Raw genomic sequence first — 57,671 nt, forward strand, 5'->3', positions numbered from 1 at the left:
GGGCATTCATGGCGAGTGCCATTCCACATGCTGCGCCAGGTCTTCGACATCTGATCGTTCAGCTGCGGTCAAGAGGGCCGTGAGCTGACGCTTACCAATGTTCGATGGTGATCGGCCGTTGCTGAGAACCAAAGCAAAAGTGCCGGTCGGCTCATTGGCCCGCTCCGTTACTCGTAAAAGGCGCTCATCGCCGATGTACCTGATCTGCAAACACCTTTGCAAATGCCCGGACCCAGTGGCGAAAGGAATCTATGGTTAGGAGAAAAAAGCACCTGTAGCCAGTGTTTCCTCGAACTCGTCAGAGCTATTGCTCCGGTGCAGGGTACGCACCTGCCAAAGGTAGAAGCACCTGAGCGCCACATCTTGGGAACCAGCGCCCTCACGATACGCTGTGCCGCGTGAAACGAGTGCTGTACCGCAATTACCGCCTAGCTGCTTCGCGCGCGCTGGTCCCCAGCCCGCGTTCCAGTAGCAAAGGTCAGCGACAACCTTATCATCCACCTTGATCTCAAGTTGCCCATCACGTGGGACGATCTCGGCCTCGGCGATGCCGGGCAGCGTGGGAAGGAAGATGCGGGACGGATACAGATCGAGCTGCAGGTAGCCCAAGCGGGCGAAGTCCAGCGTTCCGGCCATGGGCCAAGCCTTCGACTTAGCTTCCGACAAACGGTCAAGAGTCGGGGGTGCCACGATGGTTGTTGTGCTAAGTGGTTCCGGGCCGACGCAGGGAAGCGGGTGCCCTCGGCGCCAAATAGCCTTGAGGTGTTCCGCCAGGCCCGCGTCTTCGATTTCGCTACCACCGGACTGCGACCAACGCATGAGAGAAACCTCAACGCACCGGTCCATCGTCATCACAACGGGAGAGCTGAAAGCGATCAACTCTCCGTTTGGCCGTACCACCGCTACTCGATCAAGCAGGGCTCGGGATGTAGCCTCTATTGCGCTAGCGTCGCCGTCAAAATCTGTCCGCCCGGGAAACCAGACTGGACGATTTTGCCTAAGCAAAGCCAGAGTTGGATGGATCGGCAGAGCCAAGAGTGCCTTCTCATCTGCCAAATCCGGCGGCATCTTCCAAAGCTGCACGGCGACAGCCAGCGCGCGAAGGAAGGCGGAAATTGCTCGGAGAGCGGCACGCGCAGAAAGCTGGGCGCTGAAACCAGCGCCCAATGGTCCAGCAAAGTGCCAGAGGTCGCCCTGGTAAGGAACGTCGGGATAGGCAGTTCGATTCGCCGTCCATTCGTACGCCATCTGCCGGACAAACGGCAGTCTAGTTTGGGCCTCGAGCCTACTCAAGGCTGTCCGGAACATTCTTGGAAGGTCCACCCCTTGCACGCCATCGAAGTCGTCGGGGATCTCGAAGTCCTCAGGCACCTCCCTCAGGTCCGCGTCGCTCGCTTGGGCGGGAAGTCCTAGGTCGTCCAAGAACAGCTTGGAAAGCAGGGACGGCTTCGGGACGCTGCTCGCAAGCTCAGCAGTGGGCAAATAACGGTACTCTCGTGCCGCCATCCAGAAGATGCTCAGCGCCTCGACCACCTCGGCCTCCAGTTTGCGGGAGCGTAAAAACTGAAGCAATGCCGTCTCAGTTCCGGCTTGCGTCGCTGGCGCGCCCAGCCGGGCAGCCAACTCTTGCATAGCCCACCACCTGGCGGCCGTGGACGGCCATCCAAGGCGTGCGATGAGGATGCGAAGGTCCTGCATTACGCGGCTCCCACGGAAGGGGAAGCCAGTTCAGCGGCCCAGCGCGGCGTCTCTAATGGAAGAGTGCGCGTGTCCTCGATGACGCCGTTGATCATCGTCTCCGCGAAACTCACTGCTTCAGCGATGCGACCCTGCCGAACGTAGAAATAGACCATAGCATCAGTGGGGGCCACCCGCGACCGTACTGGCTCTTCAAACATGCCGTATGTCGTCTCGGTCACGAACTCGTCGCAGCGCTTGGGATAGTACTTGGCAACCAAGTCGAGCCTGGCGCGAGTCTTCTTGTCGCCCTCAAACCCAACCCAAGCACCGCCAACGACCTGCGCGCGGACAAGGTACTTCCAGGCCGCATTCTTCCCGCTCAGCTTGCGCCTCGTATGGAAAGCAAGGTCTGAAAGGTGAAGCACATCCCTTGTCCTCCCCTCTTCCGACAAGAGCAGGCCGTCTAGTGACTCGAGCAATCGCTTGCCTTGGCCTTTGTCGACCCAATGCCGATACCAAGACCGAAGAAGCTTTGTCCGCTCGTTGTAGCTCACTGACAAGCTCTCAAGGAGCTCGTGCAGCTGTTCTGGTTCGAAGGTCGTAACATCGCCCTCGTAGGGCTTGCCATCAATGCCACTTCCGGCGTGCTCCTCCCGCTGCAGGAGTCCGATGTCCCACCCCCCATGCTCTTGCAGAGCTTGAAGCCGCTCAGCTGCACCCGAAACGCCCTCCTGTGCAAGTCGCTGAAGCACGTCGCGGATCTCGGGATGCAGGCCAGTACGTATCAGCGCGTCCAGCGGCCAATCCTCCTTCACACCCTGTTCCACGTAAGCGCGCAGACTGCTTTCCGCCTGCCACCAGTCACCCGCGTGCGTGTGCTCCTCGTACTTGACCACCAGCGCTGACGGCCTCAACTTCGCCAGCAAGGCATCGGCTGCAGCGAGGACGTGCCGCGTGCCCTTTCCATCGGTGTACTGCAAGACCTGGTGGATTTGCGGCGCGACTCGGCCCAACAGCCGACGGGCCTCGTCCGGCGCAACGTCGACCAGGTAACCGATGGCATCGACCGTGTTGTTGAGGGTGGGATCCTTGCGATGAGAATAGCCGGTCGTCAGCTCCCAGGTCTGCCGGCAGAGTTCTCGAGCAGTTGCTGTCAAACCGTGGGCAATCGCGATGCCACAGAGCTGCAGCGGCGCCAGAAGGTGAACGCTCGTTTCCTGCTGGACCTCTGCATCGAGCAGCGTCCGTTGCGAACGCACGAATGCCGCGGCTGTCCCATCGGCCATCCGCGTCAGCGTACCGGCTGCGTACTGGACGCGAAAAGATGTGCTGTCGAACCAGCTCAGCTTGCTGGCCGCGTCCATTGTCTCTTCGGTTAGACCGACTTCTTCGAGGTTGTCAAGGACGATGCTGCCAATACGGATGTCGCACGCAATGCTATGCAGCACATTCCTGAAATCCTCGGCCGCCAAACTCCTATCGTAGCTCTGCCTGAAACGCCGGAACTCCACTGGATCCAGCAATTCATAGAGCTCGTGGAAGTCAACGAACTCGTTGCGCCACCAATGGTGAGCGACCTGCGCAGCAACGCCGGAAAGAAAATCAAGAAACTCGGTGATGTTCTCCCTGTCTTCATAGACAGGCGCTCGCATATAACTGAACGCGGTCCGGCCTTCCGCAGCCATGCAAAGACCCAGGTGCACGGCACTGAAGAACCAATGGTGCACAAACGTGTGCAGGTCCTTCTTTCGTTCGTAGTAGTCGCCTTTCAGCCAATCCACCGGGATCGGAGCAATCAGGAGCTTGCATTCTCTCGCGTGCGCCGCCTCCATCGCAGCAACGAAGGGGGTCCGGGCAAGCTGACTGAAATCGTCGCGCTCGACGACGCTCACTCCCGCCCTCGCGGCCGCACGGACGCAAGCATCGCTGATGATGTTCTTGTGCTCGCCGGAGGCAAGCGAATCAACTAGGGTCATCAGCTCGTCCAGATTTCCCTCTTCAACCAGCATGCGAACTCGAGGCAGCCATATGTCCGGGTCGCTATGAGCAACCAAATGTGCGAGCTCTTCGGGCGTGGCACCGATGACGCCAAGCTCTGCAAAGGCACCGACTAAGAATCGGAGTTCGTCGGCGCCGTTGGTCGATACATACTTTTTGGAGAAACGGCTCAGGCCGCGGTACCGGCGATAGGCTTCTTCGCCGCATGTTTCGGCCAGAACTTGGTCCCCCCGACTTCGCAAGGCCAGTCCAAGCGCAGCAACCCGCAAAATGTCTGTTTCATGCCTTGAGGCAACGGCCTCGCGAACAACACTTTCTTCAGCCGCCAGCGACAACGTGAAGAAGGCAAGCCTCGCCATATCGTCGCTCTGCATCTGGAACTCGGATCCACCGACCATCCGGGACTTGAGGTGTTCCAGCCGGTAGGCTTCTGCAAACGCACCCGAGTCCAGCGCAGCAGCCAGAGCATCTGTGAGCAGTGTGTCAAACAGCGATTCCGGATACCCTTCCTCGAGGCGAAGCATGACCCAGTCACGGGTGAGTCCCGAGATCAGATTCCTTGAATCACCGAGCTTGGCCTGCACGGTCCACAGCCAGTTCACCCGGAGGGCTGTTGGAGCCGAAGTCTCCAGCCATCTCGCTACCTGTGGCATCAACTCCTTCGTACGGTCGATGTAGCCGTCCGTCGAGCGCACGTACGCCGCCAGGCTCTCGTGGAAGATCTTCAGGCCGGCCGCCGACGAGTGAAGCAAATGCTCGACCTTCTCGACCTCGGGCACCGCGGCCCTGACGGAAGCGGCGATCTCGGCGAACGCGGTGCGTGGCCAGAAGAACGAGAAGGCGCAGACGAGGCGCAGCATGTCTTTCAGACTTGGAGGAAGCTTCTCCCATAGAGACGCGTAATAAAACTTTGCGTCTTGGCTCAGATCCCCCTTGAGTTGCTCGACGTCCCACTTGGACAGATTGCGACCGGTGTGTTCCAACTCGGAGGTCGCATAGATGACGTGAAGCGGATGGCCGTTGGTTCTGGCACGAAGCTCAGCTGCCGCATCCTGCAATTGATCCTCTGCCGGCTCTTGACGCCCAAAGCCTGTCGCGAGACGTCCCTCTTGGACTGCCTTGCGCAGGTAGGACAACACTGCGTCCTCCGACATCGCGGGCAGGGTGTGCCATTTGGCCTTTGGGGCCGAAACGAGCAGGTCCGCAGGCAGTTGGGAATCGTCCACCGGTTGAGTACCGACGAGCAACACCATGTTGTCCGCGCACGGCACCACCTGAGAGAACAAGTCGTCTAGTGGCCGCTTGTCCTGGGCATTGATGCGCCAGACGTGATCCAAGCCGTCCAAGATGAGCACGAAGGGCTTGCCGAGCTTCTTGTAGTGCGTAGCGCAGGCTTCCAGCAACGAACGCAGGCCCCCAGCTACCCTCGGGACGTCGGAATGAAACTGTTCAACTTGCGCCCTGATGGATTGCTCGACGACATAGCTGTGCACCCGGTCGCGCCCCCGCTCCGTCGTCGACAGAAAGTAGTGATGACGGACCGTAGGGATGTCCCGCTCGGCGAGCGTGTCGCACAACGCGCTCAAGTAGGTGCTCTTCCCGCGGCCAGGCGGCCCCGAGAGAACGATCGTCTTCCCGACTGCGCCAATAGTGTCCCGAACAAACTTCTTGTGGAACGTCATATCGGGCACTTCGTAGCCCTTGGGAACAACGAAGTCCTCTGGAAGCGGCGCCGGCGGCGTCGCCCGCAAGATCGCGCGAACCTCCGTTAACGTGATCCAACCGTCGGGGGGCGGGAGGTCCTTCTGAATCGCCCAGTTCATGGCGACATTCTTGAGAACCGCAATGCCCTCGGGGGTCCCATGCCCCCGAAGTCGGGCGTCGACTTCGTGCTCCAGCATGGCGTAGCCCTTGTCGCTATGCCTGATGCGTAGTTGGCTGAAGAACGCCTCACAATCCTGCACACTGCCAAGCTCGACGATGACCTCCGAGCGCTTCGGTTCCGGAATTTTGGCGAAGGATATTTTTCCCCCATCCAGGCAAGCCTCGACGTCGACATCCGGTCGGCGGTTGGTCGTGAGTGAGATGTCGCCCATGCGTGCCGGTACTAGCTTCTTGAACGCGTCGAACCACTTGCGAAGCATCGACCGCGACCGCGCAGTCTTGCCGGTCTTCTCAAGCATCCAGTCCCAGGAGAGCAGATGCGCGTCGGGATTCGGCGTGAACTTCACTTGCTGAAGGTCTTCAAAGCCGTCGCTGCGCTCGGCGATGATGTCGTCCAGCCCGGTCGGTGCCACTGCCTCGTCGTCGCATTCGAACTTCACCCGGGTGTAGCGAGCCGGCGCGTCCAGCCAATCGCATAGGACCCTGAGGCCCTGCCGGTTCTGGTAGATGTAGCCTGCGACGGTAATCGCTGTGCTCTTGATATCTTCAGACATGGCGCCGTGCACCTCCAGACGCCGCCAGGACAGCGTCAGCACGCTCCGCGAACTCGTCGATGCGGCTAAACACGACGATGCGACGGTTGTTGGTCACCACGGGAAAGCGCGAGACGACCATGTGCTGCACAGCTTCGATAGCTAGCTTCATCTTCAGCAGGTGCTCGCGGTTGCGCTCCTTCACCAAAGCCTTCTCGTAGGACATCACAAGGCCACGGTTGTATCGGGCAAAGGCGACAGCATCTGAGTCGACGCGAGATAGCCCGATAAAGTTGTTCTTGCACTGGACGTTCCAGATCACGTCGTCCCGCAAGGCAACGATGTCGAATTCCTGCCGACTAATGCGAACGATGTCCTGCACGACAAACCCTTGCTTCTCCAGCACGGTCTTGACCGAGCCCTCGAAGATGAAGCCCGCCCGGATCTGAAAGCGCTTTTTTCGCTCAAGGACCTGCGCCCGCCAAGAATAGAGAAAGCGGCTCAACAGCGAAACCGTAGACAGGTAGTGGTCGCCAACCAAGACGAACGGCGCATAGGTCGACAGGCACTCCATATACGTGGCGGCCTCGCATGTCAGCGCCGCGATGAGGGCCGTTGAAGCGCCCGCCTCAGCAGTCAGCGTCGCCAGTTCTGCGGGGGAGATGCGAATCCAATAGTCGTCGTCAACGAAGTCCTTGGAAAGGCGGCGCACCAGTGTCGCCGCGACGGCGAACTCGGTGTCACATAGGTCGAATTCGGCGTACAGCGCTTCGGTGTGCAGGATGTCGTTCCTCAACTCCGCGGCCGAAAAGAGCCGATCGGGTCGAAGCGGCTCCTTGGCCTCAAGCAACTGAGACCCGTCTGCCGACTCATGCATCTCCAAGATAGAGGCACGCTCCGGCTCCAGGAAAAGGCTGTCTAACATCGCCACCTCAGCGGCCGGGTCCTCCGGAATGCCTAGGCGCTCCTGCGCAAGCTTCACCATCAAGGCGTACTGCGCACCCATCATCGGCGCGGCGCTGAACTCCACAATGGGTAAGAAAACGTTGAGCGCCTCATGCTGGTTGAGGAGCTGAGAGCCGCGGCATGCGGTCGGGACGAAATGCAGCAGGCCTACGAGGTGGCGCCGCCGTGATTGAAGATAGCCCATCATCGCCTCCACCGACTGAAAGCCACTTGCTGCCTCAAGTGCTCCATGGCGCGCGAAGGCCACGCCGATGTCGGACCCCTGGAGGATCAGCAACGAGAGCCGGTCGACGAGCGCACTGTCGAATCGTGCCGCAAGGCGTTTGCGGACATGTGCGAGCTGGAGTAAATGCTGGCCACTCCGGAAGACCGGAAATCCGTACAACTGCTCCTCAAAGGCGTCATCGTCCCAGTCAACCGTGCCCAGGTTGATGAGTTCCTCGACGGCACGCAGCATCTCCAGCAAATCTCGCGCGGCCGAGTTTGCCTCGTATGGCGCCAGCGCAGCACCAACACGCGCCTGCAGCTCAGCTAGCCTGGTTTGAACCTCGTCGCGCGAAAATAATTCAGACATTGTGAGTAAAGATGTTGGATGGTGCCGAGGTCGTGCGCGCCGAACTTGCGGCGGATAAAGACAACAACCGCAGCCTGCCGGCGGAGATCTGCTCAAACGACGGGTCGGGAGGAATCTCTCACGAAGAGGCAGAGCTTCTGTGCGGTCTGCTTGGAAAACCACTCTTCCCCCGCGCCCCGAAAGCCAAGCTTAGCGAGCGTTGCGTGCATACCGACATTTGAGGCGCGCGACGTCGCGAAGATGCCGGCGCTGCCTGCCGCTTGAATCAGAGGCTCACAGAGGGGCAACGAAAGCTTTGCACCACGCGCACTGATCAGCAAAAAGACCCAGCCAAGTTCAAGCGGGAGCAACTCTTGCGAGAGTTCGAACTTGGCGCTGGAAGAAATGCGGCGGCGGTAGCTAGCTTCAGGCCTCTTGAGTCCAGCCACGCCGGCAAGGGAACCGTCGCGACGCAGAAAACTGAGAATTCTTGCGCCGGCTACACGTTGGGATAGACCGTGCGGGGACACTTCGCCGCCTTGGAGAACAAGAGAAACGAAATCGCGAACCTCAGCGGCATCGCAATCGGCAGGGGACTTGGCAGTGACGTGGTTCATGCTATCTAAACATCGACTCGAACGGCGGTGAAAATTTGAGAAGCTCACTCAGACTGTCTTGTGTCCCCGAATACTGAGCGCTACCGACTCGATGTCGTGCTCACGAACTTCCGATGCAGATTTGACCGTCAGATCCTTCTTGAGAATTCCAAGTTCGAAGAGAAATCGAGGAGGCGACGCGAGCACAGCGGGCACCAAGTTGTAGATCTTGAATTGCCGGTATGAGCTCAGGAAATTTTCAAGGTTGATGCTGTTCCCCGGTTCTATCGTCATTGAGCGCGTTGACACAAACATGGGACGCGCCGATCTCGTGCCTTCTTCAGCGAGGCTTGGCGCAAACTGAACGCAGTAGTGATGAGGGCTGGACTGCGGGAGATGGCGGATGATCGATACGGCAAGTTCTTCATTCCTATCGACAGACCCGAAGCGCGCTCGCCAGTGCTCGAAGATCTTCCGCGCGGCGACCTCATTCTCAAAAAGTACCGCCATCACAGGGGGATGCTCATCCCCGAACTGAAGATAGCCGCAGCCCCGCCATTTGGCTTGATCCCATGCGTGAACGTTGATCACAGAGTTGACGGCCATCTCTTTGTGATCTTTGAATTCGGGCATCCCGGCATCCGGTTTTTTCGGCGCGCCCGCCGTTGCGGGGTGCTCAATGCGTGGCAGTTTTATCTCTTGTCCGAGAAAGGGGTATGAGCGCTGGATAAGGTTGCTCCAATCGTCCAGTTGCGTAAAGCTGCGCGATGTCACGCGGCGATAGCTGTTCTGCTCCGTGGCGATCATGATCATGCGCTGCTGGACAGCTTCATCCGTAAACAGGTTTTCGAGCAGCGCCGTCATGTCCTTGACGATGCACGTCGTGCCGAGTACGTGACCGGAAACGGACATAAAAAATTTCCGCACGTCGTGCTGTCGCTCCAGTTGTGCGACTGGAAGCCCGCGCGGCCAGGTGACGGTACCTGTCATATCGAGCGTGCTTGTTTCGACAACGGGTTCCTGGATGGCATCGCTCTGGACGACAGAAATTCGGAATAGCTCGGTGTGCGGCACCACGCGCTGCTCGATGATGGTCGCAAAGAAGGCCTCCAGTGAGCCGAGTATCAGCTCTGCGACGGCGATGGATTCATTGCTGTCGATCAGGACCTCGACTTTCATCCCGAGAATCGTGGTTGCGAAAGTCTGGGGGCCGTTACTGTTGACGATCAGCGGGCCGCCGAGGCGTTCAACAAGAGGTCGGCTCTTCAGCATCGAGAGGATCTGCTTCACGCCTTCGTCTGATTCTTCCTTCGGCAGGCTCCCATCTTCACGAAGAAGATCCGTATAGCCAAGCGCAAAAAGGAGTCCGGTCCGGGCCATGAACAGGCCCAGTGCTTCCAGGATGTCGGGGACTGCTTCCAGCTTGCGGAGATCGTCTTCTTGGAGATTAAGAAAGTAGCTGCCCAAAGCGATATCCAATTCTTGAATCTCGCTCTTTACTTTCGCTTTTGCTTCCTCGGCCAAGGGCATCGAAACAACGCAGCCTTTCATCAACTGAATCGCTTGGAGGCAATCGGGTAGGTGGCAAAGCTCCAGTGCGGTCCAGGCCCAGACCTTCATCGTGACCGTGAAGACTGGCGGCAGCTGATGCTCTTCCTCACCCTGAATAACCAAGGAGGCAGCTGCAAAAACACAGCTTGCTCGCGTTGCCCAAAGCAGGCCGGCGCTGCGGTAGCCAAGAGTGAGAAGATGCATGGCATCGACGAGGGGCTCCGCGTATTCCCGCTTTGACAGGCCGAATGCGGCCTTGCCCGCCCAGCGAATCATGTCAAAACGGGCAGAAAAATCGAGCTTCTGGGCGCGCTTGAGAAGAAGGAGCGCGCCTTCCCCTTCGCCTTTTCGAGCGCCGATAAATTCGGCGAGCTTCTCGACGAGCGCGCTGTATGTGGGATCGTTTCCACCGACATTGCCGACAGCCTCGATGAAAGAGACCAAGCTGTCGGTATCGAACTCCCCAAGGCCTGCGGCCTTCTCCAGAATGGCTGTGAGGCCCTTCCATATGCTTGGCAGCTCGTCGAGCTTGTGAGCCAGCATGAATTTGTTGAGCTTGATGCGCAGGAGTGCGGTCTGCGCCTCCAGGCTGTTGTTCGGTCGATCCGGATCGCCGGCGATCAACGTCAGCGCTTGCTCCAACTTGGCTGTTCGCTCGTCAAAGCGGCACTCCACAGGCGTTAGGTGCTTGTGAACGAGAGCATTTACAAGCAGTTGATTGAGGTTGCACAAGAACTCTAAATTCTTGGCATGTTCGGATTGAACCGCGCGATCCTGAAAATGATCGTAAGCAGCGTTCAGCGATCGGAAATCATCGAACCACCAGAAATCGGTCCAGATCTTTTCGTACTCGACCTCAAGCTTCTGCCTGAAGCTGCCATGAGCTTCTGCGAGGCGGATGGCGCGGCTGAATCGGCCTTCCGTTTCGATGCGTGGCCGTTCCAGGCCTCTGGAAAGCTTGGCGGCTACAAGGGCCTCCATGGCACGTTGTTGCTCCATGCCGCGAAAAGCTTCGGGGTTTTCAATCCCTCGCTCAACGTCTTCCAGTTGCTGGGCACGTGAGTAATCGAGTGGCCCAAGTCTCGACGGCGCTTTAATGGTTTCGCCGACTTTCAGATAGTTGACGGCAAGGTCGATACGCGCGTTTTCGATGATCTCTTTCACGATCCATGTACGGTCATGGACCGTCACCGGTACACCGTACTTTTCGGAAAGCTCGTGCTCAAGCGCTGCACAATTTTTGGACTTGGCAAAGCGGCTTGTGACACAGATTATTCTGTCGTAGGCCCTGCCTGTGTCGACGAGCCCCTGCACATCCTTGCGCACCTTGTCTGCCCAGGTGGATTTAGCGCTGAAGGCAAATGCCCATTTCTCAGAGCCGTTTGCAACGCCTACATAGGTCAGGCCGGAGATCTCTTCGGCAACCGGATAGGTCTCCGTATCGGCCTTGCTGTCGCCCCCGCCATCCGGGCCGGTTTGGGGGCGTAGATTTGGGCAGATGGTTCTCTCACAGAGCTTCCGGCAGAACACTTCAAAGTCATGTGTCTGATTGCGGGAGGTTATGGAGTCCAGATGGTATTCAAGAACCGGAGAACTTAGAACATGGGTCTCTCTGTCCTTGGTGTCAGAGTAAACCTCCGGGCGAAGCTCGCGCATGAATTTGGAGGGCCAAACTTCGGGCAAAGGCTCTTGTTCAATCTCTTCGATTTTGCTCGCCGCATCATGTTTCATGAGCTCAATCGTAGGGGATCACCACCAAGGAGACCAACAAATTTTCCCCAAGGAGAAGGTTGCAAGCGTTCTTGCTTTCTGATCGAATTCTCATTCGCTGCTTCGAGGTGCGGCAACGGTGCAAGTAGCTGATTGCGAGAAGACTACTGTTACCGTCCTAGCTTGTGCTCTGCGGCGGCAGGCAGAATGCATCCATGCCAAACATCGCATCCATCCTGAAAGCCGAGATCTCCCGCGTTGCTCGCAAGGAAGTTCGCGCAGAGATCGAAATCCTCAAGAAAGCTTCTGCTCTTCACCGCTCTTCTATCGCTGATTTGCGTCGGCAGGTGAGGGGATTGGAAAAGGAACTGCGGCGCGTGGCCAAGAGTTCCGCGCGCAGTCGGCTTGTGGATGCTCCCGAGGCATCCGAGTCGGGGCAGGCGCGCAGGTTCAGCGCAACCCGACTGGCCGGACATCGCGAGAAGCTGGGCCTTTCTGCTGCGGCATACGGGCAGCTTGCCGGTGTGTCTGGCCAGACGATTTACAACTGGGAGCAGGGCAAGGGGCGCCCAAAGCCTGAGCAGCTTCAGAGCCTTGCGTCTGTGCGAGCTTTGGGGAGGCGAGAAGTGGCTGAATGGTTGAGCGCGAAGTAGGGACCGTAACCGATGCCGTGCGCGCACGGCAAGCCAACTCACCATGGCTGCCGAAACGACTGCAGCTGTAACTGTGCAGTACGACTCGCGAAGGAGATTTATGGATTCAGGAAACGTGTCGGCAATCATCGCCGCATGCGCCGGCATCGGTGGCGTCCTCTTGGGCAACTCGTTCCTCACGATCAAGGAAGTCGTCGCTAGCCACTTCAAACGGAAGAAGGACGCAGAATACCTCGCCATCATCGTCGTGTCGCACCTGGATCGATTCGCGACCGGATGCCTGCAGGTGGCCTATGACGATGGCACAGAGGAAGGTCGGCCCGCTGGGAACAATGGCTCGTACTGGGCACCAACGACTAAACCACCCACCCTTGAGCCTTTAGATATCAAAGTCGAGTGGAAATCACTCCCGCGTGATCTGATGTACGCCGTGCTACAAATTCCAGATAAACAGGAGCACCTATCGCACGAACTTTCGGGCGTCTACGAGTTTGACGACTTCCCAGAGTACACAGAATACTTCCGCGCTCGTCGGCATGGGTACGCCGAACTCGGGTTAGAGGTTTCAGAAGTCGCCAGAAAGCTCCGGAAGCATGCCCGCATGCCGATTGAGAAACTTGTACCGGGCGTATGGAACCGGGAAATAGCTTTACGCGAAGCCATGGAAAAGATCATCGAAGAGCGCGCCGCGTACAAGAAGCGCGTCGATGAGTATCAGAAGGCGCAAGCTGCTCTATCGGCGATCCCAACTTAATAAGGACTAGACATGGACCAGAACGAACTGACGGTCGGCGAACTGAAGGAGCGGCTCAACCTTTATCCTGATAGCACCAAGATTCTGATCAGCGGTGGGCTCGCGTTCTATCGATTTAAGAACTGGGGTGACGACGCAGTCGTGCTCGAATTCAATGAACCGCAGGGCTATCTTTCCGAAGTCTTTAAGCGGCGAAACCCGAACGTGAAGGTCGTCTTCATCGACACGGCCGCAGCGGACATGCAGGAGAACGGAATCGTGGGGTCAATTGACGTGAATGTGAGTTAAGAGCGATCCAGGCTAAATACGCCGCAGTCTGAAGAGGAGGTTGATCTGTGCGGCTCGGATGGGCCGCACGGAAGAGCTTCATTTCAACCGAACCTCGACGTGCACAAACCCAGTCGCGTCGGGCGCGTCCACGACATCGAGGTATGGCTGAGCGCGCACCAGCTCGCCGAGTTTCTTGAAGCCATAGTTTCTCGGATCGAATGATGTGTGCGTCTTGCCCATGAGGCCACCGACAGTGGATAGCCTGGACCATCCACTGTCTCTGACCGTCTCTCGGATGGCATGCGTCAGCAACTCTCTGAGGTCGGGCACATCGGGAACCTGCACCGGCGCTGCGGCTTCGACGGGTCGTTTCAGAACCTCAAAGAAGATGAACTTGTCGCACGCGGCGATGAAGGGCTCCGGTGTCTTCCGTTCACCCAAACCGTAAACGACCTTGCCAGCCTCCCGGAGGCGCGTCGCGAGACGGGTGAAGTCACTGTCGCTCGATACCAGGCAAAAGCCGTCGACGTTGCCCGCGTACAGGAGGTCCATCGCGTCGATGATGAACGCCGAGTCTGTCGAGTTCTTTCCCTGTGTATAGGCGAACTGCTGGATAGGCTGAATGGCGTGTCGATGGAGATGGGCTTTCCAACCGACCAGGTTCTGCGTGGTCCAGTCGCCAAACGCCCGCTTGACCGTGGTGGTTCCGAACTTGGCGACCTCTTCGAGAAGTTCCTTTGCCACCGAAGCGGAGGCGTTGTCTGCGTCGATGAGAACCGCCAGCCGGGTGGTATCTGTGCTTGCCAAGTTGCTTCTCGCCTGAATCGTGAAGGAGCGCCGATTCTCGGCGGCAATTTCGTGGATGGGAAGCAGCCGCTTCTTGCAGGTGGCGACGCATGCCAAGGTGCAACGCGCCGCCGACCGACCTTGGGTAGTCGGAATATGCCGGCTCTCGATTGGTCTGGCTGCACCTGTCGTTGATGGTCGGTTGCGGATGCCAGCCGGCGACGCCTCTCTCACGGCATGACAAGAATAAGCTGTAGATCGAGCCAGGTGGATCAGCTCAGGGCAGAAACGCCGAACTGCAAAACACTAGGTATAGGGGTTGCGTGGAGAGAAAGCACTAGATATAGTGTTTTCGCCATGGTCGGCGCTTTACGCCGTTGAAGGGAATGGATATGGCCAACAACTCCAAACAGACGTCCTCGCGCGTCGCCTCCGTGGCTGGCAAGACGCTTCAGAGCGGATCTGCGAGCGCGGTTCAGAAGTCGCTTGCCGGCTCGGCTTTGCGGCAGGCTGGCTCGTCGGCGCAGACTGGCGCCGCGACGGAACAAAAGGCCTCTCGCGCCTTGGATAGTTCCAAGTCTTCTTCGGTCACCAAGACGCTGGCGGGCAGCGTGGTATCGCAGTCGAATCGCTCGCGCTAGGCGGTTTGGGGAGTGCGAACACTTCGCCATTCGTGGACGCGAGAATAAGCCGGGCGTGTTGACTCTGTTGGGCTACTTTCACTTGTCGGTGGCAGGCTAGGGGCGCGAGCTGCACAGGCGTGTTGAGCGTCAGGTTCATTGCATTCAGTGCGTTGCCTGCCGATGTCCGCCGCTGAACCAAGCAATAGGATCGGTTTATGGCTGTATCTCGCGAACGTCTTGTAGATCTGCTCATCGATCCAAGGGAAGACTTGGATTGCGAAGTCAAGAACTGGTTGGATCTGTCCAACTCGAACGATGACAAGGCGACCTTCGCCAAGGCTGCACTCGCTCTCGCGAATCACGGCGGTGGCTTCATCATCCTCGGGCTCGTTGAGGCGGATGCGCGCATGGTGGAAGCAGATGGCCGACCTGCCACGCTTGATGCCTATGGGCAAGACTTGATTAACGGCATCGTGCAGAACTACTGCGACCCGCCTTTTCACTGCGCTGTGCACGTCGTAGTCAATCCGGCTGGCGCCTCGTTTCCGGTGGTCGTCATTCCGGGCGGTCATCGGGTGCCGGTGAGGGCGCGACGAGCGGGTCCGAACGGGAACACCGTTCAGAACCACGCGATTTACATTCGCAAGTCAGGCCCACGCAGCGAGACTCCACAGAGTGCGCAGGACTGGGATGAACTTCTCGCTCGCTGCCTTCGCAATCGTCGCGACGACATGTTCGATCAGATCAGAGATTTGATCACTGGAGCCGTTCCGCAGGCCCCACAGCCAGTTCGACCCGCTCGACTTGACGAGTGGGGTGCTGCCAGCCGGGCGCGCTGGAATGGGCTGCTGGGTACGCTCCCTCCCGACGTTGGACCTCGGATGCCGCATGGCCGCTATAGCTTCGCATACGAGATCATCGGTGAGCGACGTGCGATAGGTATTGGCGAGCTACCGGAGGTGCTGAGGGCCAGCGTTGTTAGGCACACCGGCTGGCCGCCTTTTTGGTATCCGACGAGGGCTGGAATTGAGCCCTACCCATTTGACGGCGTTGTTGAGTGTTGGCTGGGAAACGATCCGGAAACAGCGCCTGAAGATCGAGACCCAGCACATTCTGATTTTTGGCGAATACACCCGGATGGTCTGGCGTACCTCATTCGCGGCTATCAGGAAGATGCGATGGAGGAACGCCGCGGTCGTCCTTCCTATGCGCCGGCCACCATCTTCGACCTGACCTTGCCTGTCTGGAGGGCAGGTGAAACATTGCTGCATGCCGGCAGCTTGGCTGGCAGACTTTTTGAAGGACCGACCACGATCAAATTTGTCGCTGTCTATGAAGGATTGGCTGGCCGTTCCTTGGCGAGCATCGACGACCGCCGCTTCATCCACCGCAGGGTCGCTCGTCAGGACACCATTACCCTGACGACGCACATCGACGCGCAATCCATCGGCGCCAACCTGCCCGAGATTGTTCAACCTTTGTTGGCTCCGCTCTATGCGCTGTTCGACTTCTTCGACCTGCCCATGCAACTGGTGGTGGAAGAATTGAACCGCATGAGAGCCAACAATTATTGAAGGCCTCTCCGACTTGCATGCTGCTGCTAGATGCAGGCCAGCGGCGTAAACAGGGTCAGGGCGCGCAGCGTGATGTTGATCGCGTCCTGTACCTTGCCCGTCGGTGTCCGCCCAATGAACCAGAGCCGACCGGGCGGCTGCGATTCGAGCATCAGTTCGAGGAAGCACCTCACCACGTCGTCATCCCGGCCGCAGCAGGTAATGTGGCCTCGGTGATGCCGACCTCCCCATCAGCCGTCGACGGGTGAACTGGCTGCGCGTTCTTCACTGGCCGCACGCGGATGTCGCCCGAGTCGAGCAGGCGCACGTAAACGTAGTCCCCTGGCTGCAGCCCTGCCGCTTGCGCCACCTCGCAGGGCAGGCGAAGGCCGATGGAATGCCCCCAGCGCGTAAGTCGCATCATTTCGGCTCCTTTCAAGCAATGACTAGCCATTGCATATAGCAGCGAGAAATTGCAGAGCGGCGCGCGGCAAACCGGCGACCGCGCGCGGCCCTGCGACATTGCCCTCAAGCCTCGATGCTTTCAGGCTCTTGGGGCATCACTCGAACGTCCTGGTCGGTCAGTGAAGGCGCTTTGTTGTTACCTCGATGCAGGGCTGAAGGTCTCCTTCTTCATCGGATTGGAAGACAGTTTTGATCACAAGCTCGTACTGTTTCAGCCGGTAGCGGGACGTGACGGTCGCGCGGCGTTCAAGCGCGGCTCAGTTGGACTCCACGTCGCAGAGTGGGATGTCTCCGAAGCAACCGAGCCCGTGTAGGGCCAGGTATAGGTGCAGGGGCTTTCCCTCCCGGCGCAGCGCCTCGCGGGCCGATTGCTTGTCGACTATGGGCCGCGCAAGTCATTGACCGGTACCCTCCGCTTCTGTCGCCGGACGGGGGTTTACGAGCGCCCTCCCATGAACATGGGATGAGCACGAGGCATCAAGAATCACATGTGCTTCAGAATCTGGCATCCGGATCTCTGCCAGTGTTGGATACTTCCCGCAAAGCGCTGGACGCAAACCTCGGAGAAGTGCTGATGCGACGGAAGAAAAACGAACCCTTGCCGTTGGGGTTGCCGGAACAGGTTGAGGGACTTGCGACGGCGCCCTCGGACCGTGGAGATGAAACCCAGGAACGGTTTCGCTATCAATGGGCCATCGGCGTGTGGCTGCTTGCACAGAGCTTGACCTCCGCGCGCTCCATACGCGCCTTGTGGTGCGAGCATCACGACGACTACCTTCTGGAGTTGCCGACGGGGCGCTATATCGCCGTGCAGGTCAAGACGGACAGCCGCGAGAATGCTAGCTGGCGCTGGAGTGATAAGGCGTTGGTCGATGCTGTCGCCCGGTTCTGTGCGTTCGAGAAGATCTATGGTGCTGTTATTGACGGCTACGAATTCGTCTCTAACGCGGCTCCGTATGTGCCTGGGCCAACCACCCAGAGGGTGGATTCACTCGCGGCGAGCCCCGATCGCCTCATTCAGTGTTGTTCCCGAGCCTCAACCCATTCGGAGGTGGAAGAGCCATACAAGGCGGCCTTCACCGGGCTTGTCGGAAAGACCGGCGGCGATGCCATCGTGCTCTTCCGAGTCCTGCGCAAGCTCGTTTTCGCGCAGGGACCAGTCCTTCGGGGGTATGACGATACCTTGGCCGCCGCGATTGTTCCGAGGCTGCCCGGTTGCTCCGGATTGACGACGGTTTTGTGCTGCCGCTTGAGGGACGAACTGATAGGGCTGATCCAAGCCGCGTGCAGATTGCGAGTCGATGGGATAGACGGCGCTGTCGCGTATCTCGCTACGAATGGTCGGCCAGACGCCGCTATTCGAGGGAAATGCATCACCCCAGAGTCCGCTGCTGAGCTGATGGCTCGGGTTCGGCAGCCAACCTTCCGATTTGTTGATAGTGGAGCAGGTGTAGACATCGGGGGCACGGTTGGTCGAACCGAAGTGCTAAGCCGAAAAATGCGCAATGCCTACCTCGGTAGTCAGTTTGAGCCATTGCGCATGCGCATGGACTCGGCAGACCAGCGTTTGATGGAACGTGCCTTGCTGGAGCCTGATGGCTTTGACGCCATCGCGAATCAACTCGTTAGCACTGTGCTGGTCGAGTGCAAGGATGTCGAGGCGTTGGCCTTTGACCATGCCGATGAGAAGACGCGGGGCCTCGCGATTTACAAGCAAATCCTGCAGCGAATGGACAGCCTTGCGAAGGAGGAGCCAGAGCGCGTGTGCCGCGAGCCGAAGGACACCTTGATGGGCATTGCCGGAATGCTCTCAGGCGAGTGCAAGTTCGCATGGGGAACCCCGCTGGAAGAGGAGCCCCAAGATGGCACTTGAACTTGCCCGTGCACTCGCAGCGACCGAGCGGGACGACAACTTGCACATGGCAAGGCTTCTGCTACTGATGACCGCGCACGCCGGGGACAAAGGTCGGCCTATCGAGGGGCTAACGAAGCTTGCAAAGCTGGACTTTCTGCTGCGTTATCCCAACTGCCTTGAGCGGGCGTTGAGGTCGGCCGGCAAGGACCCGAGCAAGGCCGGGGTGACCGAGTTTGAGAGAACGACCATCGAAAGCAAGATGGTGCGGTTCCGATACGGCCCTTGGGATCACCGATATCGCCGATGGGTCGCCTTGATGTCGGCTCGAGGACTCGTGGCCGTAGACGTCAAGGGCAAGACAGTGCAACTCTGGCCTACGCCGGAGGGCCAAACCATGGCTACAGCACTCGCTGACCAAGAGCCTCTTGAGGACCTTGCCACCCGTGCGAGGCTCGTAGCGAAGAGCTTTGGAAATCGCAGCGGGACGGACCTCAAGAACTTCATGTACGCCACGTTCCCCGAATTGACCGATATGAAGTGGGGGGAGGAAATCGCCATATGAGACTAGCGCTAAAGAAGCTCCACTTGTCGCTCCACAAGTCGATTGAGCGCATCGACTTGCCGGGCGTCATCTATTTTTTTGGGCCCATCGGATCTGGTAAATCGAGCATCGGACGACTCATAGACTTCTGCCTCGGCGGCAGCTACGCGTGGACGCCGGCCTTGCAGGCGGAGATGGTCTCGGCAGCTTTGGAGATGTCCGTCAACGACATCCCCGTGACATTGCATCGTGACAGAGACTCGAATCAGGTCATGGCAGCCTGGCAGGAGGGCGACGAGACTCTGCAAGTGCTCATCCCTGCCAGGACGGGAACCAACGAAGTTCTGCCCAACTTGGGCGTCGTGGTGTTGTCCGATTTGCTGTTCTATCTTGCGAAAGAGGAGCCGCCGTACGTACGTCGACGCAAGGGAGCGCCCGACGAGCGGCTTGAGCGCTTGAGCTTCCGAGACCTGTTTCGATTTTGCTATCTCGACCAGGAGGGGATGGACAACGTCTTCTTCCGGCTGGACTCGGACAACTACCCAATCCGTGCCAAGAGTGTCGACGCTTTGCGGTATGTCCTTGGCTATCGCACCGAACAGGTTGCCGAGCTGGAATCGCGCCTTCAGGAGGTCCGTGAGCAGCGCTTGGGGCTCTTGTCCGGCGCTCAGGCGCTTGCAAAGGCGTTGATGGATGCCGGCTTGGACGATATCGTCGCCTACGACGCGAAGATTGAATCGATCAAGGCTGAGATCGACCACGCGCGCGCTGCTGCACAGGTCGCGAGGCGGCAACGTTCGCCAGCGCCGCATGCCGCGGAGGAACTACGAGACCAGGCGCGACGCCTTGCCCAGGAACAGATTGCGCTTGAGCAGGCTGCGTCGGACATCGACCTCCGTATCGGGGAACTCGAGCGGCATACAAACGAGCTGCAGATGCTTTCTGTTCGCTTCCAGCGAACGGCATCCGCGCGGATGGTTCTCGGGGGCGTGGACTTTTCGTCCTGCCCTCGATGCACGCAGACCCTGCCGGATCGAGAGACCGGGCTTTGCGTGGTCTGTGGACAGCCTGAGCACATCACCGATGCAGAGGGCGCGCTTGGCGAGTCAGTGGTCAATGAGGATCTGCGCGCTCGTCAGACAGAGCTGAGGGAGACTTTGGCTCGCATGCGTACCCAAAAGCGGGCCGTTCAGCTTCGCGCCGCCGAGATAGCGGCGGCGCGAAGCGCAGCGGACCGTTCGCTGGAGGCCAGGTTGAAGGAATACGACTCGGCCTTCCTCTCTCAGGCATTGCAGCACGAGCGAGCTGTAGCCACCTTGGAGCAGCGACTTGATGCGATGCTGAGATACCGAAAGCTGCCGGACGTGCTCCAGGAGCAACAGGCGCAGGCGGAGGCGTTGAAGGTCGATGAAGCAGAACTTCGGACCAAGCTGGAGACCGCCAAGAAGTCAGCTTTCAACGACCGGAGGAATGTTGACCTGCTGGGCGAGCTTTTCCTCGACTGCCTGGTTCGAGCCAAATTTCCAGACGTCAGAGCCGGCTATCGCGTCGAGATTGATCCTGCGACCTTCTATCCCCGCATTCCTCTAGGGGTGAACGAAGCCCTTGTGGTTCTCTCCTTTGACAACGCTGGAAGCGGCGGAATGAAGGCGCTGTTCAAGACTTGTTACGCGCTGGCCTTGCATCGTGTTTGCGCGCGAGCCAGCGACGCTAGGTTGCCTCCTGTGCTCATCATTGACACGCCGACCAAGAACGTCAGCTCGGTCGAGAACCCTGAGGTAATTGCGGCATTCTTCCGATTGGTCTACGAACTCGCCGCAGGGGAACTAGTCCAGACGCAATTCGTCATCATCGATAACGAATTCAATGCCGTGCCTGAAGATATAGACCTTCCGATACGCAGTCGACACCTTGTCAATGGTGACCCGAACAATCCGCCGCTTATTCCCTATCTGGTAGGCGACTTTTCGTAGTCAACAACAAGCTGCCGCGTTGAGGAGATCGGCAGTCGCCGGCATCCGCGATGGCGTCAACGATCTAAGGGGGCAACTATGAACGGATGTGGAGTGCGAGCAGGCGGAAGTTCACAAGCGCATCAACGGGAACTTCCACGGTCTTCGACGCCTAGGGTGTATGTTTGCGTGTATCGCCAGTTCATTCCTGAAAACAAGCGACTGCTGCGGATGGCTGCTGAAGCTGCCACCAATAATCCCGATCTCAGATCCTTGCTGGACAGGCTTCATGCGGGGAACACCGCATACGACTGGGGCGACGACCCTTCTTTCTTCAGTGCTACTTACCACCAAGGTCAGCCGACCCATGCGGGATGGGGAGTATGTCGAGCCAATGTCAGGAGGTATTTGTATCCGGGCGACATGGTTGTCTATTTCTGTGCGCGACGTGGAAAAAGGAAGTCGGCGACCAAATATTTGTTTGTCGGCTACGGCACGGTGGGCCAGAGAATCGATGACCGTCGTTTAATATGGACAGAGCCTTTGCTGCAGTCTTATAGAAACCACTTGAACGTCTTAGTGCGATACGAAGCGGGTCAAGCCATACAGCATGAGCGCTTCGAACCAGGGCATGACGACTGGGAACATCGAGCTCGAAGTCCCTATTTGATCTTTGATGCGAGCGCGTCGAGCTTCAATTTGATTGACCCTCTGCATGTTGCTACCGCGTTGCCTGGTGCTAAGAAAGAGACTTGGCATCGCAAAAAAAGTCAGAAGGTTCGCGCGCTGCACGAGTTACTTTTCAAAGATCTAGGAGTCCCGAGAACCCTGCGGACGAGTTTCATCGGGACTGCACATCCACCCATCAATTTGACTGAGCGTTTGATGCGGCGATCAATCAGCATTGAGCAGCTTCGTTCCTCTCTGCACCCTTTCACAGTGGTTTGATAAGTCCCCCGACGGCAACATATGCTTCGCCTCGGTTCGAGCAGAAGTCCCAGACAAATTGGGCCGTCAATCAGGTCGCCCCGATCGGGCCTCTTCGTGCGTTCCTTGCTTGACCAAGAGGCTCTCCGCCTGCACCGTCAGCTCTGAGAGGCATTTGTATGCTTCGCATAGGAGCAGCATCAAATCGATGGTTGGAGGGCCCGACTGAATGCCCGCGAGGAACTCGTCCAGCGCCATCATGACTTCGACTGCAAGCCCCTGAAACTTCAGCTTTTCGCTGGAGCAAAGAAAGCCGTTGTGATACGTCGAGAGGACGGTGGGCCGTTCTCCACATCCCATCTTCTGCAACGCACCGAGCACGAGATCGAGCTCTTTTTCCGACGGCGCGCGCCCGCGCATGCCACCCTTTGGGTCGCGTCGGAGAAACTCCACGTTCCAAGGCAGTACGCGTCCGGCGCCCCAAAAGAAGTACGGCGCTTCGACGGGGTAGGTTCCGCAAAAAAACAGCGACGCTGCGTGAGCGAGCCCTTCTACTTCGCAGATGATCGCGCGTTCGGAAGAGCCAATTGAGGGATTTGTGAAACGTGGGCTCAGGCGAACAAGTTCGCCTGACGGGGCGATATATTTAAAGTGCTTCATGGTGTTTTCCAATCTAAGCAAATGTGTGGTTGAGAAATCCTGGTGATGAGTCGGGATCGGTCCGCGACCCGGAGCCTTGATAGGCCCGCAGGAGTCACATCGATGCAGGAGGAATGCGGCCGAAGATCGCGTCGTCGCTGGTGCCTTTACACGGCCTGTCCGGGGTCAGGGAACTGCATCCAGGTCTGGCCGTTCAGCTCGCGGCCTGCCACCTTCTTGCTGACGCGCACCATCTCCTCCGGGCGGCCGTCGTACCGCCACATGTCAATAACTTCTCGGCCACCGACAGCGGCCAAGCCAACGTTTTCGACCGGAGCCCACATGCCCCACTGCTTGAAGAAGAACGGCACGCCGGCTTCTTGGCACTGTGCGAGCAAGCTCTCAACCCATTCAGGGTTCATGGGCCGGGCGCCGTGTTCGGACTCGCCGCCACAGATCACCCAGTCGATGCGCACGCCGTTGCGGCCAGGCTGCAGGTAGCGACGAATGTCGATGGGCCCGAGCAGAGGCTCACACGATAGGAAGCGCACAGCCGGGGTGGGAAAGGCTTGAAGGTACGGGATGCGTTTGTCGGCGCGCTCTTGGTCTTCGACGCTGACGCCAAGCCAGACGTTGCGCGGGAACTGGTAGTCCACCTGGAGCAGCTTTTTGATCGAGTGCGGCCGTTTCGTCAGCAGCAGCCAATCGAGGTTGCGGGTTCCCTTGATCAGGGTGAGGAGCCGCAAGCGGTGGCGAGTGAGGTCGTCGCGCACCTCGAATACGTCTGCCATCGACGCGCAGAAGACGCGCTCGCGTTGGTTCCGAGCCGCCGCCTCGTTGTTCCACACGATGGGCGAGTCCCAATGCGCATGGCTCATGAAGCGGCGCTTCGCGTGCGGGCCCCATATTTCTTCAGAGTGGTACCGTTTCGACAGGTTCTCCGCATAGCAGTTGTCGCAGCCGGCCGAGACCTTGGTACAGCCCCACCAGGGGTTGAAGGTGTGGTGGGTCCATTCAATGGGTGAGTTCTTCGACATAGGGTTCTTTCCTTCAGTAGCGTTGGCCGTGCGCCAACACGGAGCCTTTACAGCTCGGATCTAGGGGAGGGAGGGCGAGGGGCTCGCGGTCTACGCCGGGGGAGTCCGGACGATGTGACCGAGAGCGACCGGCTCAAACGGTCCAGGGGCGCGACCAGCGAGGGCCGGGGTGCTTGCGTTCCAGTTCCATGTCGCAGTGGAAGAACAGCTCGCGGTCAGCCACGATCTCGGCCGGCACCGGCATGAAGTTCTTCGGCGAGAGGATGTCACCCAGCTCGACGCGGTCTTCGATCTCTCGCGGGGGAGGGCCATCGATGTTGAGCGAGTGCTCGCGGGCGAGATAGCTCTTCGCGCGGGAGTACTCCGTCGGGTCCTTCGCCTGAAACAGCTTCATGTCGTGGCCGTGTTGCCACAGCAGTGCAAAACGCTGAAACCTGGCAGGAATCGCCATCAGCGCGTCGTGGTTCAGCGGCCTACGGATGTCGCGGCGCAGGTCGTACTTGTCGAGCAGGCCTGCGAGCATGTGCGCCAGCACCCCGGGCGACAGTTCTGCAGGCGTAGGAGGACGACCCTTAAACCTGCGTTCAAGCCATTTCAGGCGATACACGGGTTCGAGACGGATGGTCGCTGCAGCCAAGTCCAGCAAAGCAGCCGTTTGCGGCGTCTCGGGGACTTCCAACTTTCGCTTCTTCTTGAGTTCAGCGTCCTTGTCATACGCCTTCAACGCGGCAAGCTGTGCCTGCTGGTCGAAGTACACCGTCTCGTTGACGTACAGGCTGGTGTTGAGACCGGCGAGGACGCTGGAGAGCGCAATGCCGTTGATAACTGCAGCACTCGAAAGTCCTGCAGGCTTGCGTAACAGCACCGGTGTGTCGATGCGCGTCACCTCCATACCGGCGCCTTGCAAGAAATCCTTGGCGCGGTCAGTCTTGAGCCCGAGCTGCAGCCCGAAGTTGCAGTCTTTGGCCATTGCGTAGGCCAGCATGGTGACGTCGCCTGAGGAGACGATGTTGTGACCCTGCCGGAGGAACGCGGGCGAGCCCTCCATGTCGAAGGCCTTGCGCGCCTTGTTCGCCTTCACCTTCAGCGACTTCTTGCCGGCGGCCGTTTGCAGGCTGCCTTTGGCCCACTTCTTCTCATCGCCGCCGCCAACGAGAGCGTACTTGTTGGGAAGTTTGCTGGGGTCCACGTTGTGCACGCGCAGGCCGAGCGTGTCGACCATCATGCAATGGGAGAAGTCAAAAGCATCGAAATTCATGTCTATTCCAGTGTTTTCGAGCGCACCGATCCACACCGTGACAACCAGGCAGTTTTTGGCTGCTGGCATGTACGGTGAAGGCGGTGCTACGTGAGAAAGGTCGATCTACCGAACGAGTCGGCTGTGAGGCTGGTAGGCCTGCGGGCTGTGCATGGCACAAGCAGCACGGTCTACCGGCATAGAAGGCGTAGTCGGCATGTATCAGCTAGGCCTGCACCAGCAAGGCTTATCAACAGCTAGTACGGTCTACAGCTATGTCGGCTAGGTAGACCATGTAGCTGTTGCCACTGGTGGGCTGGTAGGCCTAGTACTGTTTACAAGCTGTACGGTATTACGCTTAGCCCGCCGCTGGTCAGCACATACGATCACTCGCGAGGTCGCATGCGCCTCCCGCGTGCGCCGAATTACGCGTCGGGGGCCTCAGCGGAGCCCGTTTGAGCCGTCGGGAAGGTGGCCGGCCAAGGATCCTCCTTCATGGCAAAAGGCGGCAGTTTTTCCAGCAACGCCTTAATCTTTTCGTCCACATTGAGCGCCGACAAGCAATGCGGCTGCAACATCTCATCCTCGCTCGGGCGAAAGCGGTTCTCATAGGTGAGAAACTCGCTCAACTCGCTGCTCTTGTTCAGCTTGGCGATGGACCACGGCACCAAAATGTCGATCTGAACTTTCCCCAACAGTTTCTTGCGGCATTGAAGGAGCGACTCGGTCCCTTCGATCCACTCGTTGTGACGCAGGTTCTTTTCCTTAAAGTGATCGGTCAACACCTCGCGCTCGCCCTGATCCAGCTTGTCCAAGTCAATATCCTCTTCGGCAGTGGGCGTCACGTGGTTAAGGAAAGTGGCGTACCTCGTTGCCTCGAGGGCAATCCAGAACGGATCGTGCGGCAGGTTTTCTTGCGTCCACTTGCGGTAGTCCGTGGGCAGTTGGTAGTTCTGGTTGTCGCCGAAGTGCAAGTTCTTGCCGACATCGACGGTGACCTCGAAGCGGAGAAGGCGACGAGTGCTCGCGCGCAGCAGTTCTCGCTGCGAGGGGGGGGCGGATGCAAACCCCGCCGGCTGATCTTCGACGCCTCGCATCAATGAGACGCGCGCTTCTCCGAATTTTTCCTGTGCAGGCAGATGGATGAGGTCCACGGAGAGTGCATGGCTGGCGTCCTCAGCCATGCGAATGCGGGGCGCAATGACCCTGCCACGACTTTTCGAGCCAGGGTACAGATCACTGCTGTTCAGGCAGACGAGGCCATGCGCAAAGAAGTCGCAGAAGGCTTTGAATGCTTGCGTTTCGGAGGGATAGGTGAAGTAGTAGGACGCGGTAATCTCGCGAATTTCGCAGTCATCCGCAGTGATGGCAGAAAGCACGTCGAGAGGCAGGTCGGGCATGAGTCCGTGCAGCCAGGCGCGGAACAGCGCAAGCACGCATCCGGACGGCTTGAAGAACGTGTTCTCGACCAGCGCAGATTTGCCAACAAGCACCCATTCCATGCGAATCCGAAGGGTGAAGCTGATATCCTGAGCGCCCGACTTCTCGCCGGGCTGATTCACGATGATCTCCATCGGTGCGCGAGTCAGGGGCGTCGGCCAAGTGAACGACGTGCGACGCATCTTCGAGCTAGGATCGCCGGGCATGATCTGCGAGAGGTACCGAGCCAACTGTTGCGCTGTTGCTCGGTTCGGTTTGATATCTACGGTCAGCATCTGAGCTCCGTTAGGGTAAATAAAAGGCAAAGGGAAGTCCTCCGGGCTGCTGGTGCAGTTCGGATAGCGAAGTGGATCTGGCGACCGAAGGTCCTGGCGCGGACCTCTAGCGCCGTGTGAGGAGGCACCGCGGTGCTGCACCTCGGTGCGCTGAGCGCAAGCCTCTTCGTTTGACGAATCGGTTCGCGGCAATCAGTTGGATTGAGGATGGGGCTAGCTCATGCGCCCTCCCTGATGCTTGCCGACAAGAACAGAGGCAAATCGCGTTCCGCAATCCTTTGCTCGATCCAATCGGAAACTTCGCCGTCTACGAAGCGTGCGGCCGCGCGGCGGCTTTTGCTTGCGCCGAGTTTTACCGGCTTGGGAAACCGGCCGGCTGCGATTTCGGCGTGGATGAACGAAGTCCCCATACCAGTGCGCTCGCAAACTTCATGGATCGTGATCAACTTGTGGCGCTGCGCGACGGCCACGTTCAGCAGGAGTTGGTCCAACTTTGAGTGAATGCACTCACAAGTTTTGTCCTCCGACCTCTTCGGTAAGCCTTGCCAAAAGGCGCTCGTTCGAGCTTGGGCATTTGCTGGCCGAGCCGGTGGCACGTGGTGGAGGACAGTCATCTTGATCAGAAAATATTGCTCTGTTTGAGCAACCATAAATCTGATCAAAAGTCGGAGTTTTTCGACGCTCTATGGCGAAAAACGCTTCGAAGCTTGGCTTTTCCCTAGGTTGGAGGCCACCTTCGACCTCCTTGCCTCAAAAGTTCGAACGAGAAGTGGGAAAAATGCTTCGAAGCTATTGGTGGGCTTTGTTGTACATGATGGCAAAGGGGTCGGGTGGCGGCTTCTCAGCTACCTGCTTGGTAGCAGACGCCGTCGTTTCGTCCGTTTCCGATGCGGAGGGCCAATACGGGGCGATTTTTTCTTTCCAACTCGCCGCTCGCGCTCCTTCCTCGACCAACAGTAAGTAGCCTTGACCGTATACGGCGCTTCTTGCCGCTTCGATCATCTTCTTCATGGAGTTGCGTGCAGCCACAGGCCGCATTTCCTTGGCACCTATCTGCAGTCTTTCATCTGCAAAGAACTGTTTGCAAACATCTTCCAAGCTGGGTGGAAACTGCATAGAAAAGGCATCCGCAAGCCTCAAATAATCAATCCGGCTGTTGGGATGTGGTTTCGATACCCTTTTGCCAGATTGCACGGTCATGTCTGCGCCGGTTCCGTATTTTTCACTGTTGCGCTTTCTCGACGCGTGAAGGCGTGCTGCGCTTGCGGCCATGTGATACCAAGCGCTTGACCACTGTGCGCGCATCAGCTCGGGAATGGCCGCAGCTTGATTCAGGTCTAAAACAAGGGCTATCTGTCCTGGCTGGAGAACCAAGTCATCCACAGCCAACTCAACGGGCGGCCGAGCGAGCCGAAAGCGGGTATTGGTATCCCACACCTCCACCTTTGAGAAGATTGTCCAGCCGGGAATTGCCGAGCCCACGTGCTTGTACGGTTCGGCGTAAGACTTGAAAGAGGCAAGGTGCCAGTGTGCGGGAAGCTTTTTTTTCCTTGAGCGGGCACCCTCAAGGGCGTCGCAATCCTGTTGGAAGAACCTGTTTCTGCGCAAAAATTCCCATGCCCATTTTTCTGGCGGCCACTCTTCATGGCCCTCGTAAGACTTTGGGGTTGCCCAATTAGCTGTGCTGACTTGCTTTTCTGGCCATATTTTTCGAGCGGCCTCTGGAATAAAGTGATCGCGCCCCGGTTTCTTTTTTGCAGTGACGGAAGGCACTCTGAGCTCCTAAAAATTAAGTTTGAGATGCTAAGCCGATGGATAAGGTGCAGTACTCTTCCCAATCACGCATCATCGCGAAGCGCTTGTCGAACAGGTCTGAGCGCGCATATGCGGCGGCAACCCTGTCTGGTAGCTGATGTGCCAAGGCTGCTTCAGCAGTACGGAAGTCGTGCGTAGTTTTCTCGCCGACCCAGTCGCGAAATGTGCTGCGAAAGCCGTGGACGGTGATATCGCTTCGGCCCATTCGCCTGAGCAGCGCGGTCATGGTCATGTTGGACATAGGCTTGTCCTTGTTCTGACCGGGGAAGATGAACGTCTTGCCGCTAAATGCTTTGACTGTTCGGAGGATCGTCAGCGCGCGGGCGGTCAGCGGGACGCGATGCTCTTTCCGGGCTTTCATGCGTTCGGCTGGCACGGTCCACAGTTGCGCGGTTTCATCAATCTCGTTCCATTGCGCGCCGGTGACCTCCGAAGTGCGGGCAGCGGTCAGGATGAGGAACTCGAGCGCCCACCGAGCCATGCCTTCTTGAGCAGCCAGTTTCCCCATGAACGCCGGGATATCCGCGTGGGGGAGGGCTGCAAAATGCTTGTCCGCACGCTGTTCTGGCGTGGTTTTGGCAAGAAGGTGCTCGAGGTGCCCTTTCCAGCGGGCAGGGTTCTCGCCGGTGCGCAGTTCGTGGGCTGTTGCCCAGTCGATGATCGATTCGATGCGGCCGCGAAGGCGTGACGCCGTTTCGTTCTTGGTCGACCAGATCGGGTTGAGGATGCGCTTTAGGTCGGCTGTGGTGATTTCACCGATAGGGCGCTTGCCGATGATGGGCGAGGCATACGTCGCGAGGGTGTTTTCCCACTGCTGAATGTGCTTCGGATTCTTCCACTCAGCGCGGTGGTCGTCGATGTATTCGGTGGCGCAATCATCGAAAATCTTGCCTTTGGCGCGGGCCAGCTTGGCTGCAGTCTCGGCGGCGCGCTTGTCGGTCAGAGGATCGCGACCCTCGGCAAGCATGCGCCGGCATTCTTCCGCTTTGGCCCGCGCCAGCTTCAGGCTGACCTCGGGATAGCCGCCAAGCCCAAGGCCGACGGCCTTGCCCAGACGCATGTAGCGGTGCAACCAGGAGGCGGCACCGGTCTTGCTGATCTGTAGGGTGAGCCCGCCTCCGTCTCCCAGCAGGATGGGTTTTCCGTCCCCGGCAGCAACGGCTTTGCGAGCGGTTTTCAGCGCCGATTCGATCTTGGTGTCGGATAGTTTATTGATGGGGCCGCGCACGGCTCACCTCCTCGTTGAGCCTGCAAGCATACTGGGCGTCGACTATCGACAACGCTATCGAAAGCGGTGCGGTTTCCGGCGGCGAATGGTGGACATTCACGGCCTTCTTAGATGAGCTAAGCTGTTGTCACCGTTCGAGAAACGGTCATTGATGGGCAATGACGGGCATTTCTCAAAACGACACACTCTCCGCCAGCAACCCAGTATTCACGCGGGTTTGCGGGCAGGGCGGATACTTTGCCCCTTTTTTGCCCCCTTTTATTGTTGTACTGAGCTGGTTCGTTTTGGACTGCTTTGCACAAGCGTGGTTGACCTCCAGCGGGGCAGATGACACGGGACTGCCTGGCCCCCGCCTGCGTAGACGGCAATTGGACATGCCCGGGCGAAAATCGGCCACGCCAAGCCCGCTCTCTTGCCCTATCCGATTCGCCAAGCTCTCGTGACGTCCACCGAACTCAAGGGCTTCATCCTCACTCGCCACTGGCGGGATGCTCCCGCCGGCACGGAGATCGAGTACTGGCTGGCAACAGATGCGGGGCCGGTGAAAGTGGTCCTGACCTCCCAGACCTCCGTCGCATTCGTCGCAACCCGGCACAGGGCGGCGGTAGAAGCGCACCTCATGGCCATGCCAGGCCTGCAGATGCGTGAGCTCGAGCTCAAGACTTTTCATCAGGAACCCGTCACTGGTGTCTATGCGAAGCACTTCCGCCAGCTCGGCCGGTTGATGCGTGCTCTCCAGGCACAGGGCATTTCCCTGCTCGAAGCCGATGTGCGCCCGCACGATCGCTACCTGATGGAACGGTTCATCACCGCTGGCGTGCTGGTGGAAGGAGGGCGGGCAGACCGCTCCACCATCGTCGACTGCAAGCTCAAGCCAGCGCCCGAGTTCCGGCCGGTGCTGAAGGTGGTGTCGCTGGACATCGAGACGAGCCAGCACGAGGCGCTCTATTCCATTGCGCTGGACGGCACGCAAGAGCGTGTCGTCTTCATGCTGGGCGAGCCGCCACCGGAATCGTCATCCGAGTCGGATGGGGCCATGGACTTTTCGCTCATCTATTGCCCGACCCGCAAGGCCATGCTCGAGAAGCTCAACGACTGGTTCGAGCGGAACGACCCGGACGTCATCATCGGCTGGAACGTCATCCAGTTCGACCTGCGAGTGCTTCAGAAGACAGCCAACGAGTGTGGGACGCAGCTCCTTCTGGGGCGGGAGCGGCGGCCCATCGAATGGCGCACCCATCCGGGCAAGCAGGGCTACCTGTTCGCGCCCATGCCCGGCCGGGTGATCATCGACGGCATCGACGCCCTCAAGGCCGCCGTGTGGAGCTTTCCCTCCTTCAGCCTGGAGACCGTCTCGCAAACGTTGCTGGGCGAGGGCAAGGCCATCGGCGACGAGTACGACAAGATGGCGGAGATCGAGCGGCGGTACCAGGAAGACAAACCCGCGCTCGCGCTCTACAACATCCGGGACTGCGAGCTGGTCCTGCGCATCTTCGACAAGGCGAAGCTGCTGCAGTTCGTGATGGAGCGGGCCCAGACCACAGGCCTGCAGGCCGACCACTTCGGTGGCTCCATCGCCGCGTTCAGCCACCATTACCTGCCGCGGATGCATCGCCAGGGCTACGTGGCGCCGAACGTGGGCGAGATTGCGAGCAAGGCCTACCCCGGCGGCTACGTGATGGACTCGAAGCCGGGGTTCTACGACTCCGTCGTGGTGCTGGACTACAAGAGCCTCTACCCCTCGATCATCCGAACCTTTCTTGTCGATCCGGTCGGCTTCATCGAGGGCTCGAACGCTGGCGACGCGACCACACTCGTCAAGGGCCCGCAGGGAACTGTCTTCTCGCGCGAAAAGCACTGCCTGCCGGAAATCGTGACCACGCTCTGGCGCGCCCGTGACGAGGCCAAGCGGACGAAGAACGAGCCGCTGTCCCAGGCCCTGAAGCTGCTCATGAACTCCTTCGCCGGCGTGCTGGGTGCAGCCGACTGCCGTTTCTTCAATCCCAAGCTGGTGTCCGCCATCACCCTTCGTGGCCACGAGATGATGAAGCTCACGCGCGAATTCGTGGAAGACCGGGACTACGAAGTCATCTACGGCGACACCGACTCCATCTTCATCTGGCTCAGGCGTACCCACACCAACGAGAACGCGCACGCCGTCGCGACCACCTTGGTGAGAGACATCAATGCGTGGTGGACAAACTCCCTTCGCGAGGAGCACGGCCTGCAGAACTTCCTCGAGATCGAGTTCGACACCCACTACAAGAAGTTCTTCATGCCGACCATTCGCGGCTCGGACGTGGGCAGCAAGAAGCGGTATGCGGGCCTGAGCGTCGACGCCAACGGCAAGGAGGAGATGGTCTACCGCGGTCTCGAGATGGCCCGCAGCGACTGGACCCCGTTGGCGCGCCAGTTCCAGGAGGGCCTGCTTTCGCGCATCTTTCACGACGAGCCTTACAAGGAGTTCGTGACCGACTATGCAGAGGCGCTGCTGGCGGGCAAGATGGACGACCTGCTCATCTACAGGAAGCGCCTGCGCCACCGCCTCGATGCCTACCTGGTCAACGTACCACCGCAGGTACGTGCGGCAAGGATTGCCGACGATCACAACAGTCGGGTCAACCGACCCAGGCAATATCAGAACGGCGGCTGGATCCGGTATGTCATGACTCGCAGCGGCCCTGAACCCATGGAGATTCGGCAGTCCCGAATCGACTACGAGCACTACCTGACCAGGCAGCTTCAGCCGATTGCCGATGCCATTCTTCAGCCCATTGGAGAAAGCTTCATGGCTTTGACGACGTCACAACGCGGGCTCTTCTAGCGAGATCGAATGGAAGTGCTCAAGACCTCTTCAGCTTTTGAGGCGGCCGGTTGCCACTTCGACTGCGCGCTCCAGGAGGCAGCGAGTGCAGCCTCAGCCCCAGCGCGACCCAAGCGTAAGATTCCAGCCTCCCCCCTACAGACTCAAGAGAGGTCTCGTGCCTTCAATCGTCTCGGTCAATCAGCTTTCCAAGACTTACGCGTCGGGATTCCAGGCACTCAAGCGTGTCGATCTGGACATCCACCAAGGAGAGATATTCGCGCTGCTCGGCCCCAACGGGGCGGGCAAGACAACGCTGATCAACATCATCTGCGGCATCGTCAACCCGAGCGAAGGCACGGTGCTGGCCGATGGGCACGACATCGTCACCGACTTCCGGGCCGCACGCACGAAGATCGGGCTGGTGCCCCAGGAGCTGGCCACCGACGCTTTCGAAACCGTATGGGGCACGGTGAGCTTCAGCCGCGGCCTGTTCGGCTACTCGCCCAATCCGGCCCATATCGAGAAGGTGCTTCGCGATCTTTCCCTTTGGGACAAGAAGGACTCCAAGATCATGGCGCTTTCGGGCGGCATGAAGCGTCGCGTGATGATCGCCAAGGCGCTGTCGCATGAACCCCGGATTCTTTTTCTCGACGAGCCCACCGCCGGCGTCGACGTGGAGTTGCGGCGCGGCATGTGGGAGATGGTGCGCAAGCTGCGGGAAAGCGGCGTCACCATCATCCTGACCACGCATTACATTGAAGAGGCCGAGGAGATGGCCGACCGCATCGGCGTGATCCGCAAGGGCGAGCTCATCCTGGTGGAGGACAAGGCCGTGCTGATGAAGAAGCTCGGCAAGAAGCAATTGACGCTGAGCCTTCGGAGCGCGCTGGCTGCCATTCCCGAAGCACTCGTCGGCCGCTACCAGCTCGATCTGGCCGACGACGGCCACTCGCTGATCTATACCTTCGACAAGCAGGGCGACGACAACCAGATCGCCGGCCTCTTGCGCCAGCTCGGCGAACTCGGAATCGACTTCAAGGACCTGCATTCCTCCGAAAGCTCGCTGGAGGAAATCTTCGTCAGCCTCGTGAGGGGGCAAGCATGAACATGTACGCAATCCGCGCCATCTACCTGTTCGAGATGGCGCGCACGTGGCGCACGCTGATGCAGAGCGTGGCCTCGCCCGTGCTCTCCACGTCGCTCTATTTCGTCGTTTTCGGTTCGGCCATCGGCTCGCGCATGGTGGATGTCGACGGCATCGCCTACGGCGCCTACATCATCCCGGGCCTTGTGATGCTCTCGCTGCTGACGCAGAGCATCGCCAATGCCTCGTTCGGCATCTACTTTCCCAAGTTCTCGGGCACGATCTACGAGGTGCTGTCCGCTCCCGTGTCGTATGTCGAGGTCGTGTGCGGCTACGTTGGCGCGGCGGCGAGCAAGTCGATCATCCTCGGAGTCATCATCTTGATCACCGCCCGGTTGTTCGTGTCGTACGAGATCGCGCACCCGCTGTGGATGGTGGCGTTCCTCGTGCTCACCGCGGTGACGTTCAGCCTGTTCGGTTTCATCATCGGCGTCTGGGCTGACGGCTTCGAAAAGCTGCAGATCATTCCCTTGATGATCGTCACGCCGCTGACCTTCCTGGGTGGGAGCTTCTATTCGATCAACATGCTGCCGCCGTTCTGGCAGAAGGTCTCGCTGTTCAATCCGGTGGTCTACCTGATCAGCGGGTTCCGGTGGAGCTTCTACGGCGTCTCCGACGTGAGCCTGCCGATCAGCATGAGCGTGACGCTGGTTTTCCTGGCGCTGTGCCTGATCGCCGTGCGCTGGATCTTCAAGACCGGGTACAGGCTCAAGGTTTGATTGGGCGTGTAACTACTCGGCTGCCTCGTCTTCCTCTTCGTCGTCGGCTTCTTCAGCGCGACGAACCGTCACGAAGTTGGTAGCGTCTTCCACGAACGCCATGAGCTTTTCGTCGGGCGCCATTCCGCGTACTTCGGTCTGGATGCCGTCGCCATTCTTGTAGTCGACCTGCACCAGCGCAAAACAGGCCAGCGGCTCTTCCATTTCTCCTTCATCGCCGCCGTCGTACACGGCGACCCACCCTTCGGCGGGCATGATCTGAAGGATCTTCACGTCTTCCATCGAGTTACTCCAAGTTCAAACAAAGATTGCGCGGCGCAGCATATCCCATGGAAAGGGCCCCGAAGGGCCCGGGATCGGCACGCAGGATCAATCGCCATGCATGCAGAGACAAGAGAAATGGCACCCCCATTTCTAGAATTGCCGCAAAAGGGGCATCCATGTCACCGCAGCTCGTTCTCACCCACGCAAGATTGTTCGACGGCGATCGCTACTTCGGTGACGACCACCACGCCGTCGGGATTTCAAACGGGAAGATTTCTTCCGTCGAACGAGGTGACGGCGAGGGGGCGGCAGGCCCAGACATCCGGTGTTTCAGCCGAGCCGGGCGCGGCGACATGGCCGCCGGGCCTTCACATCCCGAAGGCCGTCAACCTGCTCGCGCATAGCGGCGTGAAGCCCTCAGCCCTGCTTGCGCATCGCGAAGCAAGCCCCGGCCACGAGGATGAAGGCTCCGATGATGACCTTCTGCCAGGTGCTGGGCACTCCCGCCAGGATCAGCACGTTATTGACCAGCGTGACCAGCACCACGCCGAGCAGCGTGCCGCCCACGGTGCCGCTGCCGCCGGTGATGCGGGCGCCGCCGAGGATCACGGCGGCGATCACGTCCAGTTCGTTGCCCACCAGGTCGAAAGGATTGGCCAGCCGCGTGCTCGACACATGCACGATGCCCGCCAGGCCCGACAGTAAACCCGCGTACGCGAACACGAAGACGTGAACGGTGCGCAGGTTGTAGCCCAGGCGCTCCGCGATTGCCAGGCTGCCGCCGATGGCGTACACCGCGCGGCCGATCAGCGTGCGGTTCAGCAGCCACCAGGTCAGCACCGCCGCGCCAGCCAGCACCAGCACGGTGGCCGGCAGCACCGCGTGCAGGCCCTGCGGCGTGTCGAAGCGCCAGAGCGCGAGCTTGCCGAAGGCATCCATCGGCAGCGGCACGTTCATGAAGAACACGGTGCCGACAAAGGTAAGCAGGATGCCGCGGTACAGGTACTGCGTGCCGATGGTCACGATCAGCGAGGGCGCCTTGAGCCAGTGCACCAGCAGGCCGTTGAGCACGCCGAGCACCGCGCCGCTGGCCGCACCCGCCACCAGCAGCAGCGCGATCGGCGCTTCCGGAAAGTAGTTCAGCACGAGCTTGGTGATGCTGTACATCGTGAGCGCGGCAATCGCCGCGAACGACACGTCGATGCCGCCCGCGGCCAGCACGATCAGCACGCCGAGCGCGAACAGGCCCAGCACCGTGCAGGCGCGCACGATGTCGAACAGCACCGGCAACTGGAAGAAGCTCGGGTTGATCGCGCCCACCACCAGGCTCACCAGCACGATCAGCGCCAGTGTGAAGACCGAGGGGCGCTGCGCGAGCCAGTGGCGCCAGGACGTGCGGGCCCGGGGCTCGGGCGCTGCGGGCACAGCGGTGGTGTGCGCTTGCATGGTGGAAGCCGTCATGAGAATGCGGGAGAGGGGGTGTCGGAAACCAGCGCGCGGTACAGCTCGCTTTCGGCCAGCCCTTGCGCGTCGAAGTCGTGGGCGATGCGGCCCTTGCGCATCAGCAGGATGCGGTCGCAGTTCTGCAGCAGTTCCTGCAGGTCGTCGCTGACCAGGATCACGCCCAGCCCCTGCTCGGCCAGCCGCTGCACGATGCGGTAGATGGTGTCTTTCGAGCCGACGTCCACGCCCACGGTCGGGCCGTGCAGGATCAGCACCCGCGGATCGATGGCGAGCCAGCGGCCGATGAGCACGCGCTGCTGGTTGCCGCCCGAGAGCGACTGCACCGGGCGGTCCACGTCGGGCGTAGCGATCTGCAGGTCGGCCACGGTGCGTTCGGCCAGCGCCTGGCACTGGCGCGCATCGAGCGCGCCGAAGCGCCCGCGCAGGCGGCCGAGCACGGCCGTGACGATGTTGTCGCGGATGGGCTTGTCGAGAAAGAGGCCTTCGCTGAGCCGGTCTTCGGGCACATAGCCGATGCCCTGGCGGATGCCGTCGGCCGGTGTCTTCAGCGTGATCTCCTTCGCTGCGAGCGAGATGCGGCCGCGGTCCGCGGCCTGCACGCCCGCGAGCGCCATCGCCAGCTCGTTGCGCCCCGAGTCGAGCAGCCCGGTGATGCCCAGGATCTCGCCCTTGTGCAGCGTGAAGCCCACGTCGCTGAATTGCGTGCCGCGGCCCAGCGCCTCGACCTTCAGCAGCACGTCGCCGTCGTGCGAGCGGTGACGGTAGCGGGCGCCGTCGAGCTGCTTGCCGGTCATCCAGTGCGCGAGCTCGGCCTTGGTGAAACCCTTGATCGGTCCCTGCGCGACCTTGGTGCCGTCGCGGAACACGATGGCCTGGCCGCCCATGGCCATGCACTCGTCGAGCTTGTGGCTCACGAACAGCACCGCCACGCCCTGCGCGCGCAGCGCCTCGACCACGTGCACGAGGTTGTCCACTTCCTTCTGCGTGAGCGAGGTGGTGGGCTCGTCCATGATGACCATGCGCGCGCGCGTGGCCACGGCGCGCGCGATCGCCACCAGCTGGCGCGTGGCAATGGGCAGTTCGTCGACGCGGCGCGCCAGGAAGGCGGCGTCGGTCGGCAGCTTCACCGTCTCCAGCGCACGCACGGCCGTGGCCGCGACCGCCTTGCCGTCGAAACGGCGCGTCAGCTTGCCGCCGGTGCTCACCAACTGCTCGCTGAGCGCGACGTTCTCGGCCACGCTCATGTTCGGCAGCAGGGACAGGTCCTGGTAGACCGTCTCGATGCCGAGCGTGAGCGCCTGAAGTGGCGACAGCGCATCGTGCGGCCTGCCGTCGATCACGATGCGGCCCTGGCTCGGCGGCTGCGCGCCCGAGATGATCTTGATCAGCGTGCTCTTGCCGCAGCCGTTCTCGCCGAGCAGGTGGTAGATCTCGCCGGCCTCGATCGTCAGGTCGATGCCGCGCAGCGCGTGCACGCCCGCGAAGCGCTTGTGCACGTCCTGCACCTCGAGAAAGACGCGGCGCCCCGTCGGCGTGGCCGGGGCGTGCGTGGCCTGCATGGAGGGCGCTGCTGCAAGGGTCATGGTTCGCAGGCTCAGAAGGCGTACTTCTTGTAGTTCTGCTTGTCGACCTCGACCCAGGCCTGGCCCGTGACGACGATGCCGACGCCCGGTCCCTTCTTGACCGAGACCTTGTTGTAGCCCGGCACGCCCATGTCGGTGCCGTCGGTGATGGTCTTGCCGTCGATCAGCATCTTGGCCGCCTTGTTCATGACGAGGCCGGCATCCTTCGGGTCCCAGAAGGCAATGCCGCCGACCGCGCCCGACTCGAGGAACTTGGCCGCTTCGCTGGGCAGGCCCGTGCCGAACACGCAGACCTTGCCCTGCAAGCCGGCTTCTTCCACCGCGCGGCCGATGCCCAGCACGTCGAGCGACGACGAGCCCTGGAAGCCCTTCAGGTCGGGGTGCTTGCGCAGCATTTCCTTGGCCTTGCCGTAGGCCTTCTCGGCGTCGTTGAGCGATTCGTTCTTGGCGTCGACCAGCGTCATCTTGGGGTACTTCTTCGCGTTCGAGGCGCCGCCGTCGGCCCACTGCACCTGCGACTGGCTGCCCAGCGAGCCCACCAGCGAGGTCCACTTGCCCTGCTGGCCCATGCAGGCGGCCAGGCGCTCGTTGATGCGCGCGCCGTAGGCCGTGTTGTCGAAGGCTTCGATGTCGACCATGGTGTTTTTCTGGTTGTCGGCCTCGTGCGTCACGACCTTGATGCCGCGCTCCATCGCGCGCCTGAGCACCGGCTCCAGCGTGGGCGGGTCCATCGAGACCACGGCGATGGCGTCGACCTTCTTGGCCACCAGGTCTTCGACCAGGCGCTGTTGCTGCGCGGCGTCCGACTGGGCCGGGCCGATCTGGCGCGTGGTCACGCCCGGCGTGCTCGCGCCGAATTCCTTCACCCCCACTTCCATGCGGTTGAACCAGCTGATGCCGGTGATCTTCACCACGGTGACGATGTCTTGCGGCTTGCCCTGCGCGTGCAGTGCCGAGGCAAAGGCCACGGTGGTGAGGGCGAGTGCGGTGCAGGCGATCTTTGTTTTCTTCAGCATGTTGTCTCCTAGCCCTCGGGGTTTCTTTGCGTCGCGCCAGGAGGGAGCTGGTGCGGCGGTGCGCTGGAGCGCGAAGTGGAAAGAAAGATGCGCAGGTCCTGCAGGCCGAAGCGCCCGTAGGCCAGGAAGAACAGCAGCAGCAGGCCCCAGGCGCAGTCGCGGAAGAAGTTGGAAATGCCCAGCAGGTTGAAGGTGCTCGACAGCAGCTGCAGCGCCACCGCCGAGAAGAACAGGCACACCATGCGTCCGTAGCCACCCTGCGGCCGCACGCCCGCCATCACCGTGATGAGGATGGCGATCAGCAGGTAGGAGTTGCCGTAGTCCGACTTCACGCTCGCGGTGCGCGCGGCAATGATCACGCCGGCCACGGCTGCGAGGAATCCGCACAGCGCGTAGGTCGCGATCAGCATGCGGGCCTGCGAGATGCCGGCGTAGCGCGCCGCCTTGGCGTTGGTGCCGAGCAGGAACAGGCGGATGCCGAAGGGGCTTTGCCGCAGCAGCCAGCCGACGGCCAGCAGCATCACGAGGAAGATCACGAACGGAATCGGCACGCCCAGCACCATCTCGTTGCCGATGGCCGAGAGCGCCTCGGCATCGCCCACGCGCAGGCTGGAGCCACCCGTGAGCACCACTGCCAGGCCGGTGTAGAGCAGCTGCGTGCCCAGCGTGCAGAGGATGGGCGTGAGGCCCGCCTTCGCGATCAGCACGCCGTTGAGCAATCCGCCGGCCAGGCCCACCGCCAGCGCGATGGCGGCGAACCAGCCGGTGTAGAGCCAGGGCGACGCATCGGGCGCGGCCAGCTGCGGCGCGAGGGTGGCGGCCACCACGCCCGCCAGGTTGGCCAGCGCCACGCCCGACAGGTCGATGCCGCCGTTGCCCGAGATCATCGACAGCGCCACGCCCATGGCCAGCAGGCCGAGTTCGGGCAGCTGGCCACCCATGGACTGGAAGTTGTAGACGTCGAGAAAGTCCCCCTTGGACAGCACCGTCGCCACCACGAGGATGAGGGCGTTGATGCCGACCAGGAAGTTGAGTTCGCGGTCTGAAAACCTGAGCTTCATGGGCAGGGTCCTGTCAGGCGACGCGGGCCAGCAGCGCATCGACCTCGGCGCGCGTGGGCATCGAGGGCGCCGTGCCGGCACGTGTCACGGAGATGGCCGCGACCGCCGCGCCGAAGCGCGCCGCCTCGCGGGCGGTGGCGCCCTCGGCCAGCGCGGCCGCAAAGCCGCCGTTGAAGGCGTCGCCCGCGCCGGTGGTTTCCTTCACCTCGCCGGCGCGGAACACCGGAATGTGCTCGGAGCCGCTGGCGCTGTGCAGCAGGGCGCCCTTGTCGCCGAGCGTGATGAGCGCGCAGCCCACGCCCTTGGCGAGGAAGAAGTCGCCCGCGCGGCGCGCGTCCTCGATGGTTTCGACGGGCATGCCGCTCAGGGCTGCGGCTTCGTGCTCGTTGGGCGTGATGTAGTCGCACAGTGCGTAGAGCGCGTCGTCGAAGGGCAGGGCGGGCGCGGGGTTGAACACGGTGAGCGTGCCGGCCTCGCGGGCAATCTCCAGCCCGCGGCGCGCGGCGGCGGCCGGCTGCTCGAGCTGGGTGACGAACACGCGTGCGCCGCGGATCGCATCGGCTGCCGCGTCGACGTCGGCGGCGTCGATCAGCATCGCGGCGCCTGGCACCACGATGATGGCGTTGTCGCCGGTGACTTCATGAACGTAGATGAACGCCGCGCCGGTCGGCTGCGCCGTCACCTGCGGCGCGCGCGGCGTGATGCCCTCGCGCGACCACAGGGCGAGCGCGTCGTTGCCGAAGGCGTCCTGCCCCAGCTTGGAGATGAACGTGACCCCGGCGCCTGCGCGTGCGGCTGCCACGGCCTGGTTCGATCCCTTGCCGCCCGGGCCCATTGCGAAGCCAGAGCCGGCGATGGTCTGGCCCACGCCCGGAAGGCTGGACGCGCGAAACGCAAGGTCGGCAACGAAGATGCCGAGCACGGCGACGTCGTGCTGCCTGGAAGTGAGGACGGTCATGGGGTCAGGCCTGCGGCGCGAGCACGCCCTTTTTGAAGATGAAGCAGCCGTAGAAGCGGCGCTCGCCGGTGGCGATCACGCAGTAGGCGCGGCGCGCGGCTTCATAGAAGGCGAAGCGTTCGATCGAGCCCAGCGGGCGCACGCGCCCCTCGGCAGCGTCGATCTCGCGCTGCATTTCCTGCTGCACCGGCGGGATCTCGTGCGGCTGGCCCATGATTTCCATGCGGCGTGCCGGATCGTCCACCGCCTCGTCGAGCGGCAGCACCGACAGGACGGCGCGCGCCGCTTCCGTGGTGCCCACGCCGTCGATGCGAAGCAGCCGGCCCAGCGTGGTCTGGCGCGCCACCGAGTCGGCCGGAAAGTTGGCATCGCACAGCACCAGTTCGTCGCCATGGCCCATGGCGCGCAGGGCGTACAGCACGTCGGCATTGAGCAGCGGATGGATGGACTTCAGCATGCGGACTCCTGGCGATGGAACGGTTCGGTTGGCTGCGATCTTAGAGAAAGAAAACGTTTGCGCAAACGTTTGCTATTGAGGGATTTCCCTTGGTTTTCGAGGCTTTGGAAGCACTGACAGCGCTCATTCGCCATAGGGAATCCAGATGTTCTTGACCTGCGTGGCATGCCGCAGGAACAGCGGGCCTTCGGCCGCCGCGCCGTCGTGCCAGTCGGTGGCCAGGCCGTGATCGACCAGCGTGCGCTTGAGGTTGCCGATCGACAGCCGCTCCGCGGTGCGCGACAGCTCCTTTGCACCGAAGACCCACAGCGCATCGACGTCGTCGTGCTCGGCCAGCGTCTGCGCAAGGCCGGCGACAGGGCCGGTCACGAGGTTGACCACGCCGGCCGGCAGGTCGGAGGTTTCGAGCACCTGGTAGAAGTCGGTCGCGATCAGCGGATGCTTCTCGCTCGGCACGATCACCGTGCGGTTGCCCATGGCGAGCAGCGGCGCGAGCAGGCTCACGAAGGACAAGAGCGGCGCTTCGTCGGGGCACACCACGCCGACCACGCCGATGGCCTCGACGGTGGCCAGTGCCACGCCGCGCAGCGGCGGCACGTGCACCGTGCCTTCGTACTTGTCGGCCCACGCACCGTAGGCGAAGAGGCGGCTCACGGCGGCGTCGACTTCGGCCTGTGCGGCGCGCGCGGCCGCGCCGGTCAGGCTTGTGAGGCGCGCGGCGAATTCGCCGGCGCGCGCCGAGAGGTTTTCGGCCAGGTAGTAGAGCGCCTGCGCGCGGCGGTGCGGCGTGGCGCTCGACCAGCCCGTGGCGGCGCGCGCGGCGGCCACGGCGTTGCGGATGTCCTTGCGGTTGCCGGTGCCCACCTCGCCGAGCCGCTGGCCGGTGGCGGAGAACACGGGGTGCGAGAGTTCGCCATCCGGGCGCACCTGCTTGCCGCCGATGAACAGCTTGGCCGTGCGGTCGATGGCCGGAAGCCCCGCGGCGACCGGTGCCTTGTCTGCCTCGTTCGCGGCTTGGGCAAATGCAGTTGCCGAACGCGGCTTGCGCTCGGCCCATGCGCGCGGCTTCAGGTATTCGTAGCAGCCCTCGCGTCCGCCTTCGCGGCCGTAGCCCGATTCGCGGTAGCCGCCGAAGCCCACGCCCGCGTCGAACAGATTGGTTGCGTTGACCCACACCACGCCGGCCTGCAGCTGCGGCGCGATACCCAGCGCAAGGCCGATGGTCTCGCTCCACACGCTGGCGGCGAGACCGTAGCGCGTGTTGTTGGCCAGTGCCACGGCCTCGTCGGGCGTGCGGAAGGTCATGGTCACCAGCACCGGGCCGAAGATCTCTTCGGTCGCAACGGTGGCAGCAGGGTGCACACCCGTCAGCAGCGTGGGCGGAAAGAAGCTGCCGCCCGCTGGCAGCGCGCCCGGCGGCTGGTAGCAGACTGCGCCTTCGCGCACGCCGGTGGCCACCAGCGAACGCACGCGTTCGAGCTGCGAAGGGTCGATCAGGCTGCCGATGTCGATCGCCTTGTCCAGCGGCAGGCCCACGCGAAGGCTCTGCATGCGGCGCTTGAGGCGTTCGATGAAGTCGGCCGCAATGCCTTCCTGCAGCAGCAGCCGCGAGCCGGCGCAGCACACCTGGCCCTGGTTGAACCAGATGGCGTCGACCACGCCTTCCACGGCGGCATCGATGTCGGCGTCGTCGAACACGATGAAGGGCGACTTGCCGCCCAGCTCCAGCGTGAGCGACTTGCCCGAGCCGGCGGTGGCTTCGCGGATCAGGCGGCCCACGTCGGTCGAGCCGGTGAAAGCGATCTTGTCGACGCCTTCGTGCGCCACCAGCGCCGCGCCCGTGGCACCGTCGCCGGTCACCACGTTCAGCACGCCGGCGGGCAGGCCGGCCTGCGCCGCGAGTTCGGCGAACAGCAGGGCGCTCAGCGGCGTGAACTCCGCGGGCTTGAGCACCACCGTGTTGCCCAGCGCCAGCGCGGGCGCGATCTTCCAGGCCAGCATCAGCAGCGGGAAGTTCCAGGGAATGATCTGGCCGATCACGCCCAGCGGCACCTGGTCGGCGAACTCGCGTTCCTGCAGCTGGGCCCAGCCGGCGTGGTGATAGAAGTGGCGCGCCACCAGCGGCACGTCGAGGTCGCGGCTCTCGCGGATCGGCTTGCCGTTGTCCAGCGCCTCGACCACCGCGAGCAGCCGCGCATGGCGCTGCACCATGCGCGCCAGGGCGTACAGATGCCGTGCACGGCCGTGGCCGCCGAGCGCCAGCCAGCCGGGCTGCGCGGTGCGCGCCGCGGCGACGGCGGCGTCCACGTCCTGCGCGGACCCCTGTGCGATGCCGGCGAGCCGCTGGCCGGTGGCTGGTTCGGCCGTGTCGAAATGCGGGCCGGCCGATGCGGGGGTGAAGTGCCCGCCGATGAAGTGGCCAAAGCCCTGCGCATGGCGCGAGAGCCATTGGCGGGCGTCGGTGTCGCTCTCTGGCGCGGGGCCGTAGTCCATGGTGTCGAAATAGCGTGCGACGCTGCTGTTGCTGCTCATCGGGTCATCCGATCGGGTGGCGGTGGAAGGCCGAGTAGCGGCCCGTGACGTGGTGTTCCAGCTGGCGCTCGATGTCGGCCAGCAGGGTGGAGGCGCCGATGCGGAACAGGTCGGGCTCGAGCCAGGCGCGGCCCAGCTCTTCCTTCATGAGCACCTGGTAGTCGAGCGCGGTCTTGGCGGTGGAGACGCCGCCGGCGGGCTTGTAGCCCACGCGAAAACCCGTGCGGGCTTCGTACTCGCGGATCATGCGCAGCATCACCAGCGTGACCAGCGGCGTGGCGTTCACGCCTTCCTTGCCGGTGGAGGTCTTGATGAAATCGGCGCCGGCCATCATGCAGACCATCGAGGCCTTGGCGACGTTGCGCAGCGTCTTCAGTTCGCCCGTGGCCAGGATGGCTTTCACGTGCGCATCGCCCGCTGCCAGGCGAAAGTCGCGCATCTCGTCGTAGAGCTTTTGCCACTGCCCGGTGAGCACGTGTTCGCGCGTGATGACGATGTCGATCTCGGCCGCGCCGTCGCGCACCGATGCTTCGATCTCCTTGAGCTTGAGCTCGTGCGGAATCAGCCCCGCCGGAAAGCCCGTGGACACCGCCGCCACCGGAATGCCGGTGCCCGCGAGCGCATCCACGGCCGTGGCCACGAAGCGGTGATAGACGCAGACCGCGCCGGTGTGCAGCGTGCGATCTGCAAAGCCCAGCGCAACCAGCAGGTCGGGGCGCACGGGGGTCACGGCCTTGGCGCACAGCCTGCGCACGCGCTCGGCCGTGTCGTCGCCGTTGAGAGTGGTCAGGTCGATGCAGGTGATGGCCTTGAGCAGCCAGCCGGCCTGCGCATCTTTCTTGACCGAGCGGCGACCGGGCAGCGTGGCCACGCGGCGTTCGGCGGCCGAGAGGTTGACGCGGATGTTGTCGAACCAGCCGGTGTCGAAGGGTTGCGCGGTGTTGCGCGGCTTCTTGTCGGGCGCCATCGCCGCGGCGCCGGCAACGGCAGCCGGGGGCGAAGCGGCCGCGACGGTCGAAACGGGGCGCGAGCGCACCGCGCCGCTGGCGCGAACGAGGGAAGTGGAGGTCATGGAGTGAAGGGCGCCGGGGCGCGCAGGCGCCGCGTGAGCGGCAGGCAGGCAAGGGGCATGTCTTTGTCTCCGATCGTTGTGCAGACCGCCGTGCAGGGCCGGTGGCGCATTGGAGTGAATGTTATTTCAATAACATTTATCTGCGCAAGATGTTTTTGAAATAACATTTTTGATGCCCGATACTCAGGCTTGTGGACCAGAGGAACCAGAACATGCGAAAGACCGCCGGCGCCGAGGCCCGGGCCTTGCGCCTTGCAAAGATGCAGGAGCTCGTCGAGGCCGGCGGACCGTTGCCGATCAAGCAGGCCGCCCAGCGGCTGGACGTGACGGAAATGACGATCCGCCGCGACCTGTCGGCCGCCGACTCGCCGCTCACCGCCCTCGGCGGCTACGTGCTTGCGACAACGCTGCCGGGCGCCGACAGGTACTCGCTCGACGAGGCCAGCGACCAGCACGCGGCGCACAAGCGCGTGGCCTGCGAACGCGCCGCCACGTGGGTGCAGGCGCACGACAGCCTGTTCATCGACTGCGGCACCACCATGGTCCATTTCGCGGAGGCCTTGCCGCCCGACATGCCATTGAGCGTGGTGTGTTACTCCACGAACATCGCGTCGATCCTCAGCCGCCGGCCGAACACGCAGTTGATGCTGCTGGGCGGGCTGTACCACGCGTCGTCGGCCACGTTCTTTTCCGACGAGGGGCTGCAATATCTCAACCGGCTGGGCGTGAACAAGGCCTTCATTTCAGCCGGCGGACTGGACCTGGAGCGGGGCGCGAGCTGTTCCAATTTTCACGAAGTACCGGTGAAGCAGGCGGCGATCCGCAGCGCGTCGCAGAGCTTCCTGATCGTGGATGAAAGCAAGCTCAATCGCCTGCGGCCCGCTTTCTTCAGTCCGCTCGATGCGTTTGCGCGCATCGTGGTGGGCGGGGCGCCCGTGCCGGGTCTGCGCAAGCAGTTCAAGGATCTGCCGATCGAGTTTGCGCGGCCCACAACCGCTTGAGATGCCGGGCATCGCAGGCCCGCAATCCACGTGGCCGCCGCGCAGGCTTTGCAGCGCAGGACGGAGTGAGGAAAGGAGAGGCCCTGCAGACATTCGGCATCGGCGAGACAATTGCCGCGCCTTTGTCCGCCCGGCGGGTGGCGGCAACAAATCCGAACCCTTCTGCGCATGTCAACCCCGCCCGCCGCCTCGACCTCTTCCCCCACGCCTTCGTTCTCTCTTTGGCGCATCGCCGTACCGGCCTTCGCTCCTTCGCTGTTGTTCGGATTGGGTGAGGGCGCCATCCTGCCGATCGTGCCGCTGACGGCGCGTGGCCTCGGGGCTTCCGTGCCCATGGCCGCGCTGGTGATCGCGATGATCGGCATCGGCTCGCTGCTCAACAACATCCCGGCATCGATGATCACCATGCGCTGGGGCGAGCGCTGGGCCATCGTTGCGGCGGGTGTGTGGAGCGGTCTTGGCATGCTCCTGTGCGTGCTGACTTCGCATCTCGGCCTGTTCGCCACGGGCTGCTTCATGGTGGGCATGTCGCAGGCGGTCTACAACCTTGCGCGCCAGAGCTACATGACCGAGGCGGTGCCCATCGAATACCGCGCGCGGGCGCTGTCGACGCTGGGCGGCGTCATGCGCATCGGCATGTTCGCCGGGCCTTTTCTCGCTGCCGGGGCGGTGCATGTGTTCGGCCTGTCGGCGGCCTATGTGGTCGGCATCGTGGCGGTGATGGCGGCTGCGGCCATCGGCGCGCGCATCCCCGACCTCGAGGCGCCGCCGCTCCCGGCCGGGCAGGCGGCGCCGGCTTCGACGTCCGTTGTCTCGACGCTGCGGGATCACCGTCATGTGTTCCTCACGCTCGGTGTCGGCGTGGTGCTGGTCAGCGCAGTGCGCGCTTCGCGCCAGGCCGTGATCCCGCTGTGGGCCGACCACCTGATGCTTGCGCCCTCGGTGGCCTCGCTGATCTACGGCCTAGCCGGCGGTGTCGACATGCTGGTGTTCTACCCGGCCGGCAAGGTGATGGACCGGAAGGGCAGGCGCTGGGTCGCGGTGCCGTCGATGCTGATCATGGGGCTGGCAATGCTGCTGATGCCCCTGACGTCCGGCGTTCTCACGCTGTTGATCGCTGCACTGGCGATCGGTTTCGGCAATGGCATCGGCTCGGGAATGATCATGACCCTCGGCGCCGACCACTCGCCGCGTCACGGGCGCGCGCACTTCCTCGGCATATGGCGTCTGATGTCCGACATCGGCTCCTCGTGCGGCCCGGCGTTGCTGTCTCTGCTGGCGGGCGGCCTGTCTCTTGCCGCGGGAATCGCGGTGACCGGACTGATCGCCTTCGCTGCGGCGGGGACGCTGGCGTATTGGATTCCGCGCCACGGGCGCTGAATTCCACAAATTCGGCGGTGGTCAATTGCATGACCCGCCAACTCGCACCAGGCCTGAGGGTCTCTGATTCCGCGCTCGCAATCGGGTCGGGGTAGGGCCGTGCCTCGGAGGATTCATTGATTCCGTGAATCTATTGCTGCCGAAAAACGGCGCACTTGACGCAGCAATTTCCGTCCAGGACTTCCCAGGCAGAACTCCATCTCCAATTTTCAAACAGGAAATTCCGGAGGCGAAGCCCTGCGCGAATCGATCTCCATTCGCGGGATGGCAAGGCCGAAGGTCTATCCGCAAGCTGCATTCCTAATTCCTTTCTAATTAGTTGCTAATTGTCTTCTAATTCTCCGGTCAGCTTGCGGTCAGTTAATTGCGGAAGCAGAAAAATTACGGGTCGGCACGTGCTCCGTGAATTGGATATTCATCGCTCTTTTGACACATGAATGTCACCCGTTATTTCTACATTCCTCCTCGATCTGGCGCTTCTTGCTGAAAAAGACGATGCCCAGCTGTCCCTTGCCGGTCGGTAAAAACCATCCATAACTCACTGCCCCAGGATATACATGCCAATTCTCAATAAAAAGGCTTTGCTCACGTCATTGACGACGGTTGCAGCTTGCGTGCTCGCCGCTTGCGGCGGAGGAAACGACGGGGGCGGCGGCTTCTTCCCGATCACCACTCCGCCCGCCAGCACTCCCGGCACGACCTTCAGCGGCGTGGTGACCGCCAGCGGCTACGTGCCGGGCAGCACCACGGGCAACCCGACCCTGAAGCCTGGCTACTACCAGAAGGCCACGGTCTTCGTCGATGCCAACGGCAATGGCGTGCTCGACAGCGGCGAAGTCTCGACCACCACCGATGCCAGCGGCAAGTTCACGCTGACGACCACCCAGACCGGACCGCTGGTGGCCGATATCGGCACCGCCGCGATCAATACCGCGACCGGCGCTACCGTGGCCAGCCACCTGATCCTGCGCGCCTCGACTGCCCAGATCGCCGACCAGGGCGCGGGCAAGATCGTCATCAGCCCGCTGTCGAGCGAAGCGCAACGCCTGGTGGAAGCCAATGGCAGCAGCTACGCGGCCGAAAAGGCCAACCTCGTCGCACGCCTCAACGGCCCGGCCTTCAATCTCGGCACGGCCGCGTTCACCGATCCGCTGGCCGACGTCAACACCCTGGCCGGCGCGACCCAGTATGCGGCGCTGTATGAAGACAACCAGCTGACCAACCGCTACACCTACGCGACGACCAAGCTCGACCGCAAGGACCTGTTCCCCGACAACCTGGCCGTCTTGGGCGGCGACCCCCGTCTCGCAGGCCTGTCGAGCGTGACGCTCACCAACAGCGATGGCACCAAGGCCACCCCCACGGTGCCGACGCAGAAGCAGGCGCCCATCACCTTCGCGCAGGCGCAGCAGGCGGCCTTCAACGTGGAAGGCGTGCCGGCTTACGACAACATCTTCGTCATCGTCGAGGAAAACAAGTCGACCGACGTGATCCTCGGCAACCCGCGCGCGGCCAACATCAACTACATCCTGAACAACTACAACCAGCTGAAGACGTACTACTCGACCGGCAACCCGTCCGAACCGAACTACACCGCGCTGGGCGGCGGCGACGACTTCGGCATCACCGACGACAACTGGTTCGGTTGCGGCGCCGTTCCCGGCAGCCCCTACGAAATCAAGGACGTCGCATTTGCCGGTGGTGCGGCCTCCGACGGCCAGACCATGCCCGCTCAGGGCAAGCTCCCGCCGGCGAACAGCCAGAGCCGCTCCCATTACTCCGCAGCCGATCCGACTTGCGGTGACAACCCGACCGGCGGCACCGTGCACAACATCCCGGGCAGCAACCTGTTCACGGCGATGTCCAAGGCGGGCCTGACCATCCGCACCTACAGCGAGTCTATGAACCCCGGCCAGGACGTGCGCGCCGACAGCATCCTCGACAACGCCGTGACCGCCACGTACGACTCGAGCAAGCTCAAGGGCGCCACCAGCCTCGACGGCTCCGCTCCGCCCACTCTCGTCGGTTCCCCTAACTTCGCCGCGCAGGGCGGCCTCTACAAGGTCAAGCACGGCCCGTCGATCGCCTTCCAGGGCGCCCGCAGCCTGCCCGATTTCGTGGCCAACAACCGCACCATCTTCGGCACGCAGTACCAGGAAGCGGACTGGCTCAAGTCATCGATCTTCCCGGTTCCGGGCGGCTGGATCTACGACCAGTTCGGCAAGGACCTGGACACGGGCGATGTGGGCAACATCAACTTCATCGTTCCGGACCAGTGCGACGACATGCACGGTGTCGGCTCCGACACGAGTTGCGCGAACACCAACAACGACGGCCAGGCGGCCGGCACCGTGCGCGCCGACATCTACCTGGGCATGGTAGTCAACAAGATCCGCAGCTCGGCGCTGTGGAAGAACCCGCACAAGCGCGTTGCGATCGTCGTGATGTACGACGAAGGCGAAGGCGGCAGCAACGGCTCCTGCTGCGGCTGGAACGCGGGCGGCCCGACTTCCGGCGCGGCGCCGGTGACCGTGGACGCGAGCGGCAAGGCGACGGCCACCACCCCGCCGTCCAACTACGCCGCAGGCAACTTCGGTCACGGCAATTCGATCTTCGGCATCATGTCCAACCAGCAGGACGTGGGCACGGCGAAGAAGCAGGTTGCGGACAGCGATGCATACAGCCACTTCGCGTTCCTGCGCACGCTGCAGGACATGTTCCAGATCGCCGACCCGGCCGTGGATGCGTCTTACCTGAACCGCACCAAATACACGGAAGCGTTCATCACGGCCAACATCCTTGCGCTGCCGGAATACCAGAACAGCGCGGACACGCACTTCGACTCCGTGCGGCCGATCAACCATGCCTATGTGATCCCGGCCAACTACACCCAGAAGCTGTACGCGAACGACATCGTGGGTGTACAGGACACCCTCACGGGCAAGCTGGAAGGCCAGATCACCCCGCAGGTGGGACCTGACGCGAGCCAGAACAACGTCTGGGCGACCAAGTAAGCAGAAAGCCGCCCGCCAAGAGGCGGCGTTCCAGGCGGAATCCTTCGCGGGGCCGCCTGGAACAGCTTTTTTATGGCCTTCGAGCTCGCGCAAGGCGAACTCATCCAAGGCGGCATGGCAGCTCTTGCGAGATGCAACGGTGAATGATGAATCTGGTAATGGACAAGACAGTCCCGCTCGTCATGGCGCTCTCGGTAGCGCTATTGGCTTTGGTGGCTTGCGATGGCAAGAGCACTGCAACGACGGCAGGCAGCACCACTGGCCCGCGCAAGCCGCCCCTGAGCCTGGGCGCACAGGTCGGGCAGTTGGCCTTCTTCGACAAGAACCTGTCGAGCGGCAGGAACATGTCGTGCGCGAGCTGCCATGACCCTCAATACGCCTACGGTCCGCCGAACAGCATCTCGGTGCAGCTGGGCTCCGACATCACGCAGACCGGCGCGCGCGCCGTGCCCTCGCTGCGCTACAGGGAATCGACGCCGGCCTACGACGACAACGCGCCGAACCCCGACGGCGTGACCACCAGTTCGCCTGGCGGCGGCTTCATGGCGGATGGCCGCGCGGCGACGCTGGCGACGCAGGCCGGAATGCCGCTGCTCAACCCGCTCGAGATGAACAACGCCTCCAAGGAGGCGGTCATGAAGGTGGTCCAGAGCAGCACCTATGCCGGCTTGTTCAAGCAGGCTTTCGGCGCCGATGTGTTCGACAACACCGACAAGGCTTTCGACGCCCTCGGCACTGCGATCCAGGCACTGGAGACTGAAGACATCAGCTTTCACCCGTACAGCAGCAAGTACGACCTCCATGTCTTCAACAAGCTCGGCGGCACGCTGACGCCGGCCGAGCGGCGCGGCGAGGTTCTGTTTCACAGCACCGGCGTCACCAACTGCTCGGGCTGCCACTACACGGGCGCCAACTTCAACGGCAACACCGGCCTGATGACGGACTTCACCTACCAGGCCCTGGGTGCGCCGCGCAATGACAGGTCGATCCCGAACAATCCGGATCCGATTCCGGCCAACGACGACCCGAAATACTTCGACATGGGACTGTGCGGCCCCTACCGCACCGACCACATGCCCGCCACGCCGGACACGCCCAACCCGTACTGCGGCATGTTCAAGGTTCCCGGGTTGCGCAACGTGGCGACGCGGGGTGCCTTCTTCCATAACGGCGTGCTCCACTCGCTGGAGCAGGTCGTCAACTTCTACAACACGCGGGACACCAACCCGGAGTATTGGTACCCCGCCAACAACGACGGCTCCGGTGCGCCGCAGGCCAACCCGAGCTGGGCGTTGCAACCCACCCACGTGCCGGGCGCAACGGTCAACAAGTACAACGACCTGCCGCGCTCGCAGCAAGGCAGCATCGACGAGGAAGTGCCGCTGGGCACCGGCGAGGGCGGCGAGAAGACGCTTGCCAGCGGCACGCGGCCGCGCGCGCCTAGCTCCCCACCGGTCATGACACCGCAGCAGATCGCCGACCTGGTCTGCTTCCTGGGCACGTTCAGTGACGGTTACCAGCCTCCCTCCGCCGCACCGACCATGGGCAGGTGCGTGAAGTGAAGACGAACACAACCTCGGTCCTTGCCCGACGCGTCGGCGGCGTCGCGTCCCTGCTGGTGTTGCTGGCCTCGCTGGCCTTGCTCGCCGGCTGCGACAACGAACAGGCGCGCTTTCCGGATCGCGACAACTTCACGGCGACAGTCAACGACTATCTCGCGCAGCGCGGGCACGTCTGCCTGGCCAAATACGCCTGGCCGATCACGGTGCCGGCCGGATCGCACGAGCCCGATGCGCAGCAGATGCCGGTGCTCGAAAAGCTGGGCCTGGTGACCGGCAAGGATGTCGCCATCACCGTGCCGGCCCGCGAATACGCGCTGACCGATGCGGGGCGCAAGTACTACCTCCAGGTGCCCGTGGTGATCCGCACCACGACGCAGACGGTCACGCACCCGGCCGACTTCTGCGCGGCCACCCTGAGCCTGGATCGCCTGATCGGCTGGGACCCGCCGCAAACACGCGATGGCCGCACCGCGACCTCGTTGCTCTTCACCTACCGCATCGCGCCCGATCCCTGGGCAACAGCGCCCGAAGTGCAGCAGGTCTTTCCGTTGCTGGCGCGCGCCATCCAGCGCGAAGGAACGATGCAGGTGCGCCTTGGCGTTCACCTCACGCGGCGCGGCTGGGTCGCGGACGAACTGGATGCGCACTAGGTCCGCGATCGCCATGCACTGCCTGCTACCCGTAAATCAACCAGAGACCCCATGAATCTCCGCTCCATCCGCTCGGGTCGGCACACCCGGACTTCGATCAAGACCCTGACGGGCATCGCCATCGTCTGTGCGCTGGCCGCATGCAGCGCCAGCCACGACGCCAAGGCACCCACCGCCGAGAACCTCGCGGCTGCACTGGATGACCACCTGGCCCAGCGTGGCGACATCTGCCTTTCAATGTTCGACTGGCCGATCGACCTGACCGAAGCCGAGGCCGGCTCCGGCGCACGCCACGCCATCCAGTTTCCGGTGATGGAACAACTGGGCCTGGTGCACAGCACCATCGTCTCCGTACCGAAGAGCAGCGAGAACCCGGACGGCGCGGTCAAGCGATTCGAGCTGACCGACGCCGGCCGCAAGTTCTACAAGCCGCATCCGTACGCAAACCACGGCACCGAGCACGCCAACGACTTCTGCGTGGCGCACCTCAAGCGCGAGAAGATCGTCGACGTCAAGGTCGATGCATCCGACGCAAGCCATCCGCTGGTGGTGGTGAGCTACACCTACCAGATCGACACGGTGCCGTGGATGCAGAACGCCGACGCACAGCGCGTGTTCCCGATGATCACGCGCATCACGAATGGCGCGGGCGGGCAGCTGCAGCTTCGCCAGGGCTTCACGCTCGGCGACAAGGGCTGGGTCGCCCGGATGGGGCCGGTTTGACTCGCACCTGTGGTGCCTCATGAGCACCGTCATCCGCTTCTCGCCTGACCTGGGCCGCTGGCTCACGCACAACCTCAATGCCGGCCAGGCGCCGCACGCGTTGGTGGCCACCATGCTCAAGCAAGGCATGAACGAGCGCGCGGCGCAGGCCATCGTCGCGGCCTATGTCGATGCGCGCCAGCGTGGCGCAGCGATGCCGGCCGACGCCATCGAACTGCCGGACGAAGCTTCATCCAGGCCCGTGGCGCGACTCGCACCGGGCACGCGCATCCTGGCGGCCGACCGCGAGATCGTCGTGCACTCGCGCGGCGAAGACCCGGTCTTTGCCGCGCTCGGCAACGTCGTGGATGCCGACGAGTGCAAGGGCATCATCGAAATGGCGCGCCCGCGCCTGAAGCCTTCCACGCTGGTCGATCCGATGAGCGGCCGCGATGTGGTGAGCGACAAGCGCGCCAGCTGGGGCATGTTCTTCCGCCTGGGCGAGAACGACCTGGTCGCCCGTCTCGACCGGCGCCTGTCGGCGCTGATGAACCTTCCGCTGGAAAACGGCGAGGGGCTGCAGGTGCTGTACTACCCGACCGGCGCGGGGAGCGAGCCTCACTACGACTACCTGGCGCCCACCAACGTCGCCAACCGCGAATCCATCGCGCGAAGCGGCCAGCGCGTGAGCACCCTGGTGACCTATCTCAACGACGTGCAGGACGGCGGCCAGACCGTCTTTCCGCAGCTTGGCCTGGCGGTTTCGCCGATTCGCGGCAATGCCTGCTACTTCGAGTACGCCGATGAAAACGGCCGCGTCGACACGCGCTCCCTGCACGCCAGTGCGATCGTGACCCGGGGCGAGAAGTGGGTCATGACCAAATGGATGCGCGAGCGCCGCTTCGTGGCCGCCGGCGAAGTCGCGAGGCCCTTCGCGGGGTTTTGAAGATCGTCTTCGTGCGCATCCGGATTTCTGCGGATCGGCGCAAGACCCGTTTCAAGGCGCCGACGATCGTCAGCTCGACAGATGTTCCTGTTCGGCATGCTCAACTGGATGTTCACCTGGTTCCGCCCCGAGGGGCGCTTCACCTACGAGCAGATGGTGCCGATCGCGACTCAGCTGTTCGTCAACGGCATCTCGGGGATGGACATCGAGCCACGGAAGACAACGCGCAAGCAGTAGCGCGAGCAACTCGAGACCAATCTCTTCGGGATGCTGCACATGAGCCGGGCCCTCGCCGGGTACGGCGTCCCGCCGTGACTCAATAGACATCGCGGCGATAGCGGCCCTGCGCGACCAGGTCATCGAAGACCTGTTCACCCAGAGCCTCGCGCAGCGCCGAATCGACGCCCGGAGCCATGCCTTCGAGGCTGCCGCAGACATAGATCACGGCACGCTCGGCAACCCGTTGCCGCAACGCATCAGCAGCCTCGCGCAACCGGTCTTGCACGTACCGGCGTTGGGCCTGGTCGCGGGAGAACACCAGGTCGACGCGCTCAAGCGCTCCGGCGGCCTGCCATTGCGCGATGTCCGTGGCGCAGAAGGAATCGTGCGCGGCGTTCCGCTCGCCGTAGACCAGCCAGTTGCGCCCGTGTCCTCGCCGCGCGCGTTCGCGAAGATGCGCGCGCAGGCCCGCGAAGCCGGAACCGTTGCCGATGAAGATGCACGGCACCTCGTCGTCGACCAGCGCAAAACCGGGATTGGGCAGCAGGCGCAGCTCGATGGCGGCGTCAGCGGGAGCCGAGGCGGTCAGCCAGCCCGATGCGATGCCCAGTCCGTCATCGTGGCGGACCTGGCGCACCAGCAATTGCACGCAACCGTCCGTTGTGATCGATGCCACCGAGTAGCTGCGCGGCGCCAGCGGCACCAGTGTGTCGGCCAACGCCTGCGCGGTTGCGGCGGATGTCGCTGTCGTAAGCGTGCTGCGAGACAGGGCATCTTCGAGCGTGCGCTCATGGCCATCGAAGCGGACGAGTGTTCGTCCGTCGAGCCCGGCGTCGCGCAGGGCCCGCTCGACTGCGGGGCCAGCCTGGCGCGGCAGCAGTTCGACGAGTGCGCCTGGCTTCCAGGCTTCCGAATCGGGGCGGGCCAGTTCGATCTCGAAGAGGGGGGCACCTTGACTGCCTGCGTTGAGCAGGGTGCGGCGCACGAGGCGCCACGGCTCGAAGGGTGCCACCTTCGGCTGGTGTCTTTGCCACGTGTCGACCTGCACCGCGAACGCGTCGGCCAGCGACTGCTGCCAGCGCGCGAGGGCGCCGGCATCGCCGTTGCTCACTTCGATCATCGGGAACAACGCCTGAGCGCCATGGCCGCGCAGATCGTGGTCGAGCGCCCTGCCGAAGCCGCAGAAGTTGGCGTAGTGCCTGTCGCCCAATGCGAGCAAACCGTAGTGCACGTGCTGCAAGCCGGAACCGGTCTGTCGCGCGAACTGGCGTGCAAAGGCGCGCAGGCTGTCTGGCGGATCGCCGTCGCCGAAGGTGCTGGCCACCAGCAGCACCTTGCGGTAGCGCTGCAGCGCATCCACGCTCAGGCGCACCAGTGGCTGCAGCACCACCGCGACGCCGGCCGATTGCAGCACCGCCGCCGTCTGCAACGCGACGCGCTCTGCATGGCCGGTCTGGGTCGCGAAGGTGAGCAGCACGGGCTCGGCGCCGTGGCTGTCCGGTGGCAGGGCCGGGCTGAGGCGTGCGCGTTCGTCGCGCACCGCGCGCTTCGTGCGCCGGCGCCCGAGATAGAGCATCCATCCCGTGATCGCGAACAGCGACAGCCCCAGGCTGCTGAGCGTCATCACGATGCGGCCCGGCAGGCCCCAGTAGGTTCCCATGTGCAGCGGATAGATGCTGTTGACCAGCCGGCCCGCCAATGGCTTGTCGGCGTAGCGTTCATGCTGCGTGGCTTCACCGGTGACGGCGTCGAGATAGAGACGGTTGCGCGCGCGCTCGTGCTCGGGGTTGGCGCGCAGGTAGGTCGCTTCGATCTGCGTTGCGTTGCGCGTGGGCATGCGCAGCGTGACCAGGCTCCAGTCGCCGTTGGTTTCCTGCAGGAAGGATTGCCACACTCGTTGCAGGTCGGGCTTGGGCGCCGCAGTTGCCTTGGCAGCCGCGCCGCCGGCCTGCATGCGCTGCGTGCGGACCATGCGACCTTCGCCTGCTGCGTTGTCGACCAGCGTTCGCACACCATCGAAGCCCCAGTAGAGGCCCGTCAGGCTGGAGGCCAGGTACGCCAGCAGCGCAATGGTGCCGACCACCGCATGCAGGTTCCAGAGGAATGCGCGACCGGTGAGCGCGAAGTCCAGCTTCAACCAGGCCCGCCAGGCAAGCGGCCGGCGCGGCCAGCGCAGATAGAGGCCCGACAACGCCAGGATCAGCAGGCCCGTGGCCAGGGTGCCGGTGACGGGCTTGCCTGTGTCGCGGGGCAGCAGCAGCCATCGGTGCAGGCTTTCGACAATCTCGAAGAAGGCGTCTCCCTTCGGCTCGGGCAGCAGCTCGGCCGTCCATGGATCGACCAGCCGCACTTCGCCCTGGCGCTGGCCTTCCGGTGGGGCGAAGTTGACGCGCGCTGGCCGCCCGGGTTCGGCAAACACGGTGAGCGTGACGATCCGGCGCTTCGGATGCGCCGCCTGCAGCTGCTGTGCCAGTGCCGCGGGCAACAGCGCCGCCGCGCCGCCCGGGTTGGGCGCATGGCGCAGTTCGGGATTGATCGCGTCGATGATCTCGGCGCGAAAGGAGAGCGTGGCGCCGGTCAGCCCGATCAGCACGAGCACGGACCCGGCCGTGATGCCGATGAACCAGTGGATCTGGAACCAGGCGCGCCTCAGGAGGGCCATGTCGGGAAGTGGGGTTGGGGCCGCCGTGGGCGCGGCTGGGTTGTTGTTGGTGTCAGAGATCGATCTTCAGCGTTGCCTTGACCGAGCGCGGCGTTCCAACGGCCAGCCGCGTGCCGGCCGCCGCCCAGTAGCGCTTGTCGGCGACGTTGTCGATGTTGATCTGCCACAGGGTGCGCTTGCCGAACAGCTGCGTGACGTAGCGGGCGCCCAGGCCGAAGATGGTGTTTCCGCCGATGAACGCCTGGTTCAGGTCGTCCACCGGGCGCCGCCCCGTGTAGTAGGCCCCGCCGTTGACCGACAGGCCCGGCACTGCCGCGATGTCGTACGAGAGGAAGGCGCTGGCCGTCTGCTTGGCGGTGTTCTCGGGCATCTTCCCGTTGTACTGCGCGTTGATGTCGCGGAACTCTGCGTCGAGCGATTGGGCCGAGAGTTGCCAAGCGAGTGCGCGGGTCAGGCGGCCCTGTGCCGAGAGTTCGAGGCCGCGGTAGCGCTGCCGGCCGTCGGCCACGAAGGTGTTGGCGCTGTTGGTGTAGGCGCCCGGGCGTTCGATGTCGAACAGGGCGCCGGACAGCAGCATGCCGCCGCTGGTGAGCCAGCGCAGGCCGATTTCTTTCTGCTTGCTCACGCCGGGCGGCATGTGGGCGTTCTGGTTGGTGGTGCCGGCGGGTGCGATTTCGCCTTCCTCGACGCCTTGCGCGTACGACACGTAGCCCATCAGGTCCGGCGTGAACTTGTAGCTGAGCGCCGCGAGCGGTGTGGTCTTGCGCACGTCGAATGCGATCAGGGGGATCGTGGCGCTTGCGCCCTGCGTGCTCTCGAAGTGCGTATGGCGCGCACCGACCACCAGTTGCCATTGCGGCGAGAAGGTGATGCGGTCGAGTGCGTAGAGGCCCAGTTCCTTGCTGTCCTGCGCCCCGGTGGTGGGCCGGGTCGGGAGC

At 62.3% G+C, this 57,671-nt stretch carries 46 protein-coding genes (1 of these 46 running past the window's edge); 20 read left to right on the top strand and 26 right to left on the bottom strand.

What is annotated here, in order from left to right:
• Positions 1-255: 255 nt before the first annotated feature.
• The 5 genes from BLW48_RS32890 to BLW48_RS32905 all read right to left on the bottom strand — a co-directional run bounded on the left by BLW48_RS32890 (position 256) and on the right by BLW48_RS32905 (position 11,492).
• Complete coding sequence (locus BLW48_RS32890; protein ID WP_093179841.1) at positions 256-1,698, bottom strand: multidrug DMT transporter permease; 1,443 nt, start codon at positions 1,696-1,698, stop codon at positions 256-258.
• Positions 1,698-6,158, bottom strand: a complete 4,461-nt coding sequence (locus BLW48_RS32895) for an ATP-binding protein (protein WP_256331051.1) — start codon at positions 6,156-6,158, stop codon at positions 1,698-1,700. Before BLW48_RS32895 ends, BLW48_RS32890 begins: the two co-directional genes overlap by 1 nt.
• Positions 6,109-7,635 (bottom strand): hypothetical protein, encoded by a 1,527-nt coding sequence (locus tag BLW48_RS32900; RefSeq protein ID WP_093179842.1) that lies wholly within the window; start codon positions 7,633-7,635, stop codon positions 6,109-6,111. Before BLW48_RS32900 ends, BLW48_RS32895 begins: the two co-directional genes overlap by 50 nt.
• Before the next feature lie 92 nt (positions 7,636-7,727).
• Positions 7,728-8,231 carry an N-acetyltransferase gene (locus BLW48_RS35230; RefSeq protein WP_143047850.1) on the bottom strand — a complete coding sequence of 168 codons (504 nt, stop codon included), beginning with the start codon at positions 8,229-8,231 and terminating at the stop codon, positions 7,728-7,730.
• Between the two features lie 48 nt (positions 8,232-8,279).
• Positions 8,280-11,492 carry a hypothetical protein gene (locus BLW48_RS32905; RefSeq protein ID WP_218137559.1) on the bottom strand — a complete coding sequence of 1,071 codons (3,213 nt, stop codon included), beginning with the start codon at positions 11,490-11,492 and terminating at the stop codon, positions 8,280-8,282.
• 194 nt (positions 11,493-11,686) lie between these two features.
• Here BLW48_RS32905 and BLW48_RS32910 point away from each other — a divergent pair, with 194 nt between their 5' ends.
• Genes BLW48_RS32910 through BLW48_RS32920 form a run of 3 tightly spaced genes read left to right on the top strand, consistent with a single transcriptional unit; the run spans position 11,687 to position 13,166 of the window.
• The gene (locus BLW48_RS32910) at positions 11,687-12,124 is read left to right on the top strand and encodes a helix-turn-helix domain-containing protein (RefSeq protein WP_093179844.1); all 438 of its coding nucleotides are present in this window, start codon (positions 11,687-11,689) and stop codon (positions 12,122-12,124) included.
• 43 nt (positions 12,125-12,167) lie between these two features.
• On the top strand, positions 12,168-12,878 hold the full coding sequence (locus BLW48_RS32915) for a hypothetical protein (RefSeq protein ID WP_256331052.1): 711 nt from the start codon (positions 12,168-12,170) through the stop codon (positions 12,876-12,878).
• A 12-nt stretch (positions 12,879-12,890) separates the two neighbouring features.
• Positions 12,891-13,166 (top strand): hypothetical protein, encoded by a 276-nt coding sequence (locus tag BLW48_RS32920; protein WP_093179847.1) that lies wholly within the window; start codon positions 12,891-12,893, stop codon positions 13,164-13,166.
• Between the two features lie 78 nt (positions 13,167-13,244).
• On the opposite strand, the gene BLW48_RS32925 is transcribed toward BLW48_RS32920, so the two are convergent.
• Entirely contained in the window at positions 13,245-14,051 is an 807-nt protein-coding gene (locus BLW48_RS32925; RefSeq protein WP_256331053.1) for an NYN domain-containing protein, read from the bottom strand.
• A 275-nt stretch (positions 14,052-14,326) separates the two neighbouring features.
• Between BLW48_RS32925 and BLW48_RS32930 the strand changes: the two genes are divergently transcribed.
• Both BLW48_RS32930 and BLW48_RS35235 read left to right on the top strand, forming a co-directional pair.
• Positions 14,327-14,575, top strand: a complete 249-nt coding sequence (locus tag BLW48_RS32930) for a hypothetical protein (protein ID WP_093179848.1) — start codon at positions 14,327-14,329, stop codon at positions 14,573-14,575.
• 197 nt (positions 14,576-14,772) lie between these two features.
• Entirely contained in the window at positions 14,773-16,131 is a 1,359-nt protein-coding gene (locus tag BLW48_RS35235; protein ID WP_143047851.1) for an AlbA family DNA-binding domain-containing protein, read from the top strand.
• Positions 16,132-16,157: 26 nt separating this feature from the next.
• Here BLW48_RS35235 and BLW48_RS35545 read toward each other — a convergent pair whose 3' ends face one another.
• Positions 16,158-16,307, bottom strand: a complete 150-nt coding sequence (locus tag BLW48_RS35545; protein ID WP_177142492.1) for a hypothetical protein — start codon at positions 16,305-16,307, stop codon at positions 16,158-16,160.
• On the bottom strand, positions 16,301-16,534 hold the full coding sequence (locus BLW48_RS32940) for an AbrB/MazE/SpoVT family DNA-binding domain-containing protein (protein WP_093179851.1): 234 nt from the start codon (positions 16,532-16,534) through the stop codon (positions 16,301-16,303). Before BLW48_RS32940 ends, BLW48_RS35545 begins: the two co-directional genes overlap by 7 nt.
• A gap of 564 nt (positions 16,535-17,098) precedes the next feature.
• On the opposite strand from BLW48_RS32940, the gene BLW48_RS32945 reads away from it, so the two are divergent.
• From BLW48_RS32945 to BLW48_RS35240, 4 genes are all read left to right on the top strand, one after another.
• Positions 17,099-18,448 (top strand): dsDNA nuclease domain-containing protein, encoded by a 1,350-nt coding sequence (locus BLW48_RS32945; RefSeq protein WP_177142493.1) that lies wholly within the window; start codon positions 17,099-17,101, stop codon positions 18,446-18,448.
• On the top strand, positions 18,438-18,992 hold the full coding sequence (locus BLW48_RS32950) for a hypothetical protein (protein ID WP_093179855.1): 555 nt from the start codon (positions 18,438-18,440) through the stop codon (positions 18,990-18,992). Before BLW48_RS32945 ends, BLW48_RS32950 begins: the two co-directional genes overlap by 11 nt.
• A gap of 23 nt (positions 18,993-19,015) precedes the next feature.
• On the top strand, positions 19,016-20,944 hold the full coding sequence (locus BLW48_RS32955) for a hypothetical protein (protein ID WP_256331054.1): 1,929 nt from the start codon (positions 19,016-19,018) through the stop codon (positions 20,942-20,944).
• Between the two features lie 168 nt (positions 20,945-21,112).
• Complete coding sequence (locus tag BLW48_RS35240; protein WP_143047853.1) at positions 21,113-21,871, top strand: hypothetical protein; 759 nt, start codon at positions 21,113-21,115, stop codon at positions 21,869-21,871.
• Between the two features lie 66 nt (positions 21,872-21,937).
• On the opposite strand, the gene BLW48_RS35245 is transcribed toward BLW48_RS35240, so the two are convergent.
• From BLW48_RS35245 to BLW48_RS32990, 7 genes are all read right to left on the bottom strand, one after another.
• A complete protein-coding gene (locus BLW48_RS35245; RefSeq protein ID WP_143047854.1) occupies positions 21,938-22,510 on the bottom strand; it encodes a hypothetical protein in 573 nt (190 codons plus the stop codon).
• Positions 22,511-22,656: 146 nt separating this feature from the next.
• Positions 22,657-23,526 carry a phage Gp37/Gp68 family protein gene (locus BLW48_RS32965; protein ID WP_093179861.1) on the bottom strand — a complete coding sequence of 290 codons (870 nt, stop codon included), beginning with the start codon at positions 23,524-23,526 and terminating at the stop codon, positions 22,657-22,659.
• A gap of 133 nt (positions 23,527-23,659) precedes the next feature.
• A complete protein-coding gene (locus BLW48_RS32970) occupies positions 23,660-24,784 on the bottom strand; it encodes a phage/plasmid replication protein, II/X family (RefSeq protein WP_177142494.1) in 1,125 nt (374 codons plus the stop codon).
• Between the two features lie 404 nt (positions 24,785-25,188).
• Positions 25,189-26,478, bottom strand: coding sequence for a hypothetical protein (locus BLW48_RS32975; RefSeq protein WP_093179865.1), 1,290 nt, complete (start codon positions 26,476-26,478; stop codon positions 25,189-25,191).
• Between the two features lie 218 nt (positions 26,479-26,696).
• Positions 26,697-26,969, bottom strand: coding sequence for a helix-turn-helix transcriptional regulator (locus BLW48_RS32980; protein ID WP_218137560.1), 273 nt, complete (start codon positions 26,967-26,969; stop codon positions 26,697-26,699).
• Between the two features lie 298 nt (positions 26,970-27,267).
• The gene (locus BLW48_RS35250) at positions 27,268-28,251 is read right to left on the bottom strand and encodes a transcriptional regulator domain-containing protein (protein ID WP_143047855.1); all 984 of its coding nucleotides are present in this window, start codon (positions 28,249-28,251) and stop codon (positions 27,268-27,270) included.
• 16 nt (positions 28,252-28,267) lie between these two features.
• The gene (locus BLW48_RS32990; protein ID WP_256331055.1) at positions 28,268-29,521 is read right to left on the bottom strand and encodes a tyrosine-type recombinase/integrase; all 1,254 of its coding nucleotides are present in this window, start codon (positions 29,519-29,521) and stop codon (positions 28,268-28,270) included.
• A 439-nt stretch (positions 29,522-29,960) separates the two neighbouring features.
• Here BLW48_RS32990 and BLW48_RS32995 point away from each other — a divergent pair, with 439 nt between their 5' ends.
• The 3 genes from BLW48_RS32995 to BLW48_RS33005 all read left to right on the top strand — a co-directional run bounded on the left by BLW48_RS32995 (position 29,961) and on the right by BLW48_RS33005 (position 34,190).
• The gene (locus BLW48_RS32995) at positions 29,961-32,345 is read left to right on the top strand and encodes a DNA polymerase II (RefSeq protein ID WP_093179908.1); all 2,385 of its coding nucleotides are present in this window, start codon (positions 29,961-29,963) and stop codon (positions 32,343-32,345) included.
• Between the two features lie 157 nt (positions 32,346-32,502).
• Positions 32,503-33,432 carry an ABC transporter ATP-binding protein gene (locus BLW48_RS33000; protein ID WP_093179869.1) on the top strand — a complete coding sequence of 310 codons (930 nt, stop codon included), beginning with the start codon at positions 32,503-32,505 and terminating at the stop codon, positions 33,430-33,432.
• The gene (locus BLW48_RS33005; RefSeq protein WP_093059616.1) at positions 33,429-34,190 is read left to right on the top strand and encodes an ABC transporter permease; all 762 of its coding nucleotides are present in this window, start codon (positions 33,429-33,431) and stop codon (positions 34,188-34,190) included. The genes BLW48_RS33000 and BLW48_RS33005 overlap by 4 nt, the downstream gene beginning before the upstream one ends.
• Before the next feature lie 12 nt (positions 34,191-34,202).
• On the opposite strand, the gene BLW48_RS33010 is transcribed toward BLW48_RS33005, so the two are convergent.
• From BLW48_RS33010 to deoC, 9 genes are all read right to left on the bottom strand, one after another.
• A complete protein-coding gene (locus BLW48_RS33010; protein ID WP_093059610.1) occupies positions 34,203-34,472 on the bottom strand; it encodes a hypothetical protein in 270 nt (89 codons plus the stop codon).
• A 399-nt stretch (positions 34,473-34,871) separates the two neighbouring features.
• Positions 34,872-35,915 carry an ABC transporter permease gene (locus BLW48_RS33015; RefSeq protein WP_093179870.1) on the bottom strand — a complete coding sequence of 348 codons (1,044 nt, stop codon included), beginning with the start codon at positions 35,913-35,915 and terminating at the stop codon, positions 34,872-34,874.
• On the bottom strand, positions 35,912-37,501 hold the full coding sequence (locus tag BLW48_RS33020; RefSeq protein WP_093179872.1) for a sugar ABC transporter ATP-binding protein: 1,590 nt from the start codon (positions 37,499-37,501) through the stop codon (positions 35,912-35,914). Before BLW48_RS33020 ends, BLW48_RS33015 begins: the two co-directional genes overlap by 4 nt.
• An 11-nt stretch (positions 37,502-37,512) precedes the next feature.
• The gene (locus BLW48_RS33025; RefSeq protein ID WP_093179874.1) at positions 37,513-38,517 is read right to left on the bottom strand and encodes a substrate-binding domain-containing protein; all 1,005 of its coding nucleotides are present in this window, start codon (positions 38,515-38,517) and stop codon (positions 37,513-37,515) included.
• 8 nt (positions 38,518-38,525) lie between these two features.
• On the bottom strand, positions 38,526-39,578 hold the full coding sequence (locus BLW48_RS33030; RefSeq protein ID WP_093179875.1) for an ABC transporter permease: 1,053 nt from the start codon (positions 39,576-39,578) through the stop codon (positions 38,526-38,528).
• Between the two features lie 13 nt (positions 39,579-39,591).
• Entirely contained in the window at positions 39,592-40,536 is a 945-nt protein-coding gene (gene rbsK / locus BLW48_RS33035) for a ribokinase (protein WP_093179877.1), read from the bottom strand.
• Positions 40,537-40,540: 4 nt separating this feature from the next.
• A complete protein-coding gene (locus BLW48_RS33040) occupies positions 40,541-40,993 on the bottom strand; it encodes an RbsD/FucU family protein (protein ID WP_093179879.1) in 453 nt (150 codons plus the stop codon).
• A gap of 123 nt (positions 40,994-41,116) precedes the next feature.
• Positions 41,117-43,525, bottom strand: coding sequence for an aldehyde dehydrogenase family protein (locus BLW48_RS33045; protein WP_093179880.1), 2,409 nt, complete (start codon positions 43,523-43,525; stop codon positions 41,117-41,119).
• A gap of 4 nt (positions 43,526-43,529) precedes the next feature.
• On the bottom strand, positions 43,530-44,492 hold the full coding sequence (gene deoC / locus BLW48_RS33050) for a deoxyribose-phosphate aldolase (protein WP_256331057.1): 963 nt from the start codon (positions 44,490-44,492) through the stop codon (positions 43,530-43,532).
• Positions 44,493-44,809: 317 nt separating this feature from the next.
• On the opposite strand from deoC, the gene BLW48_RS33055 reads away from it, so the two are divergent.
• The 8 genes from BLW48_RS33055 (at position 44,810) to BLW48_RS35550 (ending at position 54,089) form a co-directional block, all read left to right on the top strand.
• Positions 44,810-45,598 carry a DeoR/GlpR family DNA-binding transcription regulator gene (locus BLW48_RS33055; protein ID WP_093059624.1) on the top strand — a complete coding sequence of 263 codons (789 nt, stop codon included), beginning with the start codon at positions 44,810-44,812 and terminating at the stop codon, positions 45,596-45,598.
• Positions 45,599-45,766: 168 nt separating this feature from the next.
• Positions 45,767-46,978: an MFS transporter gene (locus tag BLW48_RS33060; protein WP_177142495.1), complete on the top strand. Its 1,212-nt coding sequence runs from the start codon at positions 45,767-45,769 to the stop codon at positions 46,976-46,978.
• 557 nt (positions 46,979-47,535) lie between these two features.
• Complete coding sequence (locus BLW48_RS33065) at positions 47,536-49,992, top strand: alkaline phosphatase family protein (protein WP_093179884.1); 2,457 nt, start codon at positions 47,536-47,538, stop codon at positions 49,990-49,992.
• A 158-nt stretch (positions 49,993-50,150) separates the two neighbouring features.
• Positions 50,151-51,554: a cytochrome-c peroxidase gene (locus tag BLW48_RS33070; protein WP_093179886.1), complete on the top strand. Its 1,404-nt coding sequence runs from the start codon at positions 50,151-50,153 to the stop codon at positions 51,552-51,554.
• Positions 51,551-52,204 (top strand): hypothetical protein, encoded by a 654-nt coding sequence (locus BLW48_RS33075; RefSeq protein WP_256331056.1) that lies wholly within the window; start codon positions 51,551-51,553, stop codon positions 52,202-52,204. Before BLW48_RS33070 ends, BLW48_RS33075 begins: the two co-directional genes overlap by 4 nt.
• Before the next feature lie 51 nt (positions 52,205-52,255).
• Positions 52,256-52,927 (top strand): hypothetical protein, encoded by a 672-nt coding sequence (locus tag BLW48_RS33080; RefSeq protein ID WP_093179887.1) that lies wholly within the window; start codon positions 52,256-52,258, stop codon positions 52,925-52,927.
• Between the two features lie 19 nt (positions 52,928-52,946).
• Positions 52,947-53,852 carry a 2OG-Fe(II) oxygenase gene (locus BLW48_RS33085; RefSeq protein ID WP_093179889.1) on the top strand — a complete coding sequence of 302 codons (906 nt, stop codon included), beginning with the start codon at positions 52,947-52,949 and terminating at the stop codon, positions 53,850-53,852.
• Between the two features lie 33 nt (positions 53,853-53,885).
• Positions 53,886-54,089, top strand: coding sequence for a TetR-type transcription factor C-terminal domain-containing protein (locus tag BLW48_RS35550; protein WP_256331058.1), 204 nt, complete (start codon positions 53,886-53,888; stop codon positions 54,087-54,089).
• A gap of 79 nt (positions 54,090-54,168) precedes the next feature.
• Here BLW48_RS35550 and BLW48_RS33090 read toward each other — a convergent pair whose 3' ends face one another.
• Together BLW48_RS33090 and BLW48_RS33095 are read right to left on the bottom strand one after the other, a co-directional pair.
• A complete protein-coding gene (locus BLW48_RS33090; protein ID WP_093179890.1) occupies positions 54,169-56,733 on the bottom strand; it encodes a PepSY domain-containing protein in 2,565 nt (854 codons plus the stop codon).
• 52 nt (positions 56,734-56,785) lie between these two features.
• Positions 56,786-57,671, bottom strand: the 3' portion of a protein-coding gene (locus BLW48_RS33095; RefSeq protein ID WP_093179892.1) for a TonB-dependent siderophore receptor. It continues 1,235 nt past the right edge of the window; 886 of the gene's 2,121 nt are visible here — the last part of the coding sequence; its start codon lies off the right edge, out of view; it ends in the stop codon at positions 56,786-56,788.

This window comes from Variovorax sp. YR266 (genome assembly GCF_900107295.1).
Lineage (GTDB): Bacteria > Pseudomonadota > Gammaproteobacteria > Burkholderiales > Burkholderiaceae_C > Variovorax.

Excerpts from the sequence above, each read along its gene's own strand:
- BLW48_RS32890 (WP_093179841.1), bottom strand. The coding sequence starts at position 1,698 with ATGCAGGACCTTCGCATCCTCATCGCACGCCTTGGATGGCCGTCCACG.
- BLW48_RS32900 (WP_093179842.1), bottom strand. The coding sequence starts at position 7,635 with ATGTCTGAATTATTTTCGCGCGACGAGGTTCAAACCAGGCTAGCTGAG.
- BLW48_RS35230 (WP_143047850.1), bottom strand. The coding sequence starts at position 8,231 with ATGAACCACGTCACTGCCAAGTCCCCTGCCGATTGCGATGCCGCTGAG.
- BLW48_RS32905 (WP_218137559.1), bottom strand. The coding sequence starts at position 11,492 with ATGAAACATGATGCGGCGAGCAAAATCGAAGAGATTGAACAAGAGCCT.
- BLW48_RS32910 (WP_093179844.1), top strand. The coding sequence starts at position 11,687 with ATGCCAAACATCGCATCCATCCTGAAAGCCGAGATCTCCCGCGTTGCT.
- BLW48_RS32915 (WP_256331052.1), top strand. The coding sequence starts at position 12,168 with ATGGCTGCCGAAACGACTGCAGCTGTAACTGTGCAGTACGACTCGCGA.
- BLW48_RS32920 (WP_093179847.1), top strand. The coding sequence starts at position 12,891 with ATGGACCAGAACGAACTGACGGTCGGCGAACTGAAGGAGCGGCTCAAC.
- BLW48_RS32930 (WP_093179848.1), top strand. The coding sequence starts at position 14,327 with ATGGCCAACAACTCCAAACAGACGTCCTCGCGCGTCGCCTCCGTGGCT.
- BLW48_RS35235 (WP_143047851.1), top strand. The coding sequence starts at position 14,773 with ATGGCTGTATCTCGCGAACGTCTTGTAGATCTGCTCATCGATCCAAGG.
- BLW48_RS32940 (WP_093179851.1), bottom strand. The coding sequence starts at position 16,534 with ATGATGCGACTTACGCGCTGGGGGCATTCCATCGGCCTTCGCCTGCCC.
- BLW48_RS32950 (WP_093179855.1), top strand. The coding sequence starts at position 18,438 with ATGGCACTTGAACTTGCCCGTGCACTCGCAGCGACCGAGCGGGACGAC.
- BLW48_RS35245 (WP_143047854.1), bottom strand. The coding sequence starts at position 22,510 with ATGAAGCACTTTAAATATATCGCCCCGTCAGGCGAACTTGTTCGCCTG.
- BLW48_RS32965 (WP_093179861.1), bottom strand. The coding sequence starts at position 23,526 with ATGTCGAAGAACTCACCCATTGAATGGACCCACCACACCTTCAACCCC.
- BLW48_RS32970 (WP_177142494.1), bottom strand. The coding sequence starts at position 24,784 with ATGAATTTCGATGCTTTTGACTTCTCCCATTGCATGATGGTCGACACG.
- BLW48_RS32975 (WP_093179865.1), bottom strand. The coding sequence starts at position 26,478 with ATGCTGACCGTAGATATCAAACCGAACCGAGCAACAGCGCAACAGTTG.
- BLW48_RS33005 (WP_093059616.1), top strand. The coding sequence starts at position 33,429 with ATGAACATGTACGCAATCCGCGCCATCTACCTGTTCGAGATGGCGCGC.
- BLW48_RS33010 (WP_093059610.1), bottom strand. The coding sequence starts at position 34,472 with ATGGAAGACGTGAAGATCCTTCAGATCATGCCCGCCGAAGGGTGGGTC.
- BLW48_RS33015 (WP_093179870.1), bottom strand. The coding sequence starts at position 35,915 with ATGACGGCTTCCACCATGCAAGCGCACACCACCGCTGTGCCCGCAGCG.
- BLW48_RS33020 (WP_093179872.1), bottom strand. The coding sequence starts at position 37,501 with ATGACCCTTGCAGCAGCGCCCTCCATGCAGGCCACGCACGCCCCGGCC.
- BLW48_RS33025 (WP_093179874.1), bottom strand. The coding sequence starts at position 38,517 with ATGCTGAAGAAAACAAAGATCGCCTGCACCGCACTCGCCCTCACCACC.
- BLW48_RS33030 (WP_093179875.1), bottom strand. The coding sequence starts at position 39,578 with ATGAAGCTCAGGTTTTCAGACCGCGAACTCAACTTCCTGGTCGGCATC.
- rbsK (WP_093179877.1), bottom strand. The coding sequence starts at position 40,536 with ATGACCGTCCTCACTTCCAGGCAGCACGACGTCGCCGTGCTCGGCATC.
- BLW48_RS33040 (WP_093179879.1), bottom strand. The coding sequence starts at position 40,993 with ATGCTGAAGTCCATCCATCCGCTGCTCAATGCCGACGTGCTGTACGCC.
- BLW48_RS33045 (WP_093179880.1), bottom strand. The coding sequence starts at position 43,525 with ATGAGCAGCAACAGCAGCGTCGCACGCTATTTCGACACCATGGACTAC.
- deoC (WP_256331057.1), bottom strand. The coding sequence starts at position 44,492 with ATGGCGCCCGACAAGAAGCCGCGCAACACCGCGCAACCCTTCGACACC.
- BLW48_RS33055 (WP_093059624.1), top strand. The coding sequence starts at position 44,810 with ATGCGAAAGACCGCCGGCGCCGAGGCCCGGGCCTTGCGCCTTGCAAAG.
- BLW48_RS33060 (WP_177142495.1), top strand. The coding sequence starts at position 45,767 with ATGTCAACCCCGCCCGCCGCCTCGACCTCTTCCCCCACGCCTTCGTTC.
- BLW48_RS33065 (WP_093179884.1), top strand. The coding sequence starts at position 47,536 with ATGCCAATTCTCAATAAAAAGGCTTTGCTCACGTCATTGACGACGGTT.
- BLW48_RS33070 (WP_093179886.1), top strand. The coding sequence starts at position 50,151 with ATGGACAAGACAGTCCCGCTCGTCATGGCGCTCTCGGTAGCGCTATTG.
- BLW48_RS33080 (WP_093179887.1), top strand. The coding sequence starts at position 52,256 with ATGAATCTCCGCTCCATCCGCTCGGGTCGGCACACCCGGACTTCGATC.
- BLW48_RS33085 (WP_093179889.1), top strand. The coding sequence starts at position 52,947 with ATGAGCACCGTCATCCGCTTCTCGCCTGACCTGGGCCGCTGGCTCACG.
- BLW48_RS33090 (WP_093179890.1), bottom strand. The coding sequence starts at position 56,733 with ATGGCCCTCCTGAGGCGCGCCTGGTTCCAGATCCACTGGTTCATCGGC.